Source organism: Aequorivita flava (genome assembly GCF_038742595.1).
Classification (GTDB): Bacteria; Bacteroidota; Bacteroidia; order Flavobacteriales; family Flavobacteriaceae; genus Aequorivita; species Aequorivita marisscotiae.
In genome coordinates, this window is sequence record NZ_JBANCF010000008.1 from 57,672 (window position 1) to 115,342 (window position 57,671).

A 57,671-nucleotide genomic window follows, 5' to 3' on the forward strand; every position below is an offset into this window, starting at 1 on the left:
GTTGAAACCCCCACTTTTGGATTCGCTTTCATAAAATTCAGCAAAATATGCAAGCAGTCGTTGAGCAACATTGCATCGTTATTCAGAAAAAGTAAATAATCTGCATTTGCGAATTGCGCCCCGAACATATTGCCGCCGCCAAAGCCCGTGTTTATGTTGCTTCGGTGCAGTGAAATGTTAGGTTTGGTGGGAAAACCTTCCTTTAAAATTTTATATTCTAAAGCTGTGGAATTGTTATCCACCACAATTATTTGGTAGGAAATGGCTTCCGAAGTCTTTTCAACCACAGTGTTTACGCACTCCAAAGTGTATTTTGAAGAGTTGTAATTAACAATGATAATGGCTACATCCATCCCATAATTTTTAGCAGCGGAATTTTTAAGATTTATTTTGGCAAAGATACAATTACCAACTGTGGCAGATGGCCGAAAATTTTAAATATTTATATGGTTATAGCAAGCTTTTATACACCTCAATATATTTTTTGGCGGTTGTTTGCCAACTAAAACTTTTGGCGCGTTCGATGTACCAATTTTCATAAAACGCTTTGTTGTTGTTATACGTATTCATTCCATCTTTCAACACATTCGCCATATATTCGGGCTCGTAGTGATCCCAAAAAAAGCTGTGCTCGCCACCAATTTCGGGTAGGGAAGTGTTATTTGAAAGAAATACTGGTTTCCCAAAACGCATTGCTTCAATTGGTGGAATGCCGAAACCTTCCCGATGCGATGGGAAAACAAAAGCTTCGCAATTTTGCAGATAATACTGTTTGTCTAAATCGGCTATTTTTCCAGTTTGAAATACCCTGTTTTCAAAACCGAAATGTTTTACTTTTTCAGAAAGCTTTTCGGCGTAATTCGAACTGTTACTGCCTGCCAGCACCAAATTATATTCCGGCAGAAAGCGCAACATTTCTACCAGACTCATAAAATTTTTCCGTTCGCTGAAATCCCCGATGGAAAAAAGATAGGGTTTTGGTGGTAAAATGGAAGGTTTGTAATCTGTCGGAATTGAAATATCGGTAATTGTATTGCCGTTGTAAATTACGTATTCGGGAATATTGGGAACTTCAAAATGTGCGTGTGTATCCTGTTTTGCGAACTCTGAAATATAGGCGATGGCGCTGCTGCGTTTAAGCTTTTCGTCAAATTGTTTTTTTAATTTTTGCTGCAATTCCGCAGAACCTTCGGTTACAAAATGTACATCGTGTACCGTGAGTAAATACGGAATATTGAAAAATGGTTCAATCTTTATATTTTGGTTTAAGCAATGCCAAAGATTGTACTTTTTCTTTATGCGGAAAGGTTTATGGCGTGTAAGCGAATTGTATTTTCGGTATTTAAAAGTATCGCCGAATTCATTTTTTAATTCTGAAATATTCTTCGCATTTAAAACTATTTCAAAATCATTTGGCCGTACTGCTGCCAAAGCTTTAATAAAGTGATAGTTAAACTGCCCAAAGCCAGAATAACGGTTTTTTAAATTATGCGATTCTAAAAAAACTTGTTTCAAAGTTGCAATTTAAGATTAGTCAATTTTTCGATATAAAAGCCAAAGGTTCACATACCGTTTAAACACTGAAAAAGCGCTTACATAAGCGAGGATAAAGCCTTCCTTTCCGTCCAAAATTCCCAATCGGAAAATAAACTGGTTCCAAAATCTGTAAAACGGTCGGAACAGGAAATGATAATAATTGGGTCGCTTTCCTTTTTTATAAAGCATTTTAGCCTGTAGCGCACTGTATTGGTGCATTTTGGCGGTATAATCGTCAAAGGATTTGTAGGTGTGGTGCGGTAGACTATTTTTTAAATTTTCGGTTTTACCGTCGGCTTCTAAAGTTTCATGGACTAAATTTGCGTTGTAACGACAGTGGTTTTTATTAAAGAAACGAATGATAAAATCGTTTTGCAAACCACTGTATTTAATGCGTTTCCCCATAAAATAGAAGTCGCGTTTAACAAAATAGGCAATGGCAGCGGGATTTTTAAATTTCGCTACAATTTCATTGGCGAGTTCGGGAGTTATTTCTTCATCTAAATCAAAAAATGTTACCCACTCATTTTTAGCTTTTGAAATGGCGAAGTTTTTCTGTGCCGAAAAATTGTCGAACACCCGTTGGTAAACCGTTACTTTTTTGTGCGCGGAAGCCAAAGCTACCGTTTTATCGCTGCTAAAGGAATCTACAATTATAATTTCATCCGCAAACCAAAGACTTTTTAAATAGCCTTCAATATTGTGCGCCTCGTTGAGCGTAATGGCAATGGCAGAGATTTTTACAGGGTTTTCCAAAAACAACTTGTAGTTTGCGTAAAAGTAGTAATTTTAGACTTGAGACGGGAGATGTAAGCGGGGAGAAGTTTAAGTTAAAATGTTTTTTTTAGAATTTATAAAGTAGTCCATGGCAAAACTTCCTATTTTGATGTACCACCACGTTACTGCCGAAAAGGGGAATGGTTTGACCATTTCGGTAGTAAACCTTGAAAAGCAATTTAAATATCTAGCCGAAAACGCTTATAAAACCTATCATTTTAGCGAATTGCATAAGTTGAAAGCATTGCCAAAAGGCAAAAACATCGTTATTACTTTTGACGATGCATACGTAAGCCAAATGGAACTGGCGCTGCCGTTATTGAAGAAATACAAGTTAAAAGCTACATTTTTTGTGCCTTTGAATTTTTTGGGCAAAACCGATACTTGGAATACTTCTTCTTTGGAAATTATGACTTTGGAACAAGTAAAAAAGTTAGACCCTAAAATTGTGGAGCTTGGTTTTCATTCCTTTTATCACAAAAAATATACAGCGCTTTCCAATGCCGAAATTGAAGCCGATACCCGCCGTTGCGTAGAATTTGTTGCAGAGAACAAATTGAATTTTTCACCCGTTTTGGCATATCCCTACGGCAAATTTCCGAAGGAAAAAAAGTTAAATGAAATCTTTAAGAAGATGCTTTCCCAAATCGGCATTGAATATGGGCTACGCATCGGGAATAGAATTAACCCTTTCCCTTTTAAAAAACCCTATGAAATCCAGCGAATTGATGTAAAGGGCGAATTTTCAATGTTAAAGTTTCGGCAGAAAATTCGGTTTGGGAAGCTTTTTTAGTCCCCTTTCGGCCTCCCCAAGGGGAGAGGAAGGCAATGTTGTAATCTCCCCCTTTGGGGGTTAGGGGGACTGATTAACGCATCCCTTTTTGAAGCAGCATCAATTTTACGTAACGTTCAAAAACGCCATAAGCATTCACGGCAGCAACCGTCATTCCCGGAACGCCATCACGGAACCCGCCCTTTAAAATAAAGGAACGAAAAAACCGGTAGCTCGGTTTAAATAAAAGATGGAGCCACGTTGCTTTTTTACCTTTTTCAAACTGTTGCTGTGCTTGAAACCAAGCGTACGATTCTTTTTTTGAGATGTAATTCTCCAATCCTTTATAGGTAAAATGGAGCATTTTGTTTTTCAGCTTTCCGACGCTACCATTGCAAGTAAGTTTTTCGTGTACCGAGCCGGCATATTGCGCACCTTCACGTTTTACGAGCCGAAGCACGTCATCGCTGTGATGATAGAGAAAACGGTTCATATAAAAATGCGGAAAATTTATTTTGTAACCACCGTGCTTTGGATTTTGAAGGGTTGCTTTAATTTCAGTTTCCAAAGAATGTGTTACCCGTTCATCGGCATCCAAAAATAAAACCCAGTCGCCAGTAGCTTCTTTTAAAGCGAAATTTTTCTGATTTGAAAAATTATCAAACTTTCGCTGAAGAAACTTGGTGGCGTATTTCTTGGCAATTTCTGGAGTATTATCGGTGCTGAAGGAATCAATTACAATAATTTCATCGGCGAAAGCAACTGAAAACAGGGCGTCTTCAATATATGCTTCTTCGTTGAAAGTTGGGATGATAACTGAAAGTTTCGCCATTACAGCAAAATTAGTAAATAACTTTATCTTTGATGCTTAAAATTAAATTCGCTTTATGGCAAACACTTGCAGAATATGTGGCAATTCCGAAGAAAACAAAACTTTTACAGCAAAAGAAATGATGTACGGCCTGCGGGAAACTTTTGAATATTTTGAATGTTCCAATTGCGGTTGTTTGCAGATTAGTGAATTTCCAGCAGATATGGGTAAATATTATCCAGGGGATTATTACAGTTTCGACACCTATGACGGTAAGAAATTTGAAGGAGCAAAAGGCGCCATAAAAAAGAAGCAGTACGAATATGCTGCGATAGGTGGAACCGTCTATAAAAATACTTTGGCCCATTTAATTGGAAAAAAGGAATATGAAATTTTTAACGACCTCGATGTAACAAAAATAACTCGTATTCTTGATGTGGGTTGTGGAAATGGCCGCAATTTTGTGTATCCGCTGGCGGAAGTCGGGTTCAAAAACGTAATGGGATGCGACCCGTATTTAAAGGAAACAATTCAATATGAAAACGGGCTTACCATAAAGAAAAGCAGTGTGTTTGATATGGATGGCACATTTGATATAATAACATATCATCACGCCTTTGAACATCTGCCCGACCCATTGGAGAACCTTCAGAAAGTACACGAACTACTTGCTCCCGGCGGCGTTTGCATTATTCGTATTCCAACGGTTTCTTCCTTTGCCTGGAAGCATTATGGCGTTAATTGGGTTCAGTTGGATGCGCCCCGGCACTTTTTTCTTCATTCCCAAAAAAGCATGCAGCTACTGGCAAACAAGTCTAATTTTGATTTGTATAAAGTTGAATACGATTCTACCCACTTCCAGTTTACGGGAAGCGAAAAATATATAAAGGATATTCCGCTTTCGGCGCCAAAGGCAAAAGGTTTTTCGGCTTCGCTTCAGCGTAAAGTTCAAAATTATCAATACGGTCAAAAGGCCAAACAACTCAACAAAGAAAAAAGTGGCGATCAGGCGGCTTTTTATTTACGCAAGAAATAACTTTATCTTTGCCAAACTATGACTGTAATTGATACTTCGGTAATTATCAGTACCTACAATTCCTGCGAATGGCTGGAAAAAGTACTCTATGGGTATAACAATCAGACATACAGACAGTTTGAGGTTGTAATTGCAGATGATGGCTCTAACGACGAGACGCGGCAGCTATTAAAAAGGTTGGAGGCCGAAATGTTTTACCCCATAATTCACGTTTGGCATGAAGACAAAGGTTTTCAAAAATCACAGATTCTCAATAAGGCAATTCAGCAATGCAATACCGAATATATTATTATGAGCGATGGCGACTGTATTCCGCGAAAGGATTTTGTGGAGCAGCACGTAAAATATCGCGAGGAAGGCTATTTTTTATCGGGCGGGTATTTTATGCTACCCTTGGGTATTTCTAAAGATATTACCAAAGATGATATTTATTCTGAAAAATGTTTTGACGTTTCCTGGCTTAAAAAGCACGGCTTACAATCTTCATTTAAAAATAACAAGCTGTATTCTGGACCATTTAAAGCATTTCTTCTCAACAGATTTACGCCCACAAACGCCAGTTGGAACGGACACAATGCTTCGGGTTGGAAAAAGGATATCATTGCCGTAAACGGTTTTGATGAGCGCATGCAATACGGCGGGCAGGACCGTGAGCTTGGCGAGCGATTGATGAATTCTGGAATTAAAAGTAAACAGATTCGCTATAACGCAGTGGTGCTTCATTTAGATCATCCGCGGGGCTATAAAAACGAAGATTCCATCAATAAAAATTTGGCGATCCGTAAACAAACGCGCGATAAAAAAAAGCAATGGACACCCTTCGGAATTGTAAAGGACGACAATATAGCTCCTTTTGTTTCGGTAATTGTAAGTACCTACAATCAGCCGGAATGGCTTAAAAAAGCGCTTTGGGGATTTGAACAACAACTGGAAAAGAATTTTGAAATAATAATTGCCGACGATGGTTCTACGGAAGAAACCAAGCATTTGATAGATTCTTTTATTGCGAATTCGTCATTGCAAATAAAACATGTGTGGCAAGAGGACCACGGTTTCCAAAAAACGAAAATTTTAAATAAAGCCATAAAAGTGGCTAAGGGCGAATATTTAATTTTTACCGATGGCGACTGTATTCCGAGAAACGATTTGGTTTCAACCCACTTGGGATTGAGCCGTCCGGGTTGTTTTCTTTCCGCAGGATATTTTAAATTATCGATGAAAATTTCAAAACAAATTACTCGGGAAGATATTGAAACCCAACGCTGCTTTAATGCGAAATGGCTCTTAAAACACGGCCTAAAGAAAACCTTTAAAATAAACAAACTGACTTCCTACGGCCTAAAGGAAGATATTTTAAACACTTTTACCCCTACCAGCGCTACTTGGGATGGCAATAATGCCTCGGGTTGGAAAAAGGATGTACTTGCCGTTAATGGCTTTGACGAGCGGATGCAATACGGTGGTGAAGATCGCGAAATGGGCGAGCGTTTAATGAATTACGGTATAAAACCACTACAAATTAGGTATAGTACCGTTACCCTGCATCTGGACCATGAACGCGGTTATGTGCGAAAGGAAATGTTTATTAAAAACAAAGCCATCCGGAGAGTGACAAAAAAGGAGAAGCGGGTTTGGACAAATTACGGTATTGTGTCCACCGAAAAGGAAACTGACGCCGCCAATTGATATTTCATTTCTTTTTATAAACGCCAATTTTCCAATACCGGAGTTCTTCATCGGTAGTTACTGTAGTAAAATCGAGTTCTTTCAACCTTTTATCTTCCTTAAAATATTCCCAGCAGCCGTGACCTTCCCGATAAATGGAGGTTATAATAATTCCGTCTTTTGTGAGGCTCTTCAACATTCTATCTAAAACATTTTGCTTCTCCGTTTCGTGGATATAGTAAAAAGCTTCGTTAAAAACGATTACATCAAAATCTTGTTGCGGTTGGAATTTTACGGCATCGGCAGCAAGAAATTCAGCTTTTGGCAATTTCTTTTTGGAAGCTATTTTTATGGATTCTTTTGAAAAATCCAATCCCAAAAAGTAAGAACACGCTTCTGGAGCCATCCGTTCGGTGAGCAAACCATCGCCGCAACCAATATCTAAAATACTGGGATTTTCAGGTGAAAAACGATTGATAAATTCAATGATCTTATGGTAGCGACTGGCTTCTTTTTCGCTCCGCAAGCTTTCCCAGCGTCCTTTTTTATATTGGCGGTTCCACCGTTGTTTGCGTCTCCAATTATGAAATTTGTCGAGTAAATTCATCTATGGGTTTTTTGGAGGTGATGTGCCAAAAATGGCTTTAGCTTTTCAAAAATCATTTCGGGGGTCAATTGTTTGTAGAGCGAATGCGGGTCTTGCTCAATGCGTCTTCGCTCTTCTAATGTAAAACTGCTGAAGAGATTGGGTTTTTCTTCCAGTAAATGTATGGAATCGTGCTGGTCGCCATCTTCAAAACTACACCAATGTTCCTTGTTTACATAAGGCGAATAAATGGTAAATGTGGGCTTTTTAAGCGCTTTTGTAATATGTACACTGCCACCTTCGTTGGAAACCAAAAGGTCGCATTGGTTCATCAGTTTTATAAATCCGCGGATTGAATCTTCGTAAATATCAAGATTTATTTGGTCTTTATTTTGGCACATTTCGTAAACCTTTAACGCTTCTTCTTTTTGGTGCGGTGCATAGTTAAAAAGAATCGTGGCTTTGTAATGCGCGGTAATAAAATCTATTATTTCAACCATATAATCGTACGGCATTGATTTTTGCGGCGTGCTGCCCAAAATGCCCAACATTATTATTGGTTTTTGAAGGGAATGGACTTTGGAGTATTTTGTTTCTTCTTCAGTTAAGAATATTTTTGGGGCGTATTCGGGTGCTTTTAAATCGAAAACCGAAGCAATCATATTAATTCGGTCTTCAATTGCCTTGCCACAATTTTTGGAACGATGATCCAAAAAGCTAATGGGGTGGGTGTAAAAAGGAAGTTTTAATTCCTTGTGTGCCCGTTTTAAGCCAATGCGGTATTCGGCGCCAGAAAACAAACAGATCATCCTACTTTGGAATTTTGAATACGGATCAAAAATAATATCGTATTTCTCCTTTTTAATTTTTGCAATGGTCTGTAACAGTTTCGGGAATTTTTTAAGTTCCTTTTCCTTTACTGAAATTACGCGGTCTATATTTGGGTTTTGCTCCAATACGCCTGTGGTATAATCATACACAAAATAAGTTACTTCACTTTGTGGGAAGACTTTTTTTATATTGTTGGCAATGACGGAGCTAATTAGAACATCGCCAATTCTTTTGTTTTGTATAACGAGAATTTTCTTCATATAGATTACCTTCGCAAAATACCTTTTTTGGTTTTATCTTCTTTAAAAATGCAGGAAAATTTTGTTATTCACCCAGATTATTCGCAAATGGCTACAAAGCTACGCCATGTGCTTAACAATTTTTCCAAAAAAGGGGAATACGTAACCAAAGGGGAGCGCAATGTTATAAAAACGGTGGTTGTTGAAGGTAATTCATTAAATATAAAAAAGTTTAAAACGCCGAATGTCTTTCAATCCCAAGTTTATCAATATTTGCGAAAAAGTAAGGCGAAACGCTCCTATGAATACGCCCTAAAACTGATTGGCTTTGGAATAAAAACACCTTTTCCCGTCGCTTATTTTGAACGTTTTTCTGGCGGGCTAAAAGAGAGTTTTTATGTAAGCGAACAGGTTAATTACGATTTTGATTTTCGTGAACTTATCCACAATCCGCAATTTAAAAAGCGTAAAGAAATTTTAAATCAGTTTACACAATTCACTTTTAAGCTCCATGAAAACGGCGTTAATTTTTTGGATCATTCGCCAGGAAATACGCTGATAATGGACAACGGAAACGACAATTACGAATTTTATTTAATTGATTTAAACCGGATGCGTTTTGAGGAAATGACTTTTGAAAAGCGTATGCACAATTTCCGCAGGTTGTGGCTTTCAAAAACAATGGTAAAAATAATGGCTGCGGAATATGCCAAACTTTACGGCAAGACTTACTCAGAAACACACCAATTAATGTTGAAGCACAGCAGGGCATTCCAGAAAAAAATAAACAGTAAAAAACTGCGAAGGCGCAAGCGATAATTTATTGTTACACTTGATTAAATGTTTGAAGCCTTTTACTATTTCAAATTTAAATTACTTACACCCATACTTCCCTCATTCAAACCTCCCGTTCGCTCATTGCTTATTTTATAATGCCTTCTCGCGTGGTAGTTTTACTTCAAGTTTAACACTAAAACCACATAGTATGAAAGCATTATTCACATTTTTAGCAATAGCATTGTTGGGATTCCAACTGCATGCACAGAACGTTGCCATAAGCGGCACAGTAACCGATGACGGCGGACTGCCACTGCCGGGAGCAAACGTTATAATTAGGGGCAACAGCACCGGCACACAAACAGATTTTGATGGGCGTTATTCCATTGAAGCGCAACTAGGACAAACACTGGTTTATTCGTACGTAGGTTTTGAAACCCAAGAAGTGCGAGTAGGAACAAACAAAATTATAGATGTTTCATTGCTGCCCAGTGCTAGTTTAAGTGAAGTTGTTGTTACGGCATATTCTGTAAATAATGATGCCATACGAAATGCAAAAGGGTATGGAATTCGAAGAAATAGGAGCCGTACTGCAAATTTGGAGAGTAAATTGCAGGGCAAAGCAGCAGGAGTTAAAGTAACAAATAGTAATGTAGGAGCGTCACCCACTTTTGTTATTCGTGGAACATCTTCCAATATTTCAAACCCCGTTTCCGAAAACGAATCTTATAGCCGCATAGAGGAAAATATCTTTAAAAGTGTTACCACCGCACCGCTTTCAACCTTTTCAATTGATGTAGACAAAGCGGGTTATAGCAATATTCGCCGTATGCTCAACAACGGGCAAAAAGTACCTGAGGACGCCGTAAAGATTGAAGAAATGGTAAACTACTTTGCATATAATTACCCACAACCCAGCGGAAAGGATCCTTTCTCAATAACGGCAGATATGGTTAATTCGCCATGGAATGCAGATGCCAAATTGGTGCGGATTGGTTTAAAAGGAAAGGATATTTCCTTGGAAAATGTGCCGCCCTCAAACTTGGTATTCCTATTAGACGTCTCCGGATCTATGGATTCGCCCAACAAATTACCATTGCTAAAAGCTGCCCTAAATGTACTGGTGGACCGGTTGCGTGAAAAAGACAAAGTCGCCATTGTGGTTTATGCAGGGGCGGCGGGATTGGTGCTGCCTCCAACTTCCGGTGCGGAAAAGCAGCTAATAAGAAATGCTATTGAAAACTTAAGAGCTGGCGGTTCTACTGCTGGCGGAGCTGGCATTGAGTTGGCATATAAAATTGCCACTGAAAATTTCAGCAAAGATGGAAATAACCGAGTTATACTTGCTACCGATGGCGATTTTAACGTGGGTAAATCCAGCGACCGTTCCATGGAAAACTTAATAGAAGAAAAGCGCAAAAGCGGTGTATTCCTAACCTGTTTAGGTTTTGGAATGGGGAATTACAAAGACAGCAAATTGGAGACCTTAGCCGATAAAGGCAACGGAAACCACGCTTATATTGATACTATGCAAGAAGCTCAGAAAGTGCTGGGTACAGAGTTTTTTGGAACGCTTTACACCATTGCGAAAGATGTAAAAATTCAAGTAGAATTCAATCCTGCAAAAGTGCAAGCCTACCGATTAATTGGCTACGAAAACCGATTGCTGAACGATGAAGATTTTAAAGACGACACCAAAGATGCTGGCGAATTGGGTAGCGGCCACACCGTAACGGCTTTATATGAAATAATCCCGGTTGGAATAAATAGTAAGTATTTGAAAGATATCGATAATTTGAAATACACGAAACAGGTTACAGAAAATTACACAGACGAAATGCTCACAGTAAAATTTCGCTATAAGGAACCCGATGGCGATGTGAGTAAACTCATTGTAAAAACGGTGAAAGATGAAAATAGCACTATAGAAAATGCTTCAGAAGATTTAAAGTTTTCGGCAGCAGTGGCACTTTTCGGGATGCAGCTTCGCAATTCGGAGTTTATTGACACCAAAAAGAAAGCAGACGTAATTGCTTTGGCCGAAGCGGGCAAGGGAACCGACAAAGACGGCTACCGAGCCGAGTTTATCCGCTTGGTGAAAAGTAGTAAATAATCCTGAACGCAAATCTTGATTGGTGGTTTGGTTTTTTTGAAGAAGGGGGCGCGAAAGCGCTCTTTTTACTTTACCCAAATTTATTTTCGTAATGGGATAGGTTTTTTCGTGTATTATAGCGGTTACCCATATGCTGTCCCTAGCGGGACAAGTTTTTGTTTTTTGATTTAGACGCTTTTACCCATATTTTGTCCCTAACGGGACAGGCTTTCTCGCGTTAGTTGTTTACCCGCATTTTCTGCTGACGAGATGAATTGTTTTAATAAATTATTATTCCATACCCAGCCTGTGGATCGTTAACGGTTCAGGATTCGTTATTTTCTGACACCTTAAATGTGCTATTTAATGTCCCGTTAGGGACGATATATAGGTAGAAATTGGAGGGAAAATGTTTTTCTGTGCCGTTAGGCAGCGTATTGTAACGATCATGAATTATTTTAAAAATTATTATTCCATACCCAGCCTGTGGATCGTTAACGGTTCGAGATTCGCTATTTTCTGACACCATAAATGTCTATCTATTGTGCTATTTAATGTCTCGTTAGGGACAATATATCGGTAGAAATTGGAGGGAAAATGTTTTCTGTGCCGTTAGGCAGCGTATTTTAACGATCATGAATTATTTTAAAAATTATTATTCCATACCCAGCCTGTGGATCGTTAACGGTTCAGGATTCGTTATTTTCTGACACCTTAAATGTGCTATTTAATGTCCCGTTAGGGACAATATATCGGTAGAAATTGGAGGGAAAATGTTTTCTGTGCCGTTAGGCAGCGTATTGTAACGATTATGAATTATTTTAAAAATTATTATTCCATACCCAGCCTGTGGATCGTTAACGGTTCAGGATTCGTTATTTTCTGACACCTTAAATGTGCTATTTAATGTCCCGTTAGGGACGATATATAGGTAGAAATTGTAAGGAAAATGTTTTTCTGTGCCGTTAGGTACAGCATATATTATGTTATTGATTTCAAAATATAACGTTCATCGTAATCGATTCCTGATTCTTTTAATATTTCCAAATATTCCTCACCGAATGTTTTTGACTTATGATGCTCCTCTTGATTTGCAATATATTTAATGACCTTTGGAACATGTGATCTTGAATATGAAAATGCACCATAACCCTCTTGCCAGGAAAATTTTCCGTTTACAAATCCTTTATTGTTTATCCATTTTGAGGAATCTTGTTTTAATTTTTTCATCAAATCAGAAATCGACTGCGTGGGGCGCATTCCAAAAAGGATGTGGATGTGGTCTGGCATTCCATTTATCTGTAAAACCTTATGGTTGTAACTTTGAACTATCCCTGTGATATACTTGTATAACTCATCTTTCCACTGCGGTTTTATCAGGCTCTGTCTGTTCTGTACTGCAAAAATTACCTGAATGTGAATTTGTGTATAAGTATTTGCCATTTTACTGATGTTTTCTCCCTAAAAGGAAAGGTTCTTTAGTTTGTTGTGTTGGTTACACATATGTTGTCCCTAACGGGACAAGTTTTTGGTTTTTGATTTGGACGCTTTTACCCATATTTTGTCCCTAACGGGACAGGCTTTCTCGCGTTATTTGTTTACCCGTATTTTCTGCTGACGAGATGAATTATTTTAAAAATTATTATTCCATACCCAGCCTGTGGATCGTTAACGGTTCAGGATTCGTTATTTTCTGACACCTTAAATGTGCTATTTAATGTCCCGTTAGGGACAATATATCGGTAGAAATTGGAGGGAAAATGTTTTCTGTGCCGTTAGGCAGCGTATTGTAACGATCATGAATTATTTTAAAAATTATTATTCCATACCCAGCCTGTGGATCGTTAACGGTTCAGGATTCGTTATTTTCTGACACCTTAAATGTGCTATTTAATGTCCCGTTAGGGACGATATATAGGTAGAAATTGTAAGGAAAATGTTTTTCTGTGCCGTTAGGTACAGCATATATTATGTTATTGATTTCAAAATATAACGTTCATCGTAATCGATTCCTGATTCTTTTAATATTTCCAAATATTCCTCACCGAATGTTTTTGATTTATGATGCTCCTCTTGATTTGCAATATATTTAATGACCTTTGGAACATGTGATCTTGAATATGAAAATGCACCATAACCCTCTTGCCAGGAAAATTTTCCGTTTACAAATCCTCTATTGTTTATCCATTTTGAGGAATCTTGTTTTAATTTTTTCATCAAATCAGAAATCGACTGCGTGGGGCGCATTCCAAAAAGGATGTGGATGTGGTCTGGCATTCCATTTATCTGTAAAACCTTATGGTTGTAACTTTGAACTATCCCTGTGATATACTTGTATAACTCATCTTTCCACTGCGGTTTTATCAGGCTCTGTCTGTTCTGTACTGCAAAAATGACCTGAATGTGAATTTGTGTATAAGTATTTGCCATTTTACTGATGTTTTCTCCCTAAAAGGAAAGGTTCTTTAGTTTGTTGTGTTGGTTACACATATGTTGTCCCTAACGGGACAAGTTTTTGGTTTTTGATTTGGACGCTTTTACCCATATTTTGTCCCTAACGGGACAGGCTTTCTCGCGTTATTTGTTTACCCGTATTTTCTGCTGACACGATTAGTTTTTGATTTGGTTTTTTCTTTTACCGATATGGCGCCTCTAACGGGATAAGATATACTTTTGTTGGTTTGTCGATTTTATTCAAATATAGTCTTTACAAAACAGGTTTCACTTCTTTTCGAAATCATAATATGCCTATATTATGCTCTATTAGGGACAACATATGGGTAGCAAAAGGTACGAAAAGAGGTCTTATTGTGCGGTTAGGTATAACAAATGTTCACGATTAAAACACAATAAAATATAATTCTAAAAAATCAATAATTCACATAAACCCAACCAATAAATGGTTCTGGATATTTCGGGTCATTTAAAATTAGCACATAGTAATAAGTGCCTACGGGAACGACGCTTCCTGTGAACAATAATCCTTGTGTAGCTATGCCATCCCAAAAGCCATCGGCATTATGGGCTGTGTGAATTAAATTGCCATCACGGGAGTAAATATGCAATTCAAAGTTTTCGTAAATGTTCAGTAGATTACTTATTTCAAAAGTATCGTTTATACCATCGCCATTTGGTGAAAAGCCTTGCGGGATAAAGGGAGCGCAGTTTTCAGTTGTCAATAAAAAGGAGGATGTGGCAAAGCAGATTTCGTTTTCTAGACGAACATATATGGTCTGCGGATCTGTTTCATTTTCATATTCGGTTGGATTTGTAATGGGGTTTGCATTTTGCAGGGCATCTTCGGCGGTAGTGAAATATAGCACCACATCTTCCGGCCCCATTCTAATTAAATCATCCTGCTGGGTTAAGTCGAAAATTGCGGTGTCAAACCCTTTGTCGCATTTTAAAAGATTTGGTAAACTGGGAATGGGAGGGATGCTTTCAAAGGAAATAACTTGCGTAAAACTATTGTTGTCCTCCCGAAGTTCTTCAACAGTACCATTGCCATTGCCGTCATCATCAACTATCGCTGTAATTGTAAAAGTATTTGGCAAACCGTTGGGCAAGAGGAGTGCTACTTCGCCATTTTCGCTCCCGCCTATGGGAATACTCTGCCTTGTTTGTGAAAGTGCCAACAGCACGTTTTCAACATAAAATGCTATGGAAGTATTTGCAGGAAGTGGCCCTGTAGCTTGCAAATTATAAACTGTGAATGGTAATGGTAAAACCCTATTGCGACATGCTGAAACTTCTGAAATTACAATAGTAGCATCTGGGAGCGGGCAGGGGACAACTTCAACCGTAAAACTCGCCGTTAAAAAACAATCTGAGTTTGAAATACGAATGTAAATAGTCTGCGGATTTTCGGTATTTTGAAAGTTTTCGGGATTAGTAATTGGGTTTTCGTTGTTTTGTGCATCTACTTCCGAAAGGTGAAAACTCAGCTCGTACAAGGGATCTATTTCGGAAGTAGCTTCGTTTAAATTGAAATATTCTTCCCCTATAACATCACAGGTTTCTAAGTTGTGAAGGCCTGTAATAATTGGGTTTACTAGTAGATGAATAGGTGTTTGGTCTTCGTTGTTATCTTCGTTTATTTCGTGTACAATTCCGGTGCCGTTTCCAGTATCGTCTACTACAGCTTTCAGAATAAAATCTGCTTCAATATTGCTGGGAACTGTAAACGTAATCGTTCCACTTTCTTCCCCGTCAATAGGAATTATTGCTACGGTCGCAGTTTGCGCAACCAAGAATTCATTCGCATAAAAAGCAATAGGCGTTCCGGCGGGCAAGGCTTCAGTGCTGTTAAGATTATAAACCGTGTAATCTACACTAAGTTCCCGGTTGCCACATTCGGTGCCACCTATTATATTGTCTATTGAAATTGTTGCATCGGGCAGTTCGGTATTTAAAACGGTAATTATGTTGTTCACCATTACAAAATCCTGCCCGCTGGTAAGTTGAACTGTTGCCGAAGTATCGCCCGGATTTATATAATTTGAAATAGGGTACACATCAATATCCATATTGTAAAGCACATCGCTGCCAGTAAAACTATTGGTGCCGTTAAAGGCGTTATCTGCAGGGTTTAGCGGGGGATTGCTAAGAATGTTTCCATTTATACGAAGGGTTTCGTTCACGGCCAATTGGCTGTCGCCTTCCCAAGCAAGAAAGCCAATTTTTGCTCCCTGCGAATCTAAAACCATTAAATTATCCAGGGTAATTTCGAGCGTTTGGTTATTGCGAGAAACACTTTCCAACCCATCAAAAACATTTAGTTGGTTATTGGGAAGCGACGGGTCTTCATAAACCACCGTCACCGCCCAGCCGCCAAAATTTGTACCCGAGCCCGGCGGACTGCAATAGGCCGGAATTATGAAGGTAAGATCTAAATCGGCAAGGGTGTAATTGCCATTGCCGGTAGATTGAATTTGCTGCGTAACATCGGCAAAAGCCGAGAAATAGATATAATCATTACCGCCACTATTGTAAGTAACATTAAAAGTGCGTTCTGCAATAATTGGAACTTGATTGAAGGTAACATTGAAATCTCCCGGACCGGAACCCGCCCAATACAGATATGCAGCAACTACTTCTTGATTAGGTTGTAATTGAAAGTCTGCACTGCTGCTAGTAAGTATAAAACATTGTCCACCTTGGCCGTTTTCCTCCACATTTAAGGTATTTCCGAAAGCGGTATAGTCAAAACGTCCATTAAACTGTTGGTACAGCGAAATGTCCTGAGAGAAAACAACGGAGGAAAACAATAAAAAAAATATAAGAAGGTATCGTTTCAAAGAAAACAGAGTGATTGATTGTTCGCTAAATATAGACAAAAATTGACGCTCTATTGTTTATAAAAGATAGGTTTTTTATTAAACTAGTTCACTGTGCATCTCTATGTTGCCTCCGAACAACTCTGCGTTAGAGCTATTTCACACGGAGGTTCGCTAAGAGGCGCAGAGTTTCACAGCGGAAAAAATTAAATAGTATTTATTAATTTATAGCTTTGTTTTACAAATCTCTTTTCTTTAAAATGGCGTACGACCAATAAATAAAAAGAGAAGTCCAAACAAGAACTATCAAAACATTAAGCCAGGTTACCTGATAATCTTTTGTGAAATTTTCACCCAATTGGTTCGCGGCAGATTGAATGGCGCCCAAACGGCTCATCGGTTCTTTTATAAGATTCGCCATTGCATTTAGCGGAAAGAATTGTGCAACAGTATCGGCAATTTCCGTGTCCTTAAAAAATTGCCATTTCATTAAACCGTAACAAAGCCATTCCACAATTTGCCAAACAATTAAAAAACCAAGTGCAAAGGCGGAGCGTTTTACCAAAACTCCAAGGAAGAGACAGAAGGAGAAAAAGGCGACTAATTTTACAAAATAGGCTGCAATATATTCCAAATCGCTGAAAATGATTCCAATTTCGTTATAATCTGAAAAACTTAAACCCAAAATAAGCGATACCAAAAAAATAAATACGGTTGAAATACCAGCGAAAAGCAAGACAGTAAGAAATTTAGACAGTACAAATTCTTTCTTGCTAAGGCCGTCAATCAAGTTTTGTTTTAGCGTTCGGTAACTGTATTCGTTGCTCATCATGGAAACAATCACGATGGCTAAAAACAGTTTTAAAATTGCCGCCACATAGGTGTTAAAATGCCAGATATACGGAAAGTTGAATATGCCCTGATCGGCAACCCGAAAGTGAAAATCGCCAAAATTAAATTCTATGGAAGCAATAAGGGCAATAAAGGTTATAAGAATAAAATAGATAATGGAAATAACCTTTGCTGAACGGTTATAGCGCAGTTTTTGGAGTTCTATATTTAATAATCGTAGCATTGCGGTTAGTTTTGTTTGGTAAGTTCAAGAAATTGTTCTTCAAGGCTTTCCTTGCGTTTTACGAGGTGTGATAGTGTAATGCCTTTTTCAAAAAGTAATTTATTTACTTCCGAAGCATCCATTGGAGCGTTTAGGTAAGCGATTAGATAATCGCCTTCGCGTTTTACCGTGCCAAAGGCCGTGTTTCCTTCCAAAGCATTTTGCAACAATTGCATATTATTACTCTGCATGGTTAGAAATCCATGACTTGCAATCATTCCATCTACACTGCCCGAATACAAACTAACACCCTTTCTTAAAATCACTACATGTGTGCAGACTTTTTCTACTTCGTCCAATAGATGTGAAGCCAATAAAATAGTGGTTCCCTGTGAAGCAATTGTTTTTATGATTTCCCTAATTTGGTGAATCCCTTGCGGGTCAAGGCCATTTGTAGGTTCATCCAATATCAAAATTTCGGGATCGTTCAACAATGCCGAAGCGATTGCCAAACGTTGTTTCATCCCCAAGGAAAAAGTGCTAAACTTGCTGTCTTTCCGGTCTATTAACCCAACAAGTTCCAGTTTTTCGTTAATCTTTTTATCAGAAACTTCTTTTATTTTACAGACCAATTGCAGGTTTTGGACCGCAGTCATATACGGGTAAAAGTTGGGCCGTTCAATAATGGCGCCTACTTTTTTTAATGCGTTGTGCGTATCGATGGTGCCATCAAACCATTTATAGTCGCCAGCGGTTTTGTTTACCACGTTCAGCACGATACCGAGAGTGGTACTTTTTCCACTGCCGTTTGGACCGAGGATGCCGTAAACATTACCTTTTTCAATAGAAAAGGAAAGGTTGTCCACAGCGGTAAGCGATCCAAATTTTTTGGTGAGATTGTTTATTGTGAGAATATTTTCCACGGAATTGTTTTTTGGATGGTTCTTGTTTGTATGACGAGTGGGGAATGTATTTGTTACAATTTCAACTGCAATTTAGAATTCTAAATTTAGAATTAAGTAACTTTGCACATCTTTTAAAAAACTTAGAAAAATGCAAGACGGAATCTACGTGAAAATAACTACCGAAAAAGGAGAAATCCTAATAAAACTTACTCACGACAAAACCCCGGGAACAGTTGGGAACTTTGTGGCCTTGGCAGAAGGAAACTTGGAAAATTCAGCAAAACCACAGGGAACACCGTATTACGATGGGTTAAAATTTCACCGTGTAATTCCAGATTTTATGATCCAAGGAGGCGATCCCAATGGAACGGGCTCTGGAGGGCCAGGTTACAATTTTGAGGATGAATTCCACCAAGACCTGCGCCACGATACGCCGGGTGTACTTTCTATGGCAAACGCTGGACCGGCAAGTAATGGGAGCCAATTTTTTATTACGCATGTAGCTACTCCTTGGTTAGATAACAAACACACGGTTTTTGGAAATGTTGTAGAAGGTCAGGATGTTGTTGATAGTGTTGCGCAGGGCGATACCATGCAAAAGGTTGAAATTATCCGTGTAGGCGAAGAAGCCAAAAACTGGAACGCCGTGGAAGCCTTTAGAAGTTTTACGGGTGAAAGGGAACAGCGAATTGCAAAGATGAAAGCAGCCCAAGAAGCAGAGCTGAAGAAAGTTTCTGAAGGTTTTGATAGAACCGATAGCGGCTTGCTATATAAAATAATCCAAAAAGGAAGCGGGAAAAAAGCCGAAAAGGGAAAAACTGTTTCCGTGCATTACAAAGGTGCTTTGACTGATGGAACTGAATTTGATTCGTCTTACAAAAGAAAACAACCAATCGATTTTCAATTGGGCGTTGGGCAGGTAATCTCCGGTTGGGATGAAGGCATCCAATTGTTACAGGTGGGCGATAAAGCACGTTTCGTAATCCCTTCGCATCTTGGTTATGGCGAACGTGGTGCCGGCGGGGTAATTCCTCCAAACGCTACCTTAATTTTTGATGTTGAATTAATGGACGTAAAATAGTGATTCGGGATTCGGGATTTGTAAATTCGAATCCCGATCCCCAATTAACGACTCCTGAATTTATTCCTTCCACTTAATATTACACCCCATACTTGGTTTTTGATCTTTTCGTTGTGGATTGTTGTTAAGAATATTATCCAGTGCTTCACGAAGGTCGCGACCGTTTACGGGAATACCATTCCCCGGGCGACTATTGTCTATCTGTCCCCTATATACAAGCGCTAATTCGTCATTAAAAAGATATAAATCCGGAGTGCAAGCAGCGTGGTAAGCCTTGGCTACTTCTTGGGTTTCGTCAAATAAGTACGGAAAGGAAAAGTTGTATTTTCGCGCAGTTCGCCACATTTCGGCGGGGGCATCTTGCGGATATTTAATAACGTCGTTACTGCTTATCGCTACAAATCCGAAACCAGTTACGCGATAATCATTACTTATGCGTACAAGTTCGTCCAGCACGTGCTTTACATAAGGGCAATGATTGCATATAAACATAACCACAGTGCCTTTTTCACCTTGAATATGTTTTAGTGAAACCGGCTTGTTGGTAACCGAATCAACTAGTGTGAAATCGGGTGCTTCAGTGCCTAAAGGAAGCATTTTAGATTCTGTTCTCGCCATTTTTTTCTTTTCGATATTAATTTCAAATCACGGAATAAAGTTACGTATTTTAAGCAGTACTTGCCGTATGAAATATCGGTTAGCTGCAATTGTACAAGTTTTAAAAAGTAATTCAAATTCTATTAAAGAAGTTATAAAAGTTTGTTGTTAAAGAATAACTCTACTAACTTTAAAATTTAAACTTAATACTATGAAAAATTCATATTCATCATTATCAGTAGCAATAGAAGATTTACAAAAAAACGGCTTTACCGAAGATTTTAATCTTGTGGGTGAAGGTATTGAATCTAAAAATCTGAAAAGGGAATGGAAGGCCGGAGAACTGGATGTTATAAAGTTTTATCGCTTTGAAGGAATGACGGATCCGGGAGATAACACCATTCTTTATTTAATAGAAACCCACGACGGGCAGAGAGGTTTGCTCGTAGATGTTTATGGTGCCGACCAAGGCGAAATTTCTCCAGAAATGATTAAAAAACTTTCCCTTCACCATGACGAATAACCTTAGTTGGGCCGATTTTGAAAAAGTAGAAATGCGGGTAGGAACCGTCATTGAGGTCAATGATTTTCCCGAAGCGCGAAATCCTTCGTTTCAACTTTTAATCGATTTTGGAAATGAATTGGGGCGGCGAAAAACATCGGCGCAGCTCACTTCGCTCTATTCAAAGGAAGAATTGATTGGCAAACAAGTAATTGCCGTAGTTAATTTTCCGAAGAAACAAATTGCCAATTTTATGAGCGAATGTCTGGTTCTCGGCGCCGTTGAAGGTAAGGACGTTACTTTGCTTCAGCCGGAAAAATTGGTAAAAAATGGTTTGCGAATTTTGTGATGCTTCAATTTTAAATAGCTTTTCCTTTTAAAATAACTTGATTTTGTAGGCTATCGCTCATAATTTTTCTTACAGCCGATTTGTAAATTGGACGATAAATTGGGTGATATTTTAAGCGCTTGCGTTGCGATAAACTTATGCTTTTAGTTTCTCCATTAAAATACATTCGGTTGTCTTTTAACTGCAACGTTTTAACGGGATCTAAACTTTTTTTGTTCACCACTATTTTGCGTTCAGATTCTAAAAACTGAATAGGCACCTTAAAAAGTTCGGAAATTTTTAATTGCTGATTCCGAATTGTGTTTTTTACTGCAGTTTGACAATAAATACTGTCTAACATAATACTACATTTATCCGATTCAGATTTATAGGTAAACAACAGGTTTTCGGTGGGGTTAATAAAATCAATTTTATCAGATTTGGTAATTGTGCCGAAATACACATACTCAAAATCTGACGCCATAATATATTTTTTGTAGAGCGTATCGTTAAAAATACCGCGATTTCTTTGAATGTACTTATCAGATTTAGAGGTTATGTAAATTATATCCTGTGGATTGGCACGCGAACGCAAAATATATAATTCTTCAATTATCTGGGTGGTATCAACGGCCTGCACATTGTTGGTAGTACAGGGCTCATCGCAAAGAAAGTAACGTTCATTTCCGTATGAATTTCTGTATTCGCACAATCTAAAAACATAAATATTGTATTCTGAAATAGCAATAGTTTCAGTTACCGGAATATTTTTCGAACTGCTGCAGGAATACGAAAAGCTAATTAAAATAGCTGTTAGTAATAGGTATTGAAGTAGCTTCATAATTATTCGGTTTTAAATAGTGAAGAAACTCCACCGGCAATACGCCAACCCCAATAATAATCGGGATGATATGGAAAATCTGAGTTAAAGTGTAAAAAATCCTGAAGGTCAAAAGCATTAAAATCGTACAGGGTTATGTATGCGCTATAGCCTTGGCGAAAGCTGGTGGCGTTGAGTTTCCATTGTTGTTGGTTAAAACCAAAAGCATCTCCATTATTATAGGGAATATGGTCTAATTGCAACTTGTCCGCAGTATCTACAGCATATTGCTGCCAACCGGTAAACTTATGAAAGCTGAGCTCTACCAAACCTATATATGCGGTTTCGTTAAAATGCGCCGAGAGTACAAGTCCGCCTGTATAAAACCGATCTTCCCGATCGCCAAAATAATCAAGTACGGGTCCGCCGTCATTGTAATACGAAATTTGCACGCGTCTGGCAATGTTTAGGTTAAAGAAACCCACCGTTTGCGAAGCTCTGTTTTTATCGGGATTCATTAACCAATTAGAACCAATTGAAAAGGAATAATCAAATGTGTTTTGTAAAGGATTGGCAACAAAATCTGAAAAATGATAGAGTGGTACAAACCTATATTCTAACTCTGATGTGGTCGTATTATTTGTAAATCCGGGGGTTACGGTTGCATTAGCAAAAAAATCGAAGAAGGTAGATCGGTAATAATCTTTGTTTAGATTGCTCCCTAAAATCCCTTTATTATAAAACAATACCCCAATATGTACGGCTGGTAAAACTCCAAAATTATTTTTTGCCAACGGTACGTAATTGGCAACGCCACCTGTAGCAGCTACTCTAAATTTTAATCCGTGTTTTACCTGATATTCTGCGGTAATATTTATACCAAAACCCAAACGTAGATCGTCAATGGGCTCCGTGACTTGCGCATTTCCGTTGAAACAGAAAACCATTAAAATAAGTATGGCAATACTTTTTATCATGGATTAAATATTTAAAAAGTGGGGAGCGCTGCATTAAGTAACTAATACGTAGATAAATATATGAATTTTGTTTTTAAACAATGTAGTAGCCCAATTTTATTATGAGCTTTTAAAGCTATTTGCAACCAATCTTAATTTTTAAACTATTTTCGCATATGCAGATGCGCTGCGCTACGCCATTTAAGTTGAAAAGAATTGGCAATTTAAAATAATAAAAAAGTAATTATGAAAAATACTATCATTATATTGAGCCTCGTGGCTATTGGTTTTGTTTCGTGTAAAAACAATACAACTGAAACTACTGCTCTCGATGAAAATAGATTTGAAAAACTTAAAAACTTGCAATGGATGTTAGGTACTTGGACTAAGGAAGTTGATACCATTTTTTCGCAAGAAACCTGGTCGCGCGAAAATGACAGTACTTTTACCGGCTATAGTTTTGTGGAACATGACGGGAAAGTTGTTTTTGCAGAAACCATGGCGCTGGAGTTGAAAGGAAACAATTTAGAATTAACAGTTGCTTCTGCCAAAACAAAGGAGAAAAAACCTGTTACTTTTAGAATGATAAATTCAGAAAAAGGACATTTCACCTTTGAAAATAAAAGCCACGATTTTCCACAGCGCATAATTTATACAAATCCTGCCAAAGACTCACTCCACGCTTGGATTGAAGGAACTGAAAACGGAGAACCTAAAAAAATCGATTTTTATTTTGCAAAACATTAAAAGTTTGGGATTATTTTTCTGAATAGTCCTTTATTTTTTCTACTGGCATTAGGGTTACATCGTATATTTTCCAATGAAATTCGTGAAGTTTTTTTAATCCCTCTTCAATGGCTTTCGGAATATCTGTGCCCGGATTCGCTATTATTTGCACATCGCCAAAATATACCTGTCCTTCCTCCCTAAACCGAACTTTTGCATCCAAAACCCAATCCCATGATTTAACGAAGTTTTCGGCTTTCACTACCAATTCATCGGGTTTTTCGTCTTTAATATGTAGCGGCTGTCTGTCCATTAAATCTTCCACGGCATCTTTTAAATTGGTATATCCATCCTTTAAAACTGAAAAAGAAATAACCAGCGCCGCGCTGGCATCTGCCCACCACCAACCCATACCAATACCCAAAATTCCGGCCATGGCCGCAAAACCGGTCATATAATCGGCCTTTTGTGTATTGGCGTCTGTATATAAAATTTTATTGTGAAGTTTTTTGGCCAATGGTAATTTTTTATAGCCTAAATACATTGCGGGTAGCGAACTATAAATCAATACTGCAATCATAATCCAACCCATCCAAATTTGCTTGCCAAAGAGCATTATTGTTCCAATGGTAGGATGTTCGGCCTTCATAAGGGTAATAGCCGAATCTACCATTAAAAAAAGACCCATTCCAAACAGGGCAACGCTTCCCGTTAAGAATGCAATGGTAAACACACGGTGGAAGCCAAATTGAAATTTTTTGTTGGGTTTTCTGTTATAAATGCACGATGCTATTAAAAATGAAATTGCCGGAATCATACTTAAAGCGTCTTCCAACCAAGCGGTTTTCATGGCTTGGGATGAACCCATAACCAAGTACATAAGCACAACTACGGTTGCCAAATACACCAGCGTAATCCATTCCAATCTTTTGGCTTTTTTTAGTTTCGGTTTTAAATCCTCGGGTAGTTCAAAGGCTTCTGTTCTCATGGCTTTTGATTTTTTTCGATGAATTCTTCAAGCTGAAAAAGTAATCGGTTTTCCCCGCGCGGAATAAACAATACATGTTTGCCATCATAGGGTTTGGTCATCCCTACCTTAGATTTCCAATTCGATTTCTTTTCAAATCCACCCAAAACTATATCTAATTCAAAGTTTTCCAGCTTTTTTACCAATGCTGTCTCATTTTCACTAATAAATTGCGTCTGCAGATTTTCCTTTTGGGCAAATCGCTCGATTAGATTTTTTTCGAATGAAATAGTAGTGGAATCAATTTTCGGAACAACTCCTATCCGCAGGGAAGATTTTTTTGCGTTTTCGAAAGAATTGTTCGGGTCTTTTGGGAAATTGCATGAGCTGCTAAAAAATACGAACATTAGCAATATACCCAATAGGGTAATTTCGCGCATAACATTTTCTTATAAAATTATAAAGAATGTTATAAGGGCAATTATAAATTTTTGCTAAAATGCAGATTAACAGAAACTGTATAACTTTTTACTGCAATTATGCCTCTGCATCTAAAGTGTCGGTAACAACATAATACCGTGGATCTTCAATGGAGTTTTCAATAATGGTATCAAATTCCGGATTCCATTTTAAAAGTAGCGCCTTGCAGTCTGGACTCAGATGTGTTAGCTTAATTTGTCTGCCGCTATCTAAATATTTATTGGCAATATTTCGCACTGCCTCCACACCCGAATGGTCGGAAATCTTTGATTCTATAAAATCAATTTCCACAGAATTTGGATCGTCAGACACATCAAACTTTGTGTTGAAAGCGGTAGTGGAACCAAAAAATAAAGGGCCCCAGATTTCGTAAACTTTTGTGCCATCGTCTTTAATTCGTTTGCGTGCGCGAATTCGCGTAGCGCTTTTCCAAGCAAAAACGAGAGCGCTCATAATTACACCTACAAATACGGCTATTGCCAAATCCTGCCAAACGGTTACAGCCGAAACGGTAATTAGAACAACTGCATCAGCAATTGGAATTTTGTGCAATATTCTAAAGCTGCTCCAAGCAAAGGTGCCAATTACCACCATAAACATTACGCCTACTAATGCCGCAATAGGTATTTTTTCAATGAGTGGTGCGCCAAAAAGCACAAAACATAAAAGCGCAATTGCCGCGGTAGCGCCCGATAGTCTGCCGCGTCCACCAGAGCTCACGTTGATAATTGATTGCCCAATCATGGCACAACCGCCCATCCCACCGAAAAGTCCGTTTAATATATTTGCGCCGCCTTGAGCAACACATTCACGATTGCCGCTACCGCGGGTTTCGGTCATTTCATCAATTAAATTTAGCGTCATTAACGATTCAATTAAACCAACGGCAGCCAATAGAAATGCCGTGGAAAGTATTAAATCCCAATGCCCACTTAGGGTATCAATAAACGTAAAAATCTGGGTTTGGAAAACAGGTAGGGATCCTTTTAGGCCACTTCCTCCACCATCGCGAATAAAGGAGCCTACGGTACTCACATCTAAATTTCCGAAAATGGTAATACAGGCTACCACAATTATTGCAATAAGGGCTGCGGGTAGTTTCTTGGTTAGTTTTGGTAGCCCGAACATAATTGCCATGGTAAGTCCGACCAAGGCTAACATTACCCATAAATCCATGCCAGAAAGCCATTGTGGAACCGTGCCGCGACTTTCTTTAAAAAGTCCTAATTGCGAAAGAAAAATAACAATGGCCAAGCCGTTTACAAAACCCATCATTACTGGATGCGGAATTAGCCGAACAAATTTTCCGAGCCTAAAAACACCTGCCATTATTTGAATGGCTCCCACAAAAAGAAGCGTTATAAACAACCATTGTAGTCCGAGATATTCTACTGGATCTGCCAGTGAAAGGCCTACTTCGTTTCCCTTTTGAATTAAATGGACCATGACCACAGCCATAGCGCCAGTAGCACCAGAAATCATTCCAGGGCGGCCGCCAAAAAGTGCGGTTACAAGCCCCATAATAAATGCGCCATAAAGCCCCACCAACGGGTCAATTCCGGCAACAAACGCAAAGGCAACCGCTTCTGGAACCAAAGCCAAGGCTACCGTTAATCCGGAGAGGATATCGTTTTTAGGGTTTTGGGTAAACGATAATAAGTATTTTGCGAGCATTTAGTTATTTTTTAATTAAAGGCGGCAAAGATATGATTTTGAAAATGAATGGGCTTAAAGTTAAAAATTAAGTTTGTTTATCTTCAGTTTTGGTTTTCACATTAAAACTAGGTGCTACATAATCCTTAGGCAAATAATCTGAAGGAATTGTGGTTGCGTTGCCATCGCGGGCTGCACGATAATGGGGTGAGAGTATTTCTATGCCGCGCTCATTACAAACATCCTGTATATTCTGATGCAAATCTGAGTAAATTGTAGCTTGTTTATTGGCTTCCCGAACGTAGGCATTAATTTGATATGCCACATAAAAATCTTCTAAACTAGTTTGTAAAACAAAGGGTTTGGGTTCTTTTAAAACTAAATCGGTGCGCAATGCAGCTTCAATTAAAACTTCGTACATATCTTTCCAAGGTACATCGTATCCTATAGTTACCGTAGTATGAATTATAAGCCCTTTAGCGGGAGCGTCACTGCTGTAATTAATGGTATGGCTATTCATTACCGTGGAATTTGGAATGGAAATAATTTCATTTTTAGCCGTACGTACACGTGTTACCAACGACGATTTTTCAATTACATCGCCTGTAACTTCGCCAATTTTAACGCGATCCCCAATAGTAAACAATCGCATATACGTTAATACCAAACCAGCAATAATATTAGAGAGTGATCCTGCTGAGCCGAAGGTAAATAGAAATCCTAAAAAGACCGAAACTCCCTTAAAAATTGGCGATTCGCTTCCCGGTAAGTACGGAAAGATAACGATAAACATAAAGGCAATTACCAAAATTCTGATTATTTGATAGGTGGGGGCGGCCCAATCTGCATAAAACCCATTAATTGTTAAATTGCCTTTGGCTATTTCATCTTTTAAAAAGCTAATTCCTTTTAGGGCATACCTAAACACGATAATAATTACTAGAATGGTAATTAGGTTTGGTAAGTAGTTCCAGAAAGACATTAGAATGTTTTTCAGTGGGTTCAGAATATAACCAAACAGGGTATCTGCAAAGTGTTCGGTCCACGGAAATAAACCAAATAGAATAGGTAATGCAATATAAACGGCAATAAGAATTACAAACCACTTTATTAATTTATTCGCCAAAAGCAGTGCGTTTACCTGTCTTTTGGCATCGAATAAAACGTAGTTTTTGATTTTTATACCTTGAATTTTTTGGTTTTCTTGCAGTTGAATTTTATGAGCGGTCCAATTAAAGGCTTTTGAAATATAGTAGATCAATAGAATAATTACCAGCAATACTAATAGCGCGAGCCCAATTTGTTTGGCCAGGGTTGCAAAGCTGGTTTGGTCCCTATATTCCAAAACGGCCGCGGTTATTTTTTCGCGGTACACTTCTGCAAGCTCAGTTTTGGAGGTGTCGTTCCAAAGCGCATCAGTTTCTGAAATGCTCATAATTATGTTTGAATCCCAGACAATATCTTTTACAGTTTCGGCGTCTTCAACCTTTAATGAGTTGGCTTTAAAGTCGTAATTGTTTACTAACTTCTTTATTCTTTCCGAAATAATATCGGCTCGTTCCTTCGGAGAAAAACTGCCCAATTTGGAATAGAGCACAAAGAGGGTATCGTTAAAAAAACCTATTACCGGAAACCCCTGCGTAGTATTTTTTAATGAATCTATTTTCGCCTTTTTGTTGGCTATGCGTGTTTTTTCTTTTAGCGTGAGGGCCGTAAGTTGTGCTTGTAGCTCTTCTTTCTTAAGGTTATCCGTAGTTTTTAACGCGTTAATCTGTGCCTCAAGATTACTTTTATTTATGGAGTCTTCTACCCGTTGTTTCTCAATTTCGGAAAGTCGTTTGTTGTAGTTTTCCAACAATGCGATATTAACGGAATCTTTTTTAACCGAAGCCGTGTCTTCCTGCGAATAACCTAGGGCTATGCTAAAGATTATTCCTAAAAAGGGTAAACATTTTTTGAACTGCTTCATACGCTTAAAATTTGGGCTAAAGTAATCAAAAAACCAAGCTGTTTACGCGCTTTTTACAAGTTTGAAAAATTTATAGGTTATTCTAATCCAAAGAGGAAGTTTAAGAATATGAATGCGTTAGCTGCAAAAGACAAACAGAATATTACAATAAAAAAACTGGCAGCGGTTTTAGCCGTGCCGGTTTTGTAGTTGGAATACAATTTTTTAAATATCGTCAAATTCAATATCGGTAAAATTGCTGGTATCTGTCTTTAATGTTTCGTCTGTTGCTTTTGCAGCCACTGGTGTTTCGGTTTTTTCATTTTCATCTGCGGGCTGAGCGGGTTTGTAATCTTTTTGGTGGCGTTCGCTAATTACTTCTTCCCCTTTTTCGTCTATAATATAATCTATCATTTCTGCTAGGGTATCTTTAAATTCACTAAAATCTTCTTTATAAAGATAGATTTTGTGTTTTTTGTAATGATAGGAACCATCGTCGTTGGTAAATTTTTTACTTTCAGTAATGGTTAGGTAAAAATCCCCCGCCTTTGTAGATCTTACGTCAAAAAAATAGGTGCGTCTGCCGGCGCGCATTACTTTTGAAAAAATTTCTTCTTGCTCCATCGTATAGTGCTCACTCATAATTTCTGTTTTTTGCTTAGGTTGTGCCAAAAATCCAAAAAAAATCCAAACTTGCCAAGGTAAATTTACATTTCTTTTTCCAAGAGTTGTTTGGCGTAAAGTTCTTTGTAATATCCTTCAGAATTTACCAGCTCATTATGCGTTCCATTTTGAATTATCTTACCGTTTTCCAATACTATTATTTTATTTGCGTTTTTAACTGACGAGATTCTATGGCTAACAATGAGGGTAGTTTTATTTTTTGAAATTTTATATAAATTTTGAAGAATTTCCTCCTCCGTTTCAGTGTCTACCGCCGAGAGGCAATCGTCAAAAAGCAAAATCTGTGGATCTTTAATTAACGCGCGTGCTATGGAAACGCGTTGTTTTTGCCCTCCGCTCAATGATATGCCCCGTTCGCCCAGAACGGTGTCGTACCCTTTAGAAAAACCAATTATGTTTTTGTGCACGGCCGCATTTTTTGCAGCTTCAATTACTTCTTCTTCCGAAGCATTTTCCTTTCCAAAACGAATATTATTGCGAAGCGTATCGCTAAACAGAAAGGCGTCCTGTGGCACATAGCCAATACTATCGCGCAAGTTATCGAGGTTGAGGTTTTTTATGGCTTTGCTATCAATTTTTAACATGTTTTCTTCTACGTCATAAAGCCTTCCTATTAATTCTAGAATGGTAGATTTACCCGAACCCGTATTGCCAATAATAGCCAAGGTTTCGCCTGGTTTCACAGTAAATGAAACATCTTTTAGCGCCGTTATTCCCGTATCTGGATAGGTAAAGGAGAGCTTGTTAAATTCAATTAAACCGTTTATAGGAGTGCTTTCTGAAACTAAATTTTGAATGGCAGGTTCGGTTTTTAAAAATTCGTTTATACGTTTTTGCGAAGCTTCGGCCTGTTGCACCATAGAGGTTACCCAACCCACGACTGCAACGGGCCAGGTGAGCATATTTACATAGATTAAAAACTCAACAATAGTTCCAAATTCGGCAATTTGGCCATTAATATATCGTGTGCCGCCAATATAAATAACCAGAATATTACTAACGCCAATTAGCAACATCATTAGCGGAAAAAACAGAGCTTGAACTTTTGCCAGATCTATATTTTTTACTTTGCTGCCTTCTGCGAGCTCTTCAAAATTAGTATTGGTACGAGATTCTATTCCATAGGCTTTTATTACGGCTATTCCGCTAAAACTTTCTTGTGTAAAGGTGGTGAGTTTTGAAAGGTATTGCTGTACAATTGTGGTACGCCTGTTTATTAAAACGCTCAATCTGTAAATAGCAATAGACAAAATGGGCAATGGCGCAATAGCGTACCAAGTTAAAACTGGGGCTTTGTAAAACATATAGCTAATTACCACCACAAATAAAGTAATTGTGGTTATGCTGTACATTAATGCAGGGCCTACATACATACGTACTTTTGAAACATCTTCGCTAATGCGGTTCATTAAATCGCCTGTACGGTTTTGTTTGTAAAAGCCAAGATGTAGTTTTTCGTAATGCCGAAACACTTCGTTTTTAAGATCGTACTCTACATATCTGGAAACCACAATAAAGGTTTGGCGCATCATAAAAGTGAAGAACGCCGAGAGTAATGCGGCACCTAAAAGCAATAGGATATTAATAAGAAGCTGTTGTTCTACAACGCTTATACTTGATATTTCACCATTTAAGTACTGTTTTACCGAGGTTACCGAATCGCCTACTTTCATTGGTACTACCAATTTAAAAACAGTGGCGATTACAGTTATAAAAACGCCCAAGAGTAGGCGTCCTTTATATTTTAAAAAATATTTATTTAGATATTTTAATTCTTTCATTTACTCTATTTGAGTTATTGCACACACTATTGTTACCCTGCAAAATATGCTGCCCACACTACGCCTCATTTTATAGATTTGTGTATTATTTAAATATTCTTAAATTATAGGTCGATGCTTTGTGAAATTAACAACAAAGGGTTACTTTTGCACCGCCGTTTTAAAGGATATATAATATAATAAATAAGCTATGGTAACCGAGGTAATAAATACGAATGAACTTCATAAAATGGACCCCGTTTTTGGGCAAATGTCCTTTGACAATCACGAGCAAATCGTTTTTTGCAATGACAAAGATACTGGTTTAAAAGCAATAATTGGTATTCACAATACCGTTTTAGGACCAGCGCTTGGCGGTACTAGAATGTGGAATTACACCAGTGAATGGGAAGCCCTGAACGACGTGCTTCGCCTATCGCGTGGTATGACGTATAAAAGCGCAATTACAGGTTTAAACCTCGGCGGCGGAAAAGCTGTTTTAATTGGAGATGCAAAAACACAGAAAACACCCGAACTAATGTTAAAGTTTGGTGAGTTTGTACATTCCTTGGGCGGTAAATACATAACTGCAGAAGATGTGGGTATGGCAACCTCAGATATGGATTTGGTGCGTACGGTAACTCCGTATGTAACAGGTATTTCTGAAGCAAACGGCGGAGCCGGAAATCCATCCCCAATTACTGCGTACGGGGTGTTTATGGGAATGAAAGCTGCGGCAAAATATAAATTTGGAAGCGATGTTCTTGAAGATAAAATAGTGTATGTTCAAGGAATTGGCAATGTAGGCGAAGCTTTGGTTGAAAATTTAAGCAACGAAGGCGCCAAAGTTTATATTACCGATATAAATCAAGAGCGTTTGGAAGAAGTTCGCGATAAGTACGGTGTTCAGATTTACGGTGGCGATAACATCTACAAAGAAAAAATGGACATCTATGCGCCTTGCGCACTGGGAGCTACCATAAACGATATTACCATTAACCAATTAAATACTAAAATAATTGCGGGCGCTGCCAATAACCAGTTAGCTGAAGAACAAAAGCACGGAACCATGCTTCGTGAAAAAGGTATTGTGTACGCACCAGATTTTCTTATAAACGCTGGAGGAATTATTAATGTATATGCTGAACTTGAAAATTACGACCGAAAGGAAATAATGCGTAAAACTGAAAATATATACAATACTACAATCGAAATTTTAAAGAAAGCCGATACCGATAATATTACTACCTATCAAGCAGCATTTAACGTGGCTCAAGCCCGAATTGATGCAAGAAAAAATGAAAAATAACATTCTTTTTTCTTAAAACACTATCTTTGCAACGCACAGGATGTATCTTGTGCGTTGTTTCTTTAAACCCGTTCTTTCAAAAAATATATGCTTACAAGAAGACATATCCGCGTAAAAGTTTTGCAATCCGTTTATGCTTATAATCAGCGTCCCGATCCGAATATTGATATTCAGGAAAAATTTCTACTACACAGTATAGACCAAATGCAGGATCTGTATTTATTGTTGATTCAATTGCTATTGGCCATGCAGGATCAAGCCGAGAGTTTTTTAAGCCGCTCCCAAAAAAAGCACCTTGCCACGGCAATAGAAAAAAATCCGAGTCGCACCTTTGTCGATAATAAGTTACTGAAAATAATTGCCGACAACACTACTTTTTCTGATGTAATTGAAAAGAAAAAACTCAATTATTGGCAGTTAGATAACGAATACGCAGTTTTGCTTTTTAACGAACTGCGTCAATTAGATTGGTACGAAACCTATCTGACTTTAAATGAAACTACATTTAAAGAAGACAAAGATTTTGTACTTCGTGTTTACAAAGAAGTGATTGCGCCCAATGAAAAAATCTACGAATATCTGGAAGACAAACGCCTAACGTGGATAGATGATTTTCCAATAGTGAACACGGCAATTGTTAAAATGCTCAGCAAACTTTCAGAAAACAACGCTTCAGCACTGTTGGTGCCTAATTTGTATAAAAATTCTGAAGACCGCGAATATGCACTTCAACTTTTTAGAAAAGTAATTTTAAACGACACTAAGTTAAACGTACAGATTGAAGGTAAAACTCCAAACTGGGATCAAGAGCGAATTGCCGATTTAGATTTAATAATTCTAAAAATGGGTATAGCCGAATTTCTATACTTTCCTTCAATTCCAGTACGAGCTACCATCAATGAGTATTTAGAGGTTTCCAAAGAATATTCAACCCCCAAAAGCAGTATTTTCGTCAACGGTATTTTAGATAAAATTGTAAAGGAATTTGAGGAAAATGGAAAACTTAATAAAATTGGGCGGGGGCTTCAATAAGAGTAAAAAAATCCTTATTTTTGGCGTGCTAAAAACATAAAAAATCTAAATTATCATGAAAAAATCAGTTTTATTAGTAGCAATACTATCTGTTTTTGCCTTTTCATCTTGTAAAGACAACGCTGCAGACAAAGTAAATGAAGAAAACATTGCTACTGCAGAAGCTCGCGACGCAGAATCGGGCAAATTTCCTGTAATTACTTTTGAAGAAAGTCAGTTCGATTTTGGAACTATCGATCAAGGAACTAATGTGGAGCACGTTTTTAAATTTAAAAACACGGGCGAAGCACCTTTAATGATCGTAAACGCAAAAAGTAGCTGCGGTTGTACTGTGCCAGAATATACCAAGGAGCCAGTTGCACCAGGAGAAGAAGGTCAATTGTTGGTGAAATTTAACGGTAGCGGCCAAAACCAAGTTAGTAAAACAGTTACCCTAACTACAAACACAAAAGCAGGAACCGAAACTTTAACCATTAAAGCGTTTGTAAATCCTAAAGCAGGTGCGGCGGCTGCACAACCAATAAAAACCCCAACATCCTAATTTATAAAGCTTAGGAATAAATAATTGCTATGGCAGAAATACAAAATTTTTTACCTATAATCCTATTGTTTTTGGTAATGTATCTTTTTTTGATACGCCCACAAATGAAAAAGGCCAAACAGGAAAAACAGTTTGTCGCTCAACTTAAAAAAGGCGATAAAGTTATTACCACGGGTGGTTTGCACGGTAAAGTACTTGAACTTTATGACGACGGCACTTGCATTATTGAAAGTGGAGCCGGAAAAATGAAGTTTGAACGTTCTGCCATTTCTATGGAAAGAACGGCAAAACTAAACGCACCAGTGAAGGAAAAGAAATAGGTAAAACTAAAATTCCAAAAGAAAAGCACCAAACTTCAACTTGAAATTTGGTGCTTTTTTTATTATTGGAAATCTTAAAATTTACTCCTCTTCGTTTTTAAATTTTGAAAGATCCTGGGCGGTAATTTGTGCAATATTTACAATTACCTCTACCGCTTTTATCATACTTTCAACCGGCACATATTCAAACCTTCCGTGAAAATTGTGCCCGCCTGCAAATATATTTGGGCACGGAAGCCCCATAAAACTTAATTGCGACCCATCCGTACCGCCGCGTATTGGCTTAATGAGCGGTTTTATATTTGCTTGTTCCATCGCCAGTTTGGCAATTTTTACAATGTGCATTACAGGTTCAATCTTTTCGCGCATATTAAAATATTGATCCTTAATTTCAACAGAAATAACCTCCATTTCAAATTGTTCATTTAGCTCGTCTGCTAATTGCTGAACCATTTGTTTTCTGGCTTCAAAATGCTTTTTATCGTGATCGCGAATAATGTATTGCAATTTGGTTTCATCTACCGTCCCGTTTATATTGTGAAGGTGAAAAAAACCTTCGCGACCCTCGGTGTGTTCTGGGGTTTCAAGTCTAGGTAACGAATTTATATAGTCTGTGGCAATATACATGCTGTTCACCATTTTGCCTTTTGCGTATCCCGGATGAACAATTTTTCCTTTTATGGTAACTACGGCCCCAGCAGCATTAAAATTTTCGTACTCAAGCTCGCCTACTTGGCTACCGTCCATGGTATAAGCCCAATCTGCCCCAAATTTTTTCACGTCAAATTTATGTGCTCCGCGGCCAATTTCTTCGTCGGGAGTAAAGCCAACACGTATTTTTCCATGCTTTATTTCGGGATTGTTTATAAGGTACTCCATAGCCGAAACTATTTCGGTAATACCCGCTTTATCATCTGCTCCCAAAAGGGTGGTGCCGTCTGTTGTGATTAGGGTTTGCCCTTTGTAAAGCAACAAATCTTCAAAATAATCTGGCGAAAGAATAATATTTTGCTCCTTGTTGAGAACAATATCCTTTCCATTATAATTTTCAACTATTTGCGGATTTACATTGGCGCCGGTAAAATCTGGCGAAGTATCAAAATGCGAAACAAAACCAATAACAGGAACCGGATGCGAAACGTTAGAAGGCAAAGTTGCCATAATATAGGCGTTTTCGTCTATAGTAACGTCTTCCATCCCAATGGCCTTTAATTCGTCGGCCAGGGTATTGGCAAGGTTCCATTGTTTTTTGGTGCTAGGTGTGGAGTTGCTGTTTGGATCGCTTTCAGTATCAATTTTTACATACCCGGTAAAGCGGTCAATAATATGTTGTTTTTTAATCATAACTTTATATTTACTCTGCAAAATAACGCATATTCAAAATAACAAATACATTGTTTAGTGTATTTTTGTAGCACATTTTTTCAACTATGTACAAAAGTATTATTCGTCCTATATTTTTTCGATTCGATCCTGAAAATATTCATCATTTTACATTTACCTTAATTCGATTTTTTGATAAAATTGGCTTCGGAAGTCTTTTCCGAAGTATGTATAAGGTAGAAAATCCGAAGTTGGAGCGCGAAGTTTTTGGGTTAAAATTTCCAAATCCCGTAGGTCTCGCAGCGGGTTTTGATAAAGATGCAAAGTTATATAAAGAACTTTCAAATTTTGGTTTTGGCTTTATTGAAATAGGTACCGTTACGCCAAGACCGCAACCCGGAAATGAAAAGCCACGATTGTTTCGCTTAAAGGAAGATTCCGCAATTATAAATCGGATGGGTTTTAACAATGGTGGAGTAGATGAAGCGGTTGAAAGATTGAAGATGAACTGTCACTCGGAGCCCTTCAACTCCACTCAGGACAGGCCCCATCGAAGGGTTTTGATCGGAGGAAACATAGGCAAAAACAAAATCACTCCCAACGAGGAAGCTGTAAACGATTACTTTATTTGCTTTGAAGCACTTTTTGATTATGTAGATTATTTTGTTGTAAACGTAAGTTCGCCCAATACCCCTAATCTTCGCGCGTTGCAGGAAAAGAAACCATTGACAGATTTGCTGCAAACACTTCAAGATAGAAATAATTTAAAAGCAAAACGCAAACCAATTCTTTTAAAAATTGCGCCAGATTTAACCGATGAGCAACTTTTAGACATTATTGAAATTGTTGCCGTAACCAAAATTGATGGGGTTATTGCAACCAATACAACTATTTCGCGCGAAGGGATTTCTTCAGGAAATAAAGGTGAAATGGGAGGTTTAAGTGGGAAACCTTTAAATAAAAGAGCGACGGAAGTAATCCGTTTTCTTTCTGAAAAAAGCAATAAAAGTTTCCCGATAATTGGGGTTGGGGGCATTCATTCTGCTGCTGATGCTTTGGAAAAACTCGAAGCCGGCGCCAGCTTGGTGCAGCTTTATACAGGTTTTATTTATGAAGGACCGGGATTGATAAAGCAAATTAACAAAGCGATATTGAAAAGACATAGGACTTGAAGACTTAAGACGTAGGACAATTTTTATAATAATAAAATGACATTAAATATATATCCCGAATTCAATGAACTGCGAGTCTTAAATCTTACGTCTTTTAGCGCAGCGGTCTTACGTCTTATTTTATGCTCGAAACGCTAATTTCTTTTTCAATCGCCACTTTAGCGCTAGCCATTTCCCCAGGGCCAGATAATATTTATGTGCTTACGCAATCCTTGGTAAATGGAACCAAAAGCGGTATTGCTACAACTGCTGGTTTAATAAGTGGTTGCATTGTACACACTACACTTTTGGCTTTTGGTATTTCTGCAATTATAACTGCTTCCGACAACATGTTTTACGCTATAAAAGTTTTGGGAGCTTGCTACTTGGTTTACTTGGCTTATAAAGTTTACAAAAGCGATGTAAATATTTCATTGGCAGAAAATGCTCCTAAAAAAACATACGTCCAACTTTTTAAAACAGGGGTGATTATGAATTTGGTTAACCCAAAAGTGATGATATTCTTTTTGGCCTTTTTCCCTGGTTTTCTGTGGAATGAAACCGAAAATACGGTCATTCAATTTTATATTTTGGGAATTACTTTTATGGTAGTTTCCTTTTTAACTTTTAGCACAATTGCCCTTGCTGCCGGTAGAATTTCAAGCTTGCTTAGGGACTCAAAAAATATGGGGGTAGTTTTAAAGTGGCTGCAAATACTGGTATTTGTAGGTATTGCTGTTTTTATATTAATTCCATAAACCTATTAATTTTTTAAAATTGAAAGATTCCTGCCTGCGTAGGAATTGCTATCTTTGAACCAATGCAGCACGTAAAAATTATAGAATGTCCGCGCGATGCCATGCAAGGCATTAGAGATTGGATTCCCACCGATCAAAAAGTGAAATATATACAGTCGCTTTTGCGCTGTGGCTTTGATACAATAGACTTCGGAAGTTTTGTTTCCCCGAAGGCAATTCCGCAAATGCAAGACACTGCCGAAGTACTTTCAAAACTAGATCTATCAACGACCAAAAGTAAACTGCTTGCAATTATAGCCAATCTTCGCGGTGCCGAAGATGCGGTAAAACACCCTGAAATTGATTATTTGGGATATCCTTTTTCCATTTCAGAAAATTTTCAAATGCGCAATACGCATAAAACTATTGCGGAGTCTTTAGTAATACTTCAAAATATATTAAATCTCGCCCATAAAAATAACAAGGAAGTGGTTGCCTATTTATCTATGGGCTTCGGAAACCCCTACGGCGATCCTTGGAATGTTGACATAGTAGGCGAGTGGACGGAAAAGCTTTCAGGCATGGGGGTAAAAATACTTTCGTTAAGCGATACCGTGGGTTCATCCACTCCCGAGATTATTTCATATTTATTTAGTAATTTAATACCCAAATATCCCCACATAGAGTTTGGCGCGCATTTGCACACCACGCCAACGGCTTGGTACGAAAAGGTGGATGCTGCCTATAAATCCGGTTGCAGAAGGTTTGATGGTGCTATTCAAGGTTTTGGTGGTTGCCCGATGGCAAAAGATGAGTTAACGGGAAATATGCCCACCGAAAAAATGCTGAGTTATTTTACGGCTGAAAAGATTTCGAGCAATATTAATCCTATGTCTTTTGAAAGTGCACATAACGAAGCAACAAAAATTTTTACTAAATACCATTGATTATGAATAAAACAATATTTTTTGCAATTCTTCTGGGATATTTCGCGGTAGGCTGCTCCTCAGTGAAACCTACGGTTAATGAGCAAAATAAAGGTGGTGAGACAGTTACGCTAAAATTTGTTCAAATTAACGATGTTTATGAAATTGCACCCTTAAGCGGTGGCGAATACGGAGGTTTGGCACGAGTAGCACATATTCGGGATTCAATCAAAGAAAAATTTCCAAATACCTATATGTTTTTAGCAGGCGATTTTTTAAACCCTTCTTTAATAGGAACACTAAAAGTAGATGGCGAACGTGTAAATGGCAAACAGATGGTGGAAGTGCTTAATGCGATGGAGATAGATTTGGTAACATTTGGCAACCACGAATTTGATTTGGACGAAGACGATTTGCAAAAAAGATTAAACGAATCAACTTTTGAATGGACGTCGGCAAACGTGCGCCAAGTTTCTGAAGGTGGAAACAAATTTTTTAAAAGCAAACAAAACAACACTACAGTTCCAGCAACAGATTATTCAATTTTTAAAGCGAATAATGCAGCCGGTAATAGTTTAAAGTTTGGAGTTTTTGGGGTAACATTACCATCAAACCCCAAAGATTATGTTTTTTACGGCGATATTTATAACGAAGCTGAAAGAGCATATAATTTGGCCTTGCAGGAGTCAGACTTTGTTGTAGGGCTCACCCATGTAGCGATTGATGAAGATATTGAAATTGCAAAAAGAGTAGGATCAGTACCGTTAATAATGGGCGGACACGAACATTTTAACATGTTGGAAAAAGTTGGCAATACAATAATTAGCAAAGCAGATGCCAATGCTAAAAGCTTGTATGTACATACATTTACATATAATTTAAAAAATAAATACCTCCAGCTAGATTCTGAATTGGTAATGGTAACCGATAAGATAGCGTCTTCGCCAAAAGTAAAAGCTGTGGTGGACAAATGGACTGAAATTGTAGATGAAAAACTAAAGGAAGTAGTTGAAAATCCAGAAGAAGTTATTTACACCGCCACAATTCCATTAGATGGCACAGACACCCCCAGCCGAAGCAAACAAACCAATTTGGGTGAGTTAATTGCGCGTTCAATGGCGTATTCATATAATAATGAAGTGGCAGGCGCTTTAGTAAATGGTGGCTCTATTAGAATTGACGATAAACTGGAAGGTGATATTACAAGTATAGATATTTTTAGAGTGCTTCCCTTTGGTGGAAGTGTGTTAAAAGTAGCTTTAAAAGGAAAGCTATTAAAGGAAATATTAGATTACGGCGAATTACAGAGTGGCGAAGGAGCATATTTACAGCGCTATAATTTTTCAAGAAATAATAAAGGCGCTTGGCAAATTGGCGATGGCATTGAAACTATTGTCGATTCAAAAACATATACCGTAGCTTTTAGCGACTTTTTGCTGAAAGGATTGGACATACCTTTTTTAACTCCCGAGAATAAAGACATCGTAAAAATTTATTACCCAAAAGATTCTGAAACACCGGCCGATATCCGAAAAGCAATTATATATTATTTAAAGTCGCAAAAAAACTAAGAAATGAAAAGAGTTATAAAAATTGTATTAATAGTAGCGCTCATTGCACTGGTGGCAATTCAATTTATTCGTCCTGAAAAAAATAGTGGCGGATATGAAAATGTTACACTATTTGAAACAGAAACAAAACCTTCGGCAAAAGTAGCTGCTATTTTAAAAGAAAACTGCTACGATTGCCATAGTGATCAAACGGTATATCCGTGGTATGCCGAAATTGCTCCAATGTCATTTTGGCTCGACGATCATATTGAGCACGGAAAAAAACATTTCAATGTTTCGGCTTGGAACGATTATACCCTTAAAAAGAAAGAGCACAAACTAGAAGAACTCGTTGAAATGGTTGAAGAGGGTGAAATGCCCTTGGAATCGTACACTATCTTACACGGCGATATTTCCGAAGCGGAAAAGAAACTATTGCTGCAATGGGCAGGGGTAGCAAGACTTCAATATAAGCAACAATTGGAGGTTTCCTCAAACCAATAATTTTTAAAGTTTATTTAAATTTGTTCTAAATAAACTTGTGAGGTTTATTTTTCACTATTATTTTTGCGGCTGAAAAACCAATCTATTTTAATTCAGTCTAAATAATAACTTAAATGAAAAATTTAATTCTTTCAATATCAGTTTTATCAGTACTTCTTTTCGCATCCTGCTCATCCGATGACGATCAGCCTATTGTACAAAATACAGTTGAGGCTCCCGCTACCTACACTTTTATGCGAGGTGCCGAGTCCACAGTTAGTTTTAACGGACAGACAACCAGAATATTAATGGCAGGAGAAACATCGAGTGCATTTACCGATTTTGATAATAGTACGGAAGCCTCAGTGCTTGCAATGTTCAATCACCAGGCGGGAAACAACGATTTTAGCGACGCAGATCTTAACGCATCCGATAAAAATCTTAGAAGCAAAACTGCAGCTTCCTACGATTATTTCTTTACAAATACTTCTGAAAGTGCTGCTATTAAAGCCACTTTTGACTCGTACATTTCTGCACAATTCAACGAGGTATTTCCAAACAGAATGACAGTAGCTTCACCAGGCGTTGCCGGTCAGATTGCCGATGGCACTAAAACACGTTACGTAAATGGCAAAGGCTTAGAGTATAATCAAGCATTTGCAAAAAGCCTTTTAGGTGCCTTGATGACAGACCAAATGTTGAACAACTATCTAAGTACCGCTGTTCTCGATGAAGGAGATAATCGCGAAAAAAACGACAATAATATTACCGAAGAAGGCAAAACCTACACCACCATGGAGCATAAGTGGGATGAGGCTTATGGATATCTGTATGGAGCATCTGCAAATCCTGAAAATCCAAATTTAACCATCGGTGAAGACGATAAATTCTTAAATGAATATGTTGGTCGAGTAAATGATGATCCAGATTTTAATACCATCGCGGCAGAGATATTTGATGCCTTTAAATTAGGTCGTGCGGCAATTGTAGCCAAAAATTACGAAGTTCGTGACGAGCAGATAGCAATTATTCGCGAGAAAGTTTCCGAAGTAATCGCCGTGCGTGGTATTTATTATTTACAAGCTGGCAAAAACAAAATAGTAGATGGCAATCGTGAAGGTGCTTTTCACGCACTTTCAGAAGCGTACGGTTTTGTTTACAGTCTCCGTTTCACCAGAAGTTCTGATAATAGTACCCCACTTTTTACGAGAACCGAGGTTGACACCTTATTAGATTTGTTAACTGAATCATCCAATAACGGCTTCTGGGACATAACTCCAGAAACCTTGGATGCGGTATCGGAAGCTATGGCGGAGAAGTTCGACTTCACCGTTGCGGAGGCCGGTAGTATGTAATTTAGTAATTTTATAAACAATCGGTCAGTTATTCTGGCCGATTGTGTTTTTAATTAAAATATTTTATGATGAAATTTTTAAAACTAGGAATCCTTTTGGCAATTATAGCTGTGGCAATTTCAGCTTGTTCCAGCGATAATGACGGCCCTGCAGAAACTAACGATAATTTTGATCGGGGCGCTATGCTCGCCAATTGGGCCGATAATATCATCATTCCGGCATATACAAGCTTTAACTCAAAAGTAGCTGAAATGGAAGCTGCCACCGCTGCCTTTAACGCAGCACCCACAGTAGAAAATTTGCAATCGTTACGTGCGGCCTGGAAAGATGCCTATGTGTCGTTTCAACATGTTTCTATGTTTGAAATTGGTATAGCAGAGGATATCCGTTTTAGAAATCGTTTAAACGTGTACCCTACAAAAGTGGCACAGATTGAAGATTTCATCGCCAGCGGTACTTATGATTTCAACTTGCCTTCTACTATAGACAAACAAGGTTTTCCGGCTTTGGATTATATGCTGAACGGTCTAGCCGAAAATGATGCCGAAATTGTAACTTTTTACACTACAAATTCCAATGCTGAAGGGTACAAAAACTACCTTTCAACCCTTTCGCAAACCATAAAAAGTTTAAGCAGCGAGGTGCTTGCTAGCTGGACAGGTGGCTATCGCGATACCTTTGTGGCAAATACAAGTTCATCGGCTTCCGGGGCGGTAGATAAGCTCACGAATGACTATATTTTTTATTTTGAAAAAGCGCTTCGTGCAGGTAAAGTGGGTATTCCCGCAGGAATATTTTCAAACGGAACTTTGCCACAAAACGTAGAGGCTTTTTACAAAAAGGATATTTCAAAAGAACTTTTGCTGGAAGCTATTGATGCCAGTGTAAATTTCTTCAACGGGAAAAGTTTTAACGGAAATTCTACTGGACAGAGTTTTAAAACATATTTAGATTATTTGAATACTATTAAAAATGGTGAAAATCTAAGTGCTTTAATAAACAATCAATTCACAGTTGCAAAAAATAAAGCGAACGAGCTTAATGCCAACTTTGTGCAGCAGATTGAGACCGATAACTCAAAAATGCTCGAGACTTACGACGAATTGCAGCGTTTGGTAGTATTGCTAAAAGTTGATATGATACAGGCTTTGGACGTAAATATAGATTACGTTGATGCCGACGGCGACTAATGTTTACAGCCTTTCAAACATATTTTAGAAAACACACACAGGCCGCACCTCTCGCGGTCTTTCGTGTTCTTTTCGGATTTATGATGGCTTTGTCCATTGTTCGTTTTTGGATGAATGGTTGGATTGAAAAACTTTATATCCAACCCAAATTTTTCTTCAGTTATTATGGTTTTGATTGGATAAAGCCAATTGGCGATTATACATATCTTTTATTTTTAATCTGTGGAGTTGCAGCGCTGTTTGTGGCTTTGGGATATAAATACCGAATTGCAATAATCGTTTTCTTTTTAAGCTTCACCTATATTGAGTTGATGGATAAAACCACTTATCTCAACCATTATTATTTTATTAGCTGCGTTGCGTTTTTAATGATTTTTCTTCCTGCAAATGCATACTTTTCGGTAGATGCTTACAGAAATCCCGAAAAAGCCTTTCAGCTTGTTCCAAAATGGACGGTGGACAGTATTAAGCTTATGTTGGGTACCGTGTATTTTTATGCAGGTTTGGCAAAACTGAACAGCGATTGGCTCTTTAATGCCATGCCTTTGAAAATTTGGCTTCCCTCAAAATACGATCTTCCTTTTCTGGGAGACTTGATGCAGCAGCAATGGGTGCATTACGCTTTCAGTTGGAGTGGTGCCTTGTATGATTTAGCTATTCCCTTTTTATTGCTTTATCGGCCTACGCGTTGGTTTGCTTTTGCCTTGGTCGTAATTTTTCACGTAATGACGCGGGTTTTATTTCCTATCGGAATGTTCCCCTATATAATGATTGTTAGTACGCTTATCTTTTTTGACGCGGGTTTTCATCAAAAAATAATTCGTTTTATTTCAAATTTATTGCGAATTGATTATTCTAAAATGGTAGCATTGTCCCAAACAAAGAAATACCGTTTTAAAAGAAATATTGCCCTGCCAATTCTAGCTGTGTTTTTCGTGATTCAGCTATTGTTTCCGTGGCGCTATTTGGCGTATCCCAACGAACTTTTTTGGACGGAAGAAGGCTATCGTTTTTCGTGGCGGGTTATGTTAATGGAGAAAGCTGGATATGCACAATTCAAAATAAAAAATACTGAAACGGGAGAGCAATTTTTAGTAGATAACACAGATTTTCTGTCGCCATTTCAGGAAAAGCAAATGAGCACCCAACCGGATTTTATATTGCAATACGCACATTTTTTGGGAAATCATTTTAAAGCCCAAGGTCACCAAAATGTAGCGGTGTATGCAGAAAGTTACGTAGCACTTAACGGCAGGTTGAGCCAGCCCTACGTAAACCCAAATACAGATTTGATGAAAAAACGCGAATCCTTCCGAAGAAAAGATTGGATTTTGCCATTTAACGATACCATTAAAGGATTTTAATATAATACAATGTTGAAAAACGCCTTATTTTTATTATTCGTATTTGCAAATATTTCGGCATTTGCACAATTTTCTGTTTCCGGAAAAGTGATTTCAAAGGAAACCAAAACGCCTATAGCCTATGCCGAAGTGTATATTCTCGACCTCGGAAGGTCTAAAGTAAGTGATGCCGAAGGAAATTTTGAATTTCTTGATATTCCCACGGGAACTTATGAATTTGCGGTTTTCAATTTGGAATATGAAGTTCTAAAAAACCAACTAACCATTTCGGAAAATACTGCAATTACCTTTGAATTGGAATTGCTGGGCGAGCAGCTTTCCGAAGTACTGATCACAAAACGTAAAGAGGAAATTTTTGCTTTGCGAAATCTAAAACAGGTAGAAGGCACTGCCATTTACGCAGGGAAAAAGAGCGAAGTGGTTATGGTAGAAAACCTTACCCTTAATACGGCAACAAACAACGCGCGCCAGATTTATGCGCAGGTTGTGGGGCTTAATATTTATGAAAACAACGACGGCGGTTTACAGTTGAACATTGGCGGACGCGGTTTAAACCCAAACCGAACCGCAAACTTTAATACACGCCAAAACGGGTACGATATTTCGGCAGATGTTTTGGGCTATCCCGAAAGTTATTATACGCCACCGGCAGATGCTATTAGTGAGATTGAAGTAGTGCGGGGCGCGGCATCCCTTCAGTACGGAACGCAGTTTGGCGGATTGATAAATTTTAAATTGCACCAACCCAATTCGAAGAAAAAAATAGAATGGGTTTCCCGACAATCCTTAGGTTCGTATAACCTTTTCAACAGTTTTAACAGCCTGGGCGGCACAGTGGGGAAGTTTGGCTATTACGCATATTACAACTTTAAAACAGGCGACGATTTTAGGCCAAATTCTGAGTTTGATTCGCACAACGCCTACGCCCATTTGGAATATAATTTTTCTGAAAACACAAAGCTCGCTTTTGAAATGAGCTATTTAAACTATTTGGCACAGCAGCCGGGAGGGCTTACGGATAGTCAGTTTGAGGAGGATCCAACATTTAGCAACCGGACACGGAATTGGTTTAAGGTAGATTGGAAGTTGTATTCGTTGCGCTTGGACCACAGTTTTTCTGAAAAAACAGATGTAAGCATTAATCTTTTTGCGCTGGATGCGTTTAGAAAATCTGTGGGTTTCCGTGAAAACAGGGTGTCGCAGCAGGATGATTTGGATGCGCCACGAGAATTGATTTCAGGAAATTTCAACAATTGGGGTGCCGAAGCAAGGCTTTTAACGCACTATAATTTATTTGGAAAGGAGCATGTGGTGCTATTCGGCGGAAAATATTACCAATCCAACAATAGCGAACGCCAAGGCCCGGGAACCAATGGTAGTGATGCAAATTTTGATTTTGCTTCGGAAGCATTTCCGAATTATCCCCGCCAAAGCGATTTTGAATTCCCGAACCTGAATTTTGCTGCTTTTGGAGAAAATATCTTCAACCTTACTCCAAAGTTTTCGGTTACGCCCGGTTTCCGGTTTGAATATATAAAAACACAAAGTAAAGGGGAGTACAAAAAAATAAATTTCGACATTGCTGGCAATCCAATTTTAAACGAGGATATTGCAGATAACCGCGAGTTTGATCGTGCTTTTGTGCTCTTGGGAGTGGGATTGAGCTACAAACCCGTGAAATCCTTGGAAGTGTACGGAAACCTTAGCCAGAATTACCGATCGGTAACTTTTAATGACATTCGGATTACAAATCCTTCTTTGGTAGTGGATCCAAATATTACCGATGAACAAGGTTACACTTTTGATTTAGGCGCACGCGGCAGGGTTGGCAAATACCTTTCGTATGATATCGGTGGATTTTTTCTGAGTTATCAGGATAGGTTAGGGGTTATTGTTCGCGAAGTGAGCGATATTCAAGAGGAGCGCTTCCGTGGTAATATTGGCGATGCGGTTACCTATGGTCTGGAAAGTTTTATAGATTGGAATATTATGGAAACCTTTTCAACAAACCGAAATTTCAGGATGAATTATTTCGTGAATCTGGCATTAACCGATAGCGAGTACACTTCATCCGAAGAAAATAATGTGGAAGGCAAAAAAGTGGAATTTATTCCTGCAATCAATCTAAAAACGGGTCTTGGTTTCGGCTATAAAAACTTTTTGGGAAGTTTGCAATATACATATTTGAGCAAGCAATTTACCGATGCCACCAACAGCGGGCGTGATTTTGAGAGCCAGAGCGGTATTGTTGGCGAAATCCCGGCTTATGATATTCTAGACCTTTCACTTTCTTACACCTTTGGCCGGTTTAAGTTGGAAAGCGGCATCAACAATGTGTTGGATAATAGCTATTTTACACGAAGGGCTACTGGCTATCCAGGCCCTGGAATCCTTCCCAGCCAACCGCGTACTTGGTATGCTACGTTGCAGGTACGATTGTAGAACAATACATAATTCATAATTCATAATTCATAATTCTGAATTAATTACCGTACATTTGCACGCAATTAAGCCATAATCACATTCCGATCCTGTTACTTCTACCGTTAAGCCTCGGATATTAATTTAATTGCAATGACCGCACACAACAACAAAATTCTAGGAGAAGGCCTTACGTACGACGATGTACTTTTAGTGCCTGCCTATTCTGAAGTTTTACCTCGCGAAGTTTCTATCGCCACAAAGTTTTCTCGTAATATTTCATTAAACGTTCCAATTGTTTCCGCAGCTATGGATACCGTTACCGAAAGTGCCATGGCTATTGCCATTGCTCGTGAGGGTGGTATCGGGGTAATTCATAAAAATATGAGTATTGAAGAGCAAGCTGCCGAAGTGCGCAAAGTAAAGCGTGCTGAAAGTGGAATGATTATAGATCCAATTACGCTTCACAAAGAAAATACGGTAGGCGATGCCCAAAACACAATGCGCGAATACAGCATTGGCGGAATACCAATTACCGACAAAAACGGAAGTTTAATTGGCATTGTAACCAATCGCGATTTGCGTTTTGAAAAAGATTTAAAGCGCCCGCTGAGCGAAGTAATGACTACCGAGAATCTAGTAACGGTGGCACAGGGTACTTCTTTAAAAGAGGCGGAGATAATTCTTCAAAAAAATAAAATTGAAAAACTGCCCGTTGTTAGCGACGATGGCAAATTATTGGGGCTAATTACGTTTAGGGATATTACCAAACTAACCCAAAAACCCAATGCAAATAAAGACCAATACGGCAGACTGCGAGTAGCTGCTGCGCTCGGCGTTACTGCCGATGCAGTTGAAAGAGCCGAGGCATTGGTAAACGCACAGATTGATGCCGTAATTATCGATACCGCACACGGACATACAAAGGGCGTGGTTGAGGTGTTGAAAAAAGTAAAACAGAAATTCCCGGATTTAGATGTAATTGTTGGAAACATTGCAACAGCCGAAGCGGCAAAATATCTAGTAGATGCCGGCGCAGATGCGGTTAAAGTAGGCATCGGACCAGGTTCTATTTGTACAACGCGAGTAGTTGCCGGAGTTGGTTTTCCACAATTTTCAGCGGTGCTGGAAGTTGCTGCAGCGTTAAAAGATAGCGGTGTGCCCGTGATTGCCGATGGTGGAATTCGTTATACTGGCGACATTCCAAAAGCAATTGCTGCAGGTGCAGATTGTGTTATGTTAGGTTCGTTATTGGCAGGTACTAAAGAATCGCCCGGAGTAACTATTATTTACGAAGGAAGAAAATATAAATCGTATCGCGGAATGGGTTCTGTAGAAGCTATGCGCGAAGGTTCTAAAGATCGTTATTTTCAGGATGTGGAAGACGATATTAAAAAACTGGTGCCGGAAGGAATCGTGGGTCGCGTACCTTATAAAGGTGAATTGTTTGAGAGCATGACACAGTTTATTGGCGGACTTAGAGCAGGTATGGGCTACTGTGGTTCAAAAGATATTGAAACTTTAAAACAATCGGGACAATTTGTAAAGATTACCGCTTCAGGAATTAATGAGAGCCATCCGCACGATGTTACCATTACCAGCGAGTCCCCAAATTACAGCAGATAATTATATATTAGTAAAGAATAAAACAAAAGCGTCGGGTACTTCCTAGACGCTTTTTGGTTTTGGAACTAATTATTTTACCGTGCGCAACAAAGCTTCAAAATATAATACCATTTTTTCTAATTGAATAATGTGCTTTTTTTTAAGAGTGGCGGTAAATGCTATATTTTTATTAATACAACGTAATTCGGAAAAAGGATAGTGTAGCAGCGCGGGCGTAAATTTATTGGCCAATAAATTTTCGGTAGTCTTAGTTCGTGCTCCCTGAATTCTGTATTGTGGAGTGCGTACAATAATACTCATTAAGGGCGCTTTTTTTATGGTAGAAACGGTGGTTTCAATAAGCGTTGGCTGTTTCGGTGAAATAGAAATAAAAACCCGTTTACGCCATTTGCAGTGTAGCTGAAATGCAACTCCGTTTATGTTGATGCAATCTTCACTTTCTCCCGATGCATTTTTTTTAATTCTTTCAATAATCTCAAGAACCATACTTAGTTTTAAGAGTTGTTTCAATACATTTTAAAATTTCAATAAAATCTGCCAGTTGCATTTCGTCTTTAATTCCATATGGAGGCGTTAAGATTATTTTTGAAGTATTTTCTTTTGGAATTCTTATATAAACACGGTTTTTTCGAAGCCGTGTGAGCAATGGTTTGTTTTTTATTAATTGTTCAATTATACTGGCGTTGCCGATAAAGGTATAGTTGTTGCGTAATTTTTTTTTAGCTGATAACATTTTTTGAAGAATTTTTTCCACAAAACTTGAAGGATAAATTTCCAGGGTATTTTGGAAATTTTTATCTAAGTGAAGTGTTATCCTAAAAGGTTCTGCCGTAGGAATGGCGCCGCCCACTTCATCCAGATTTATACTGAATTGAGAATTGCCAATTTTAAACAATGCTTTTTTGGGCTGGTAAATCAGTCGGCCAATTTGCGAAAACACATTTTTAACGCTTTCTTCTTCATAGCTTCCGCCTTGGTTTTCGGCAAAATTCTTAATAAGATCCATCAATTCGGTTCCTTGGGATTTTCCAAATATACCTTTTTTTGAAAGTTCTGGCATAAAAAAACGTGAGGTTGAAGTACCTCACGTTTGTATCTTAATATAGAAAAGGGTTATTTTCCTTCTTCATCATCGGCTGTAACACTAATGCCCAATTCGGCCAAAATAGGCATGGTAAGATCGTAATTTGGATCTAGAAAAACCACGTCTTGCGTTGTTTGCATTACCTGAGTATAACCTTGTGCTTTCGCCACTTTTTCCAAAGCTACACCTATTTTTCTATAAAGCGGTTTAAGGCTCTCTTGACGCTTTATTTCCAACAGTTTGGCGCCATTTTGTTGAAATTTTTGGATATCGGCTTCCAACGTCATCAGTTCGGTTTGTTTTTCTTTTTTCTGGGTTGGCGTAAAAGTAGCTTCACCGGCTTTATAGCCTTCGGCCAAAACTTTGTACTCGTCAATTTTTTTATTGAGATCAATATCTAATTGTTTGCCATAAGTTTCTAATTGGGTTTTTACATTTTCCAATTCTGGCATTTTAGATAGAATATACTCTACATCTACCGCGCCTACTTTACTTTGGGCGAATGTGGAGATGCTAATAAAGAATATAGCGATTTTAAGAAATTTCATTGTAATGGGTTTTTAAATTTTAGAGCACAATATTACTATAAATATTGCAAATGTAAGGCCAAGAATTTATCGTTTGTAAAAAATATAGTCTGTAACAATAGGTTCCACATTTTCAAGTTTTAAAAAACTCATTAGCTGTCCTCGGTGATACGTGCTGTGGTTTATAATATGAAACAGTAGGTTGCTAACCGTATTGGTATATTCTTGCCCTTTGCTATTGGTATAATTAATTGTGTTGTTTAATTCCTTTTGCTTAAGTAGTTGTAAGCTGTGTGTTGCGTTTTCAGTATCTATTTTTTGCAGGTGATTAATTTCCAGATTTTGCCAAACTGAAAGGGCCGGTGTAACCCCAAATATTCTGTGGTTCCAAATATGATGGGCGTTGAGGATATGGCTGGTTAGGGCGCTTATTTTGTTTTGATAAACCGTCGGGTTTTTAAGCAACAGTTTAATTAATTGCTGATTGCAATGATGGGTATATTCAAATTTATCTTTAAAGAAAGTTTTCATCACTCATCGTAAAGTTGGCCACGTGTGGGTTTTAAGGTTTCGCGCAGACTTTGCATTAGCGATTTTTCAACCACCATAAAAGCGATAGAAAACATAGGCGAAATTTCTTCGTGTCCGGTAAAACTGTGTTGCAGATTTTTTGTTTCTATAAATTCATTGAGATGCTTGGCGTGATGTTCGGCAATATGCTTTGCATTTGGACCTCGAAAATCCCATATAAGTTTTACTCTTTCAGTCATTTAAGTAGCGTTTTTTATCAATAATTAAGTCTCAGTAAATTCAAAGAATTCCTTCATTTTAAAAACTAGTGCAAGTTACGGGTTTTCAACATATTTATTAAAACTGCAAAACACTATAATTATATTAAATTCGTTAGCCTTTCTGATGTGTGTTACCGTAGCTTTTTGCTATTTTTGCCACGCTTCAATTAAAAATAAACAATCAATTAAACGATGAAAAATTTTCTTTCCCTATTTATTTTGGTCCTTTTGAGTGCCACCGCGGTAGTTGCACAAAATAAAAAGGAAGTGTTGATGACCATAAACGATGAGCCGGTTTATACCAGCGAATTTAAGCGCGTTTATAAAAAGAACCTCGACCTTGTTCAAGACGAATCGCAAAAAGACATAGATGGCTATTTGCAACTTTTTATAGATTACAAATTAAAAATTGCCGAGGCACAAGCGCAAGGCTTAGACAAAGAAAGTGCCTATAAAAGTGAGTTTTCCAAATATCGCGACCAGCTTTCAAGAAACTATTTATTTGAAGATAAGGTAACCGAAGAATTGGCAATGGAAGCATTTGAACGCAGTAAATTTGAAATTGATGCTTCGCATATATTAATCCGTGTAGATTATGAATCTGCGCCACAGGATACATTGGCGGCCTATAACAAAATGAAGACGATTCGCGAAAGAGCATTAAAAGGCGAAGATTTTGGCGAGTTGGCAAAAACGTTTTCTGAAGAACCTGGGGCCAAAGAACGAGCGGGCGCCTTGGGCTATTTTACGGTTTTTAATATGGTTTACCCTTTTGAAACCGAAGCATATAATACAAAACCGGGCGAAATTTCGAATATTGTCCGTACCAGTTTTGGGTATCACCTTATAAAAGTAAACGACCGCAGAGCCAAAATGCCGAAGATTGTTGTGTCGCATATTATGATTTCAGATAAAAAGGGTGCGCGCAACTTCAATCCAGAGGAACGCATCAACGAGCTTTACACTATGCTTAAGCAAGGCGAATCTTTTGAAAGTTTGGCAAAACAATTTTCTGACGATAAAAATTCCGCAGTAAAAGGAGGAAAGCTAAAAGCCTTTACCAAAGGCGATCTTCGCGCTCCCGAATTTGAGGAGGCGGCGTACGCCCTCAAAAACATTGGCGAAATTAGCAAGCCCATAAAAACAGATTTTGGCTGGCATATTATCCGTTTGGATGAAAAGTTACCGATGGAAACATTTGAGGAGCAAAGATTGAGTTTGGAGAAAAGAGTTTCGGAAGGCGACCGTTCAAAATTGGTAACCACTGCTACCAACAATAAAATAAAGGAAAAGTACGGTTATAAAAAAGAAGCCAACTTTCTTTCGTATTTTACAAATTATGTAAGCGACGAAGTACTAAAAAGAAAATGGAAAATGGAACCAATTCCAACGGCTGAAGATAAAACCCTCTTTACCATTGGCGATAAAGCCGTAAAGTTTTCAGATTTTGCAAACTTTATAGATGCCCGTCAAAAAACCACAAGACTTTTTAGACAGAAAGATGCCCTGCTTGTTGAACTTTACGATGAATTTGAAACAGAGCAATTAAAAGAATACTTTAAAGATAAATTAAAAGACGACAATGAAGAGTATGCCGCTGTGCTTACGGAATACCGCGACGGCCTTTTGATTTTTGACGTAATGAATAAAAATATTTGGAATAAAGCCAAGGAAGACACCCTGGCCGTTCAGGAATATTACGCAAAAACCAAAGATAATTATAAGTGGAAACAGCGCGTTGATGCCGAAATTTATGCCGCTACTTCTGACGGTTTCGCAAAGCAAATTCAAACAATGCTCGCGCAAGGCAAAACTTCCGAAGAAATAAAAGCAGCGCTAAATACCGAAGACAAAGTAAATGTTTTAATAACTCCCGGTATTTTTGAAATAGACCAATCAGAATTGCCAACCAATTTGGCAATAAAAGAAGGGGTTTCCGATATTTACCCGAGTAATGATTCTTTTGTCGTGGTTTTTGTAAAAGAGGTGCTCGCTCCTGGTTACAAAACTTTAGACGAAGTGAAGGGAAAAGTATTGAGCAATTATCAAACCGATTTGGAAAAATCTTGGATGGAAAGCCTTCGAAAAAAATACACCGTTAAAGTAGATAAAAAAGCTTTAAAACACGTTAAAAGAGAATTGAAGTGATAAAATCGCTGTTGTATATATTGCTTGCCAGTGTTAGCTTTGTTTCCTGCGAATATTTCCAAAGGAAAACAGAAGAGAACGTGGTTGCTCGTGTAAACGACACCTATTTATACGAAGCAGATCTTAAAAAACTAATAGACGCAGGTACCTCGCCCGAAGACAGTACCCTAATAGTAAACAATTACATTAATCGTTGGGCAACGCAACAATTGCTTATTGGTCAGGCGCGAATAAATATTCCGGCCGATAAGCTCGAACAATACGACAAACTTGTTCAAGAATATCACAACGATTTGCTCACCGAAGCGTATAAAAATGTAATCGTAAGCAAGCAATTAGACAGTGTAATTACTGAACAGGAATTTCAAGAATATTACAATACAAATAAGGAAAACTTTAAATTAAAAGATTTACTCGTAAAAATACGGTATGTTCAATTACCCTTAAACTTCGATGGATTGGCAGCTGTTAAGGAAAAGTTGAACCGCTATAATGAAAAAGATCAAGCGGCTCTTACCGGTCAAAACTACCAGTTTATTTCATCAAACTTTAACGATTCGGTTTGGGTAAAAAAGGATGTGCTTTTAAGTGCGCTGCCAATAATTAGAGACAACAGCGAACAAGTGTTAAAAAAATCCAATTTTACACAATTGCAAGATTCATTAGGAGTATATTTGGTGAAAATTGAAGATGTGCTCAATCTAAACGATACAGCGCCAATCTCCTATATTAAGCCTACTTTACGTCAGATAATTCTCAATAAAAGAAAGCTTGAACTTATAAAAAAATTAGAAACAGATATTACAAAAGATGCTATTGAAACAAATAATTTTGAAATCTATAAAAATGAATAAATTTTTATTGGTGTTGCTTTTTTCTACAGCAATGCTTCAAGCACAAACCGTTGTAGAACCTGATAGCACCGGTGTGGTAAAAAGCAATGATTCATTGGTTGTGCAAAAAACAACAACGCGCGACACTGTAAAACCTTTTGAAAGATTTAAGGCCGAAGGTGTAAGCGCCGTAGTTGGCGAATACGTTATTCTAGACAGCGATATAGACAAGGCATATGTAGAAATGCAATCGCAAGGAATGTCTATTGAAGACATTACCCGCTGCCAGTTAATGGGCAAACTAATGGAAGATAAATTATACGCCCATCAAGCAAAACAGGACAGTATTATGGTTCCAGATGCCGAAATTAATGGAATGATAGATCAGCAATTACAATATATGATTGGCGAATTGGGAAGTGAAGAAAAAGTTGCCGCCTATTACAGAAAGGATAACATTGCCGATTTAAGAAGAGATTTATTTGAAGCCAATAAAAGCATAAAGCTAGCGAGTTTAATGCAGCAAAAAGTAATTGAAAAAGTAGAAGTAACTCCCGAAGAAGTTCGCACGTTTTTCTTTTCCATACCTGAAGAAGAACGTCCTGTTTTTGGAGCTGAAATTGAAATTGCCCAAATAGTGGTAGATCCAAAAATCACAAAACAAGCAATTGACGAGGTAAAAGGACGGCTAAATGCCATTCGCGCAGATATTATAGATAATGGCGCCAGTTTTTCTACAAAAGCTGTGCTTTATTCCAAAGATCCCGGGTCTAATTCAAAAGGTGGATTATACACGGGCGTTAAACGCGATTCTCCTTGGGCAAAAGAGTTTAAGGATCAAGCATTCTCACTTTTAGAAGGTGAAATTAGCGAGCCGTTTGAAACTGAATTTGGCTGGCACTTACTTTATGTTGAAAAAATTCGTGGTCAAGAAGTAGATGTTAGGCATATTTTAATGTTTCCAGAGGTTTCACAAAAATCTATTGATGAAGCTCAAAAGAAAATTGAAGACTTAAAAAACCAGATTGAGGCAGGTGAAATTTCCTTTGCCGAAGCAGCTCGAAAAAATTCTGACGATAAGGAAACACGCAATAACGGTGGCCAATTGGTAAATCCTATTTCTTTCGACACAAAGTTTGATCTTACCAAAATGGATCCAACGCTAAGCCAGCAGGTTTATAACTTAAAAGAAGGGGAAGTGTCTGAAGTATTTACAGATCGCGACAGAACAGGGAAAAGTAGCTTAAAGATTTTAACCGTAACTCAAAAATACGAAGAACACAAAGCAGATTTTTCTAAGGATTACGAGCGAATAAAAAAATTGGCATTGCGCGAAAAGCAAATTAAGGTTATAAATAAGTGGCAGAACGAGAAGATAAAAGATACGTATATTAGCATTAATGAAGACTACCAAGATTGCGAGTTTGCAGGCGATTGGTTAAAAAAATAATATAGAAAAATACTATGTCAGACGTAGCAGCGGTAACACAACTAGTTTCAAAATATAACGCCCTAAAAAAAGAAATAAAAAAAGTAATCGTCGGTCAAGAGGAAGTGGTGGACCAAGTTTTGATCGCCATTTTTTCAGGAGGCCACGCACTGCTAATAGGCGTTCCCGGACTGGCAAAAACCTTATTGGTTAATACTGTTGCCGAAGCACTTGGACTGCAATTTAAAAGAATTCAATTTACGCCAGATTTAATGCCCAGCGACATTTTAGGTTCTGAAATCTTAGACCAAAATCGCGAATTTAAATTTATTAAGGGGCCAATTTTCGCCAATATCATTCTTGCAGACGAAATTAACAGAACCCCACCAAAAACGCAGGCGGCACTCTTAGAGGCTATGCAGGAACGTGCGGTTACTGTTGCCGGCCATCACTACAAATTAGATTTGCCTTATTTTGTACTAGCTACACAAAACCCCATAGAGCAGGAGGGAACCTACCCATTGCCGGAGGCACAATTAGACCGTTTTATGGTTGCCATTAATCTGGAATACCCTTCTTTTGCTGAAGAAGTGGAAGTTGTAAAACAAACCACTACCGGTGAGGTACAAACTGTTAATGCACTTTTTACCGCCCAAGAAATTATTGAATATCAAAAACTAATTCGACGAATTCCCGTTGCCGATAATGTGGTGGAGTATGCTGTAGGCCTAGTGGGCAAAACCCGTCCCAATAGTCCCACAGCGCCTGAAATGGTTAAAAATTACATAGATTGGGGCGCAGGGCCACGCGCGTCGCAAAACCTGATTTTGGCGGCTAAAACAAACGCTGCAATTCACGGAAAATATTCCCCGGATATTGAGGATGTACAAAAAGCCGCAGTTGCAATTCTACGCCACAGATTAATTAAAAATTACAAAGCGGAAGCAGAAGGTCTAACGATTGAAGAAATTATAAAGAGTCTTTATTAATTAATGACTTTTATTTATCTGTTCCGAATTTCATTCGACTACGATCATTAAAAATTTTGAATTTCTTAATATTAGACATTCAAAATTAGTAATTCGATAATTTTACGCAATAAAAATTGATATTCAGTGAATTATATTCACTGAATAAGCAATTTCATTAAATACTTTTTAAATATTATAAAATTTTGTAATTTTGCACTTACAAAAAATACAACTATGGCATTTGACATTGATATGATTAAAAAGGTTTACGCCCAAATGGCTGAACGTGTTGATAAAGCGCGCGAAATCACGGGAAAACCACTTACCCTTTCTGAAAAAATATTATACTCCCACCTTTGGGATGGCAATCCCGATAAAGCTTTCCAACGCGGAAAGGATTATGTAGATTTTGCCCCCGACAGAATTGCCTGTCAAGATGCAACAGCACAAATGGCACTTCTGCAATTTATGCAAGCGGGAAAAAAAACTGTAGCAGTACCAACTACCGTACACTGCGACCACTTAATACAAGCTAAACAAGGTGCTGCACCGGATTTAAAACGCGCAAACGAAACCAGTAATGAGGTTTTTGATTTTTTGGAATCTGTTTCAAATAAATATGGAATTGGTTTTTGGAAACCTGGCGCGGGAATTATTCACCAAGTAGTTCTGGAAAATTATGCATTTCCTGGCGGAATGATGATTGGTACCGATAGCCATACTGTAAATGCAGGTGGTCTGGGAATGGTGGCAATTGGTGTTGGCGGAGCAGATGCGGTAGATGTTATGGCTGGCATGCCTTGGGAATTAAAATTTCCGAAGTTAATAGGAGTTAAATTAACCGGCGAACTAAACGGTTGGACGGCTTCAAAAGATGTTATTTTAAAAGTAGCTGGAATCCTTACCGTAAAAGGTGGAACAGGTGCTATTGTTGAATACTTTGGCCCTGGCGCAAAAAATCTTTCCTGTACAGGAAAAGGAACCATCTGTAATATGGGTGCCGAAATTGGGGCAACTACTTCTACTTTTGGGTACGACGATGCCATGGAGCGATTTTTAAGAGCTACAGACAGAGCCGATATTGCAGACGAGGCCAATAAAATACGTGAATATTTAACGGGCGATGATGAAGTTTACGCAAATCCCGAAACATATTTTGATCAAGTTATCGAAATAGATTTAACCACATTGCGTCCACATCTTAATGGTCCATTTACACCCGATTTGGCAACTCCTGTTGGGCAATTGGGCGACAAGGCCAAGAAAAATGATTGGCCAATTAAAGTAGATTGGGGATTAATTGGTAGTTGTACCAACTCTTCTTATGAAGATTTAACGCGTGCTGCTTCTATCGCGCAACAGGCCATTGATAAGAAATTAAAGCCAAAAAGCGACTTTGGGATAAATCCTGGTTCGGAACAAATTCGATTTACTGCCGAGCGGGATGGACTTTTAGATGTATTTGAAAATTTAGGCGCTACAATTTTTACAAATGCGTGCGGCCCCTGTATTGGTCAGTGGGACCGAAGCGATAGAAAGGGCGATGAAAAAAACACCATTGTACACTCTTTTAACAGAAACTTTTCAAAACGTGCCGATGGAAATCCAAATACACATGCATTTGTTGGCTCTCCAGAAATGGTGGCCGCAATTGCAATCTCGGGCCGTTTAGATTTTGATCCGATGAACGATACTCTTCTA

53 protein-coding genes and 2 pseudogenes (2 of these 55 cut by a window edge) are annotated in these 57,671 nt (G+C 38.1%); 29 read left to right on the forward strand and 26 right to left on the reverse strand.

Annotated features, from left to right (window positions below):
* The 3 genes from VZD24_RS10505 to VZD24_RS10515 form a co-directional block, all read right to left on the reverse strand.
* Positions 1-353, reverse strand: the start of a protein-coding gene (locus VZD24_RS10505; protein WP_342687287.1) for a glycosyltransferase family 2 protein. The gene continues 559 nt to the left of window position 1, outside the view; 353 of the gene's 912 nt are visible here — the first part of the coding sequence; the start codon lies at positions 351-353; its stop codon lies beyond the left edge, outside the window.
* A 97-nt stretch (positions 354-450) separates the two neighbouring features.
* Positions 451-1,515 carry a glycosyltransferase family 4 protein gene (locus VZD24_RS10510; RefSeq protein ID WP_342687288.1) on the reverse strand — a complete coding sequence of 355 codons (1,065 nt, stop codon included), beginning with the start codon at positions 1,513-1,515 and terminating at the stop codon, positions 451-453.
* 15 nt (positions 1,516-1,530) lie between these two features.
* Positions 1,531-2,292, reverse strand: a complete 762-nt coding sequence (locus tag VZD24_RS10515) for a glycosyltransferase family 2 protein (RefSeq protein ID WP_279448778.1) — start codon at positions 2,290-2,292, stop codon at positions 1,531-1,533.
* Between the two features lie 109 nt (positions 2,293-2,401).
* Here VZD24_RS10515 and VZD24_RS10520 point away from each other — a divergent pair, with 109 nt between their 5' ends.
* Entirely contained in the window at positions 2,402-3,106 is a 705-nt protein-coding gene (locus tag VZD24_RS10520) for a polysaccharide deacetylase family protein (protein ID WP_342687289.1), read from the forward strand.
* 73 nt (positions 3,107-3,179) lie between these two features.
* Here the strand turns inward: VZD24_RS10520 and VZD24_RS10525 are convergent, their stop codons facing one another.
* Positions 3,180-3,917, reverse strand: a complete 738-nt coding sequence (locus VZD24_RS10525) for a glycosyltransferase family 2 protein (RefSeq protein ID WP_342687290.1) — start codon at positions 3,915-3,917, stop codon at positions 3,180-3,182.
* A gap of 55 nt (positions 3,918-3,972) precedes the next feature.
* Between VZD24_RS10525 and VZD24_RS10530 the strand changes: the two genes are divergently transcribed.
* The 3 genes and pseudogenes from VZD24_RS10530 to VZD24_RS10540 all read left to right on the forward strand — a co-directional run.
* The gene (locus VZD24_RS10530; protein ID WP_342687291.1) at positions 3,973-4,932 is read left to right on the forward strand and encodes a class I SAM-dependent methyltransferase; all 960 of its coding nucleotides are present in this window, start codon (positions 3,973-3,975) and stop codon (positions 4,930-4,932) included.
* Positions 4,933-4,950: 18 nt separating this feature from the next.
* Positions 4,951-5,766: pseudogene (locus tag VZD24_RS10535) on the forward strand (glycosyltransferase family 2 protein); the annotation flags it as partial.
* A gap of 36 nt (positions 5,767-5,802) precedes the next feature.
* Positions 5,803-6,618, forward strand: a pseudogene (locus VZD24_RS10540) (glycosyltransferase family 2 protein); the annotation flags it as partial.
* Between the two features lie 4 nt (positions 6,619-6,622).
* Here VZD24_RS10540 and VZD24_RS10545 read toward each other — a convergent pair.
* Together VZD24_RS10545 and VZD24_RS10550 are read right to left on the reverse strand one after the other, a co-directional pair.
* The gene (locus VZD24_RS10545) at positions 6,623-7,204 is read right to left on the reverse strand and encodes a class I SAM-dependent methyltransferase (protein WP_342687292.1); all 582 of its coding nucleotides are present in this window, start codon (positions 7,202-7,204) and stop codon (positions 6,623-6,625) included.
* Positions 7,201-8,274, reverse strand: a complete 1,074-nt coding sequence (locus VZD24_RS10550; protein WP_279448773.1) for a glycosyltransferase family 9 protein — start codon at positions 8,272-8,274, stop codon at positions 7,201-7,203. The genes VZD24_RS10545 and VZD24_RS10550 overlap by 4 nt, the downstream gene beginning before the upstream one ends.
* Before the next feature lie 48 nt (positions 8,275-8,322).
* On the opposite strand from VZD24_RS10550, the gene VZD24_RS10555 reads away from it, so the two are divergent.
* Entirely contained in the window at positions 8,323-9,072 is a 750-nt protein-coding gene (locus tag VZD24_RS10555; protein ID WP_342687293.1) for a lipopolysaccharide kinase InaA family protein, read from the forward strand.
* Between the two features lie 166 nt (positions 9,073-9,238).
* Complete coding sequence (locus VZD24_RS10560) at positions 9,239-11,143, forward strand: vWA domain-containing protein (RefSeq protein ID WP_342687294.1); 1,905 nt, start codon at positions 9,239-9,241, stop codon at positions 11,141-11,143.
* A 960-nt stretch (positions 11,144-12,103) separates the two neighbouring features.
* Here the strand turns inward: VZD24_RS10560 and tnpA (VZD24_RS10565) are convergent.
* The 5 genes from tnpA (VZD24_RS10565) to VZD24_RS10585 form a co-directional block, all read right to left on the reverse strand.
* A complete protein-coding gene (tnpA, locus tag VZD24_RS10565; protein WP_279448770.1) occupies positions 12,104-12,565 on the reverse strand; it encodes an IS200/IS605 family transposase in 462 nt (153 codons plus the stop codon).
* Between the two features lie 525 nt (positions 12,566-13,090).
* The gene (gene tnpA, locus VZD24_RS10570) at positions 13,091-13,552 is read right to left on the reverse strand and encodes an IS200/IS605 family transposase (protein WP_342687295.1); all 462 of its coding nucleotides are present in this window, start codon (positions 13,550-13,552) and stop codon (positions 13,091-13,093) included.
* Positions 13,553-13,992: 440 nt separating this feature from the next.
* On the reverse strand, positions 13,993-16,389 hold the full coding sequence (locus tag VZD24_RS10575) for an FIDD domain-containing protein (RefSeq protein WP_342688803.1): 2,397 nt from the start codon (positions 16,387-16,389) through the stop codon (positions 13,993-13,995).
* Positions 16,390-16,636: 247 nt separating this feature from the next.
* The gene (locus VZD24_RS10580) at positions 16,637-17,473 is read right to left on the reverse strand and encodes an ABC transporter permease (RefSeq protein WP_279448768.1); all 837 of its coding nucleotides are present in this window, start codon (positions 17,471-17,473) and stop codon (positions 16,637-16,639) included.
* Positions 17,474-17,478: 5 nt separating this feature from the next.
* Positions 17,479-18,375, reverse strand: coding sequence for an ABC transporter ATP-binding protein (locus tag VZD24_RS10585; protein WP_279448766.1), 897 nt, complete (start codon positions 18,373-18,375; stop codon positions 17,479-17,481).
* Between the two features lie 130 nt (positions 18,376-18,505).
* Between VZD24_RS10585 and VZD24_RS10590 the strand changes: the two genes are divergently transcribed.
* On the forward strand, positions 18,506-19,438 hold the full coding sequence (locus tag VZD24_RS10590; RefSeq protein WP_279448765.1) for a peptidylprolyl isomerase: 933 nt from the start codon (positions 18,506-18,508) through the stop codon (positions 19,436-19,438).
* Between the two features lie 60 nt (positions 19,439-19,498).
* Here VZD24_RS10590 and VZD24_RS10595 read toward each other — a convergent pair whose 3' ends face one another.
* Positions 19,499-20,056, reverse strand: a complete 558-nt coding sequence (locus VZD24_RS10595) for a thioredoxin family protein (protein ID WP_279448764.1) — start codon at positions 20,054-20,056, stop codon at positions 19,499-19,501.
* Between the two features lie 190 nt (positions 20,057-20,246).
* Here VZD24_RS10595 and VZD24_RS10600 point away from each other — a divergent pair, with 190 nt between their 5' ends.
* Both VZD24_RS10600 and VZD24_RS10605 read left to right on the forward strand, forming a co-directional pair.
* Positions 20,247-20,558: a phosphoribosylpyrophosphate synthetase gene (locus tag VZD24_RS10600; protein ID WP_342687297.1), complete on the forward strand. Its 312-nt coding sequence runs from the start codon at positions 20,247-20,249 to the stop codon at positions 20,556-20,558.
* Positions 20,548-20,886 (forward strand): tRNA-binding protein, encoded by a 339-nt coding sequence (locus VZD24_RS10605; RefSeq protein WP_279448762.1) that lies wholly within the window; start codon positions 20,548-20,550, stop codon positions 20,884-20,886. Before VZD24_RS10600 ends, VZD24_RS10605 begins: the two co-directional genes overlap by 11 nt.
* A gap of 10 nt (positions 20,887-20,896) precedes the next feature.
* On the opposite strand, the gene VZD24_RS10610 is transcribed toward VZD24_RS10605, so the two are convergent.
* Complete coding sequence (locus VZD24_RS10610) at positions 20,897-21,706, reverse strand: hypothetical protein (RefSeq protein WP_342687298.1); 810 nt, start codon at positions 21,704-21,706, stop codon at positions 20,897-20,899.
* A 2-nt stretch (positions 21,707-21,708) separates the two neighbouring features.
* On the reverse strand, positions 21,709-22,662 hold the full coding sequence (locus VZD24_RS10615) for a hypothetical protein (RefSeq protein ID WP_342687299.1): 954 nt from the start codon (positions 22,660-22,662) through the stop codon (positions 21,709-21,711).
* A gap of 225 nt (positions 22,663-22,887) precedes the next feature.
* On the opposite strand from VZD24_RS10615, the gene VZD24_RS10620 reads away from it, so the two are divergent.
* The gene (locus VZD24_RS10620) at positions 22,888-23,388 is read left to right on the forward strand and encodes a DUF6265 family protein (RefSeq protein WP_342687300.1); all 501 of its coding nucleotides are present in this window, start codon (positions 22,888-22,890) and stop codon (positions 23,386-23,388) included.
* A gap of 10 nt (positions 23,389-23,398) precedes the next feature.
* Here the strand turns inward: VZD24_RS10620 and VZD24_RS10625 are convergent, their stop codons facing one another.
* The 6 genes from VZD24_RS10625 to VZD24_RS10650 all read right to left on the reverse strand — a co-directional run bounded on the left by VZD24_RS10625 (position 23,399) and on the right by VZD24_RS10650 (position 30,880).
* Positions 23,399-24,355: a cation diffusion facilitator family transporter gene (locus VZD24_RS10625; protein WP_342687301.1), complete on the reverse strand. Its 957-nt coding sequence runs from the start codon at positions 24,353-24,355 to the stop codon at positions 23,399-23,401.
* Complete coding sequence (locus VZD24_RS10630; protein ID WP_279448757.1) at positions 24,352-24,774, reverse strand: transglycosylase SLT domain-containing protein; 423 nt, start codon at positions 24,772-24,774, stop codon at positions 24,352-24,354. The genes VZD24_RS10625 and VZD24_RS10630 overlap by 4 nt, the downstream gene beginning before the upstream one ends.
* Before the next feature lie 97 nt (positions 24,775-24,871).
* A complete protein-coding gene (locus tag VZD24_RS10635; RefSeq protein ID WP_279448755.1) occupies positions 24,872-26,488 on the reverse strand; it encodes a SulP family inorganic anion transporter in 1,617 nt (538 codons plus the stop codon).
* 67 nt (positions 26,489-26,555) lie between these two features.
* Positions 26,556-28,436 carry a mechanosensitive ion channel family protein gene (locus VZD24_RS10640; protein WP_279448754.1) on the reverse strand — a complete coding sequence of 627 codons (1,881 nt, stop codon included), beginning with the start codon at positions 28,434-28,436 and terminating at the stop codon, positions 26,556-26,558.
* Between the two features lie 204 nt (positions 28,437-28,640).
* Positions 28,641-29,057, reverse strand: coding sequence for a PUR family DNA/RNA-binding protein (locus tag VZD24_RS10645; protein ID WP_279448753.1), 417 nt, complete (start codon positions 29,055-29,057; stop codon positions 28,641-28,643).
* 65 nt (positions 29,058-29,122) lie between these two features.
* Positions 29,123-30,880: an ABC transporter ATP-binding protein gene (locus VZD24_RS10650; RefSeq protein ID WP_342687302.1), complete on the reverse strand. Its 1,758-nt coding sequence runs from the start codon at positions 30,878-30,880 to the stop codon at positions 29,123-29,125.
* Positions 30,881-31,070: 190 nt separating this feature from the next.
* Between VZD24_RS10650 and VZD24_RS10655 the strand changes: the two genes are divergently transcribed.
* The 4 genes from VZD24_RS10655 (at position 31,071) to yajC (ending at position 34,061) form a co-directional block, all read left to right on the forward strand.
* Positions 31,071-32,168: a Glu/Leu/Phe/Val family dehydrogenase gene (locus VZD24_RS10655; RefSeq protein WP_279448751.1), complete on the forward strand. Its 1,098-nt coding sequence runs from the start codon at positions 31,071-31,073 to the stop codon at positions 32,166-32,168.
* Between the two features lie 87 nt (positions 32,169-32,255).
* The gene (nusB, locus tag VZD24_RS10660) at positions 32,256-33,200 is read left to right on the forward strand and encodes a transcription antitermination factor NusB (protein WP_279448750.1); all 945 of its coding nucleotides are present in this window, start codon (positions 32,256-32,258) and stop codon (positions 33,198-33,200) included.
* A gap of 55 nt (positions 33,201-33,255) precedes the next feature.
* Positions 33,256-33,741: a DUF1573 domain-containing protein gene (locus VZD24_RS10665; protein ID WP_279448749.1), complete on the forward strand. Its 486-nt coding sequence runs from the start codon at positions 33,256-33,258 to the stop codon at positions 33,739-33,741.
* A gap of 29 nt (positions 33,742-33,770) precedes the next feature.
* Positions 33,771-34,061, forward strand: a complete 291-nt coding sequence (yajC, locus tag VZD24_RS10670; protein WP_279448748.1) for a preprotein translocase subunit YajC — start codon at positions 33,771-33,773, stop codon at positions 34,059-34,061.
* Positions 34,062-34,142: 81 nt separating this feature from the next.
* On the opposite strand, the gene pepT is transcribed toward yajC, so the two are convergent.
* Positions 34,143-35,405 (reverse strand): peptidase T, encoded by a 1,263-nt coding sequence (gene pepT, locus VZD24_RS10675; protein WP_279448747.1) that lies wholly within the window; start codon positions 35,403-35,405, stop codon positions 34,143-34,145.
* Positions 35,406-35,491: 86 nt separating this feature from the next.
* Here pepT and VZD24_RS10680 point away from each other — a divergent pair, with 86 nt between their 5' ends.
* The 10 genes from VZD24_RS10680 (at position 35,492) to guaB (ending at position 48,187) form a co-directional block, all read left to right on the forward strand.
* Entirely contained in the window at positions 35,492-36,556 is a 1,065-nt protein-coding gene (locus VZD24_RS10680; RefSeq protein WP_342687303.1) for a quinone-dependent dihydroorotate dehydrogenase, read from the forward strand.
* Positions 36,557-36,678: 122 nt separating this feature from the next.
* On the forward strand, positions 36,679-37,293 hold the full coding sequence (locus VZD24_RS10685; RefSeq protein WP_342687304.1) for a LysE family translocator: 615 nt from the start codon (positions 36,679-36,681) through the stop codon (positions 37,291-37,293).
* Between the two features lie 62 nt (positions 37,294-37,355).
* On the forward strand, positions 37,356-38,219 hold the full coding sequence (locus VZD24_RS10690) for a hydroxymethylglutaryl-CoA lyase (protein ID WP_279448744.1): 864 nt from the start codon (positions 37,356-37,358) through the stop codon (positions 38,217-38,219).
* A 2-nt stretch (positions 38,220-38,221) separates the two neighbouring features.
* The gene (locus VZD24_RS10695; protein WP_342687305.1) at positions 38,222-39,769 is read left to right on the forward strand and encodes a bifunctional metallophosphatase/5'-nucleotidase; all 1,548 of its coding nucleotides are present in this window, start codon (positions 38,222-38,224) and stop codon (positions 39,767-39,769) included.
* A 3-nt stretch (positions 39,770-39,772) separates the two neighbouring features.
* Complete coding sequence (locus VZD24_RS10700; protein ID WP_279448742.1) at positions 39,773-40,252, forward strand: heme-binding domain-containing protein; 480 nt, start codon at positions 39,773-39,775, stop codon at positions 40,250-40,252.
* Between the two features lie 113 nt (positions 40,253-40,365).
* Positions 40,366-41,586 carry a DUF4856 domain-containing protein gene (locus VZD24_RS10705; protein WP_342687306.1) on the forward strand — a complete coding sequence of 407 codons (1,221 nt, stop codon included), beginning with the start codon at positions 40,366-40,368 and terminating at the stop codon, positions 41,584-41,586.
* A 65-nt stretch (positions 41,587-41,651) separates the two neighbouring features.
* Positions 41,652-42,776 (forward strand): imelysin family protein, encoded by a 1,125-nt coding sequence (locus tag VZD24_RS10710; RefSeq protein ID WP_342687307.1) that lies wholly within the window; start codon positions 41,652-41,654, stop codon positions 42,774-42,776.
* Positions 42,776-44,140 (forward strand): HTTM domain-containing protein, encoded by a 1,365-nt coding sequence (locus VZD24_RS10715; protein WP_342687308.1) that lies wholly within the window; start codon positions 42,776-42,778, stop codon positions 44,138-44,140. Before VZD24_RS10710 ends, VZD24_RS10715 begins: the two co-directional genes overlap by 1 nt.
* Positions 44,141-44,149: 9 nt before the next feature.
* On the forward strand, positions 44,150-46,582 hold the full coding sequence (locus VZD24_RS10720; RefSeq protein WP_342687310.1) for a TonB-dependent receptor domain-containing protein: 2,433 nt from the start codon (positions 44,150-44,152) through the stop codon (positions 46,580-46,582).
* A 132-nt stretch (positions 46,583-46,714) separates the two neighbouring features.
* Positions 46,715-48,187, forward strand: a complete 1,473-nt coding sequence (gene guaB, locus VZD24_RS10725; RefSeq protein WP_279448738.1) for an IMP dehydrogenase — start codon at positions 46,715-46,717, stop codon at positions 48,185-48,187.
* Between the two features lie 69 nt (positions 48,188-48,256).
* Here guaB and VZD24_RS10730 read toward each other — a convergent pair whose 3' ends face one another.
* The 5 genes from VZD24_RS10730 to VZD24_RS10750 form a co-directional block, all read right to left on the reverse strand.
* Positions 48,257-48,673, reverse strand: a complete 417-nt coding sequence (locus VZD24_RS10730) for a hypothetical protein (RefSeq protein ID WP_279448737.1) — start codon at positions 48,671-48,673, stop codon at positions 48,257-48,259.
* Positions 48,663-49,247 carry a hypothetical protein gene (locus VZD24_RS10735; RefSeq protein WP_342687312.1) on the reverse strand — a complete coding sequence of 195 codons (585 nt, stop codon included), beginning with the start codon at positions 49,245-49,247 and terminating at the stop codon, positions 48,663-48,665. Before VZD24_RS10735 ends, VZD24_RS10730 begins: the two co-directional genes overlap by 11 nt.
* A 53-nt stretch (positions 49,248-49,300) precedes the next feature.
* Entirely contained in the window at positions 49,301-49,819 is a 519-nt protein-coding gene (locus VZD24_RS10740) for an OmpH/Skp family outer membrane protein (protein ID WP_279448735.1), read from the reverse strand.
* 66 nt (positions 49,820-49,885) lie between these two features.
* Positions 49,886-50,329, reverse strand: a complete 444-nt coding sequence (locus VZD24_RS10745; RefSeq protein WP_342687334.1) for a DinB family protein — start codon at positions 50,327-50,329, stop codon at positions 49,886-49,888.
* Positions 50,329-50,568: a hypothetical protein gene (locus tag VZD24_RS10750; RefSeq protein ID WP_279448733.1), complete on the reverse strand. Its 240-nt coding sequence runs from the start codon at positions 50,566-50,568 to the stop codon at positions 50,329-50,331. The genes VZD24_RS10745 and VZD24_RS10750 overlap by 1 nt, the downstream gene beginning before the upstream one ends.
* Before the next feature lie 213 nt (positions 50,569-50,781).
* On the opposite strand from VZD24_RS10750, the gene VZD24_RS10755 reads away from it, so the two are divergent.
* The 5 genes from VZD24_RS10755 to VZD24_RS10775 all read left to right on the forward strand — a co-directional run.
* Positions 50,782-52,737, forward strand: coding sequence for a peptidylprolyl isomerase (locus tag VZD24_RS10755; RefSeq protein WP_342687314.1), 1,956 nt, complete (start codon positions 50,782-50,784; stop codon positions 52,735-52,737).
* The gene (locus VZD24_RS10760; RefSeq protein WP_279448731.1) at positions 52,734-53,591 is read left to right on the forward strand and encodes a peptidyl-prolyl cis-trans isomerase; all 858 of its coding nucleotides are present in this window, start codon (positions 52,734-52,736) and stop codon (positions 53,589-53,591) included. Before VZD24_RS10755 ends, VZD24_RS10760 begins: the two co-directional genes overlap by 4 nt.
* Positions 53,584-55,020: a peptidylprolyl isomerase gene (locus VZD24_RS10765; protein ID WP_279448730.1), complete on the forward strand. Its 1,437-nt coding sequence runs from the start codon at positions 53,584-53,586 to the stop codon at positions 55,018-55,020. The genes VZD24_RS10760 and VZD24_RS10765 overlap by 8 nt, the downstream gene beginning before the upstream one ends.
* A 14-nt stretch (positions 55,021-55,034) precedes the next feature.
* Positions 55,035-55,988: an AAA family ATPase gene (locus tag VZD24_RS10770; protein ID WP_342687316.1), complete on the forward strand. Its 954-nt coding sequence runs from the start codon at positions 55,035-55,037 to the stop codon at positions 55,986-55,988.
* A 216-nt stretch (positions 55,989-56,204) separates the two neighbouring features.
* Positions 56,205-57,671, forward strand: partial view of an aconitate hydratase gene (locus VZD24_RS10775; protein ID WP_342687318.1) — the 5' portion only. Its footprint extends 798 nt past the window's final position; 1,467 of the gene's 2,265 nt are visible here — the first part of the coding sequence; its start codon is at positions 56,205-56,207; the stop codon falls past the right edge of the window.

Coding starts and splice junctions, on each gene's coding strand:
- VZD24_RS10715 (WP_342687308.1), top strand. CDS start 42,776: ATGTTTACAGCCTTTCAAACATATTTTAGAAAACACACACAGGCCGCA.
- VZD24_RS10555 (WP_342687293.1), top strand. CDS start 8,323: ATGCAGGAAAATTTTGTTATTCACCCAGATTATTCGCAAATGGCTACA.
- VZD24_RS10730 (WP_279448737.1), bottom strand. CDS start 48,673: ATGGTTCTTGAGATTATTGAAAGAATTAAAAAAAATGCATCGGGAGAA.
- VZD24_RS10640 (WP_279448754.1), bottom strand. CDS start 28,436: ATGAAGCAGTTCAAAAAATGTTTACCCTTTTTAGGAATAATCTTTAGC.
- VZD24_RS10545 (WP_342687292.1), bottom strand. CDS start 7,204: ATGAATTTACTCGACAAATTTCATAATTGGAGACGCAAACAACGGTGG.
- VZD24_RS10705 (WP_342687306.1), top strand. CDS start 40,366: ATGAAAAATTTAATTCTTTCAATATCAGTTTTATCAGTACTTCTTTTC.
- VZD24_RS10735 (WP_342687312.1), bottom strand. CDS start 49,247: ATGCCAGAACTTTCAAAAAAAGGTATATTTGGAAAATCCCAAGGAACC.
- VZD24_RS10700 (WP_279448742.1), top strand. CDS start 39,773: ATGAAAAGAGTTATAAAAATTGTATTAATAGTAGCGCTCATTGCACTG.
- VZD24_RS10525 (WP_342687290.1), bottom strand. CDS start 3,917: ATGGCGAAACTTTCAGTTATCATCCCAACTTTCAACGAAGAAGCATAT.
- VZD24_RS10635 (WP_279448755.1), bottom strand. CDS start 26,488: ATGCTCGCAAAATACTTATTATCGTTTACCCAAAACCCTAAAAACGAT.
- VZD24_RS10595 (WP_279448764.1), bottom strand. CDS start 20,056: ATGGCGAGAACAGAATCTAAAATGCTTCCTTTAGGCACTGAAGCACCC.
- tnpA (WP_279448770.1), bottom strand. CDS start 12,565: ATGGCAAATACTTATACACAAATTCACATTCAGGTAATTTTTGCAGTA.
- VZD24_RS10770 (WP_342687316.1), top strand. CDS start 55,035: ATGTCAGACGTAGCAGCGGTAACACAACTAGTTTCAAAATATAACGCC.
- tnpA (WP_342687295.1), bottom strand. CDS start 13,552: ATGGCAAATACTTATACACAAATTCACATTCAGGTCATTTTTGCAGTA.
- VZD24_RS10745 (WP_342687334.1), bottom strand. CDS start 50,329: ATGAAAACTTTCTTTAAAGATAAATTTGAATATACCCATCATTGCAAT.
- pepT (WP_279448747.1), bottom strand. CDS start 35,405: ATGATTAAAAAACAACATATTATTGACCGCTTTACCGGGTATGTAAAA.
- VZD24_RS10620 (WP_342687300.1), top strand. CDS start 22,888: ATGAAAAATACTATCATTATATTGAGCCTCGTGGCTATTGGTTTTGTT.
- VZD24_RS10755 (WP_342687314.1), top strand. CDS start 50,782: ATGAAAAATTTTCTTTCCCTATTTATTTTGGTCCTTTTGAGTGCCACC.
- VZD24_RS10520 (WP_342687289.1), top strand. CDS start 2,402: ATGGCAAAACTTCCTATTTTGATGTACCACCACGTTACTGCCGAAAAG.
- VZD24_RS10610 (WP_342687298.1), bottom strand. CDS start 21,706: ATGAAGCTACTTCAATACCTATTACTAACAGCTATTTTAATTAGCTTT.
- VZD24_RS10710 (WP_342687307.1), top strand. CDS start 41,652: ATGATGAAATTTTTAAAACTAGGAATCCTTTTGGCAATTATAGCTGTG.
- VZD24_RS10680 (WP_342687303.1), top strand. CDS start 35,492: ATGTACAAAAGTATTATTCGTCCTATATTTTTTCGATTCGATCCTGAA.
- VZD24_RS10630 (WP_279448757.1), bottom strand. CDS start 24,774: ATGCGCGAAATTACCCTATTGGGTATATTGCTAATGTTCGTATTTTTT.
- VZD24_RS10665 (WP_279448749.1), top strand. CDS start 33,256: ATGAAAAAATCAGTTTTATTAGTAGCAATACTATCTGTTTTTGCCTTT.
- VZD24_RS10650 (WP_342687302.1), bottom strand. CDS start 30,880: ATGAAAGAATTAAAATATCTAAATAAATATTTTTTAAAATATAAAGGA.
- VZD24_RS10720 (WP_342687310.1), top strand. CDS start 44,150: ATGTTGAAAAACGCCTTATTTTTATTATTCGTATTTGCAAATATTTCG.
- VZD24_RS10695 (WP_342687305.1), top strand. CDS start 38,222: ATGAATAAAACAATATTTTTTGCAATTCTTCTGGGATATTTCGCGGTA.
- VZD24_RS10580 (WP_279448768.1), bottom strand. CDS start 17,473: ATGCTACGATTATTAAATATAGAACTCCAAAAACTGCGCTATAACCGT.
- yajC (WP_279448748.1), top strand. CDS start 33,771: ATGGCAGAAATACAAAATTTTTTACCTATAATCCTATTGTTTTTGGTA.
- VZD24_RS10690 (WP_279448744.1), top strand. CDS start 37,356: ATGCAGCACGTAAAAATTATAGAATGTCCGCGCGATGCCATGCAAGGC.
- VZD24_RS10560 (WP_342687294.1), top strand. CDS start 9,239: ATGAAAGCATTATTCACATTTTTAGCAATAGCATTGTTGGGATTCCAA.
- guaB (WP_279448738.1), top strand. CDS start 46,715: ATGACCGCACACAACAACAAAATTCTAGGAGAAGGCCTTACGTACGAC.
- VZD24_RS10655 (WP_279448751.1), top strand. CDS start 31,071: ATGGTAACCGAGGTAATAAATACGAATGAACTTCATAAAATGGACCCC.
- VZD24_RS10600 (WP_342687297.1), top strand. CDS start 20,247: ATGAAAAATTCATATTCATCATTATCAGTAGCAATAGAAGATTTACAA.
- VZD24_RS10625 (WP_342687301.1), bottom strand. CDS start 24,355: ATGAGAACAGAAGCCTTTGAACTACCCGAGGATTTAAAACCGAAACTA.
- VZD24_RS10605 (WP_279448762.1), top strand. CDS start 20,548: ATGACGAATAACCTTAGTTGGGCCGATTTTGAAAAAGTAGAAATGCGG.
- VZD24_RS10685 (WP_342687304.1), top strand. CDS start 36,679: ATGCTCGAAACGCTAATTTCTTTTTCAATCGCCACTTTAGCGCTAGCC.
- VZD24_RS10550 (WP_279448773.1), bottom strand. CDS start 8,274: ATGAAGAAAATTCTCGTTATACAAAACAAAAGAATTGGCGATGTTCTA.
- VZD24_RS10645 (WP_279448753.1), bottom strand. CDS start 29,057: ATGAGTGAGCACTATACGATGGAGCAAGAAGAAATTTTTTCAAAAGTA.
- VZD24_RS10740 (WP_279448735.1), bottom strand. CDS start 49,819: ATGAAATTTCTTAAAATCGCTATATTCTTTATTAGCATCTCCACATTC.
- VZD24_RS10615 (WP_342687299.1), bottom strand. CDS start 22,662: ATGATAAAAAGTATTGCCATACTTATTTTAATGGTTTTCTGTTTCAAC.
- VZD24_RS10530 (WP_342687291.1), top strand. CDS start 3,973: ATGGCAAACACTTGCAGAATATGTGGCAATTCCGAAGAAAACAAAACT.
- VZD24_RS10765 (WP_279448730.1), top strand. CDS start 53,584: ATGAATAAATTTTTATTGGTGTTGCTTTTTTCTACAGCAATGCTTCAA.
- VZD24_RS10750 (WP_279448733.1), bottom strand. CDS start 50,568: ATGACTGAAAGAGTAAAACTTATATGGGATTTTCGAGGTCCAAATGCA.
- VZD24_RS10590 (WP_279448765.1), top strand. CDS start 18,506: ATGCAAGACGGAATCTACGTGAAAATAACTACCGAAAAAGGAGAAATC.
- nusB (WP_279448750.1), top strand. CDS start 32,256: ATGCTTACAAGAAGACATATCCGCGTAAAAGTTTTGCAATCCGTTTAT.